Source organism: Methanocalculus pumilus (genome assembly GCF_055382585.1).
Window position 1 is genome coordinate 57672 of the sequence record NZ_AP042393.1, and the last position, 57671, is coordinate 115342.

Consider the following 57671-nt stretch of genomic DNA (forward strand, 5'->3'; position numbering starts at 1 on the left):
CTCTTGGATCAACAAGGACACCAGACCCGATACAGAGATCGGCTTTTTCGTAGACGAAACCGGATGGAACCATCCGGACACCATATTCCTTATCTCCCACTAAAACAGTGTGGCCGGCGTTTGGCCCGACGCCACCACGGGAGATGATAGTCGGGTGATCCTGATGGGCGATGTGGGCAACGATCTTACCTTTCCCCTCATCGCCAAAAAAGCCACCAACAATAATTGTACAGGGCATAGACGTATCAGTACATGTCTGTTGAGGTAGCTGATAAAATAGTTCCCCACAGAAAATAATCGCGACAGTGGTTTTTCTCATCCAATAAGAAAACATCAAGAACGAGCCGGGACATACACTAGACACAGATGACTCTATCAAAGAGGGCCCAAAGACCAGAACCTGAGGAGAAGTCCCTCATCAGCCGGTTCAGAGAGAGCGATCATCCGGCGGTTTCACTTGCCCGTGATCTCCTCTGGGTTGCATGTGTTGTCGGAGGTGTGGCACTCATCCTCTTTCTGGCATCCGGAACATGGCCGGCAGTAGTGGCTGTAGAATCCGGGAGCATGCTCCCCGAGATGCAGATCGGCGATCTCGTCTTTGTTGTTGCACCTGACCGGTTTGGATCTCTGATCACCGCAGAAGAGGGGGTGGCGTCCGGGCATAGCTCATTTGGCCATCCTGGCGATGTCATCGTCTTCAGGCCAAATGGATATGATAGTATCCACCCGATCATCCACCGTGCTCTGGTTAGGATCGATGCAGAGGTCGCAGAAAATGAACTTGCGTTTCAGAATCCGCATGGCGGCATCATCACAAAAGGCGACAACAACCAGGTGATCGATCAGGTGACAACACACCCCGGTATCGGCAGAATCGAGCCCGTCAGGGATGAATGGATCATCGGCAAGGCGGTATTTTCCATTCCGCTGGTTGGCTATCTCCCATTGCATATTGTTGAATTTGCGATACTCATCATCGCGATTATTATTATACAGGAATTGATCGCCTCAAGGCGGAGAGAGAATAACTAAAAGGTAAAATCATGATTTGGACGAACCAACTGCTTGATGACTGCCTGGGCGGCCACCGGCTTTCTTATGAGGAGGGGCTCCATCTGCTGAAGGCAACCGGTCGGGATATTTTTACCATCTGCTGCGCAGCAGACGAGCTCCGGGAGGAGAAGGTCGGCGATGTCGTCACCTATGTCAGAAACCAGAATATCCATATCACCAATATCTGCAAAAACCTCTGCGGGTTCTGTGCATTCGGGCGGAGAAAGAGCGATCCTGACGCCTTCTTTGATGACCCGGACCGCATCCGGCAGAAGGTGAAACTCGCCCTCTCCCGGGATATCACCGAGATCTGCCTCCTCTCGGGTGTCCACCCGGATTACACGATGGAGAGTTATGCAGAGATTATACAGACCGTCCATGATGAGGCGCCAGGTATTGATATTCATACAGCCAGCCCGGATGAGGTCGCCTATATCGCCGGAAAAAGTGGAATTTCTACCCGCGAGGCACTTGGGCGGCTGAAGGATGCAGGACTTGGAACCCTTCAGGGAACCGCGGCAGAGATACTCGTTGACAGCGTACGAAAAGTGATCTGCCCGGCAAAGGTCGATACAGCCACATGGGTCAAAATCATCAAAGAGGCACATAGTATCGGGATGAGAAGTACATCAACGATCATGTACGGATCTTCTGAAACCCCGGCCGATCGGATCACCCATCTGGACATTCTGCGATCGATACAGGACGAGACCGGGGGTTTCACCGAGCTTGTCCCTCTCTCCTACCTCCACCAGAATACAAAGCTCTATGAGAAAGGACTTGCACCAGCCGGCGCAACAGGCAGGGAAGATCTCCTGATGATCGCCGTTTCACGGCTCTTCCTTGATAACTTCGATCATATCCAGGTTCCATGGGGGAAATTCGGGATCAAGCTCACCCAGATCGCTCTCGCATCAGGCGGGGACGATCTCGGCGGGACGATGTTTTCTGATGATGTCTCGGTTGAAGCAGGAGGGGCAGAGGCCGGATACCTTGATCCAAAGACGATGGAGAGGATATCAACAGATATCGGACGGCGTCTCCTCCAGAGGACGACAAAATACAATATCATCTGATTTTTCCTTTTATAAAAATGAAAAGGAGGAGAAAGGGGATTTGTACATGCCCGCACGGCACAGGATATAGTGGCTGGTGTGGAAGGTGGCGTGCCCCGGTGCAACCAAATGACTGTCCGGGTAGTTATCGATTGACGCGTATTTCGATCGATTGAGAGGTGTGTAGCCGGACACTATGGAATGAATGTCTGAACCTTTGAATTCTTGAGGGCGGCTGCACCCGGGGCAGGACGCACGCCTTCATCTGGATGGATGGGCGATACCGGAATCCATGGGATTCACGGTTGTCCATTACTACAAATGTCAATTGAGAATATAAATATTTCTCTCAATGCTCGGCATTAATGCTAATTTTGATGCACAGCAATGTCGAAATACATTTATCCGAAACAGGCAATACCTACTATGATGCATTCGTACCCCGCGGAAATGAGCCGGATCACCGAACTCCTCAGGAGCAATCCGCGCGGAATGTCCGTCGGCGAGATCGCCTCTTCTCTTGGTATCAACCGCAATACCGCTGCACGGTACCTCGATATGCTCCTTGTTGCAGGGCAGGTTGATAAACGGACATTTGGGAAGGCAAAAGTCTACTTCCTCTCCCAGCGGGTACCGATACACGCGATGCTCAACAGCTCCTCGGACCTGGTCATGATACTGGATGCTGAAGGGCGGATCATCCAGGCAAACGATCAGATCCTCACCTTCTGCAGAACTACCCGTGAGGAGACGATCGGATTTCCCCTGGAAGAGACCAGGCTTGCCATCTTCTCCCACCCGGATCTTATGGCTAAGATCAATGATCCCGGGAGAAAGAGCGGATCAGGAGAGGTGATCCGGCTGATGAGAGGTACAGACGAACACTTCTTCCGCCAGAAGATCATCCAGACCGTCTTTGATAACGGGGGACCCGGCATTACGATCATCCTTGAAGAGATCACCGACCAGGTCAGGGCTGAGGAGAAACTCAGGCAGAGTGAAGAGATGTTCCGGACACTCGTCTCCGATATCAGTGACGTGATCTGGGCAGCCGATGAGAAAGGGGCGATCACCTACATCAGTCCCCGTGCAGAGACGGTCTGCGGCCTCTCCCCTGATGAGATGATCGGGTGCCGTTTTACCGACTTTATGAAAGATGATGAGAAGAAGCGCTTTCTCCGAACGATACAACCATCCATATCTGCCCGATCTGCATGGCCGCTTGTCGAATGCAGCTTTCTGAAGCCGGATGGTGAAGCAATCGCAATTGAGCTCTCTGGAAACCCGATCATCATCCATGATGCAGACGGCCATCCGGTACTCCTCGGGTACCGGGGTGCATTTCGGAATGTATCAGAGAGGAACCGTGCTGTCAAGCATGTCCGTCAGTGGAAGGATTTTCTCACATCAATTGTTGAGAATATCCCCGATGTGGTAGCTGTTGAAGAGCTGGATGAACATACGCTCGTCTTCTTTAATCATGCGGCAGAAGAGTTTATCGGGTTTCCCCGTGAGTTCCTTGCGGGCAAGAAACCCGATCGTATCTTTCCTGAAGAATTTGCCGCTTTCTGGGCAGAGACAACCAGGGAAGTCGAAGCAACACATAAGAGCCTGCTTGCAATACAGCAGTTCTCACGAAATCAAGGTTCAGAACCACGGATGATCCAGACGAAGAAGATACCAATCTTCTCAAGTACCGGGCAGATGCGGTATGTCCTCTCCATTATAACCGATATCACCGACGAGAAGGTACCGGACATTATCTCTCCAGATACTTCAGGTATCCAGAAATAAATGAGAAGGAACAAATTTCACACACCCTCAGAATTATCCATCTCCATGCTCTTCTCATCATATGCCCTTTCCTTCTGATGCTTGTGGAGAGGATAGGAAGAAAGCCTCCAGAATGTTTTTACTCCAGAAGAACGAAGTTCAATCATTATTAACAAAGAGAGGATTGATCCGGTATACCATGAGGCAAAACCAAAATATGGCACTCAAGCGGATGCCTCATTCCGGGATCAAGAGTATCTGTTTCTCGATGAGTGCTTTGAATCCTCCCCGCAATGTATCCTCATTCTGGAAAATGGAACGATTTCACGGGCAAATGCTGCCTCAGGAGAATTCTTCGGGATAGCATCTGATAAGCTGATCGGGAGAAGACCAGCGGATCTCTCCCCTGCCATGCAACCGGGTGAAGAGTCCTCTGTTGAACAAATGAAGATAATGCTCTCTCAGCTGGAACGGGGACCAATAAAATTTGGGTGGATATATACGGCTGCCGGAGGGATCGAGAGAAAGACAGAGGTGATCTTAACACCGATTAAGATCGGGGAACGAAATCGGATTATGGCGATTATTACGATCATAGCAGCAGAAAGCCCACGACTTTAGTCGTGGGATGAATGCGTCAATGCCGAACCACAAACAATATCTATTATCCGCTCATATAATTATATAGATGGCAAAAGAGCGGTGGACGCACTCAGATACAACGGTATACAACATCGGATACCATATCATATGGTGCCCGAAATATCGACGTAGAGTCCTCGAATCTCCGGTATCTGACAGGTTAGAAGTTCTTCTCAGGGAGAAGGCAGATGAGATCGGAGTTGTCATCGAAACAATGGAAATAATGCCCGATCACCTCCATTTGTTTGTCAAAACAAAACCTACTGCAAGTCCACACTGGATCGTACAGCAGTTCAAAAGATATACATCAAGGACACTCCGCCAGGAGTTCGAGATATTGAGAACTCGTTTGCCGTCATTGTGGACTCGTAGCTACTATGTTGAATCATGCGGACACATCTCTGAAGATGTTGTGAAAAAATATATCGAAGACCAGAAGCGGAATTAACATGATCTTAACCTACAAACTCCGGCACAACCGCGATTTCAGCGATGAATTAAAGAAAGCGTTTGCTGTAGCGGAGTTTTCAGTTAGAAATCCGAAATGCCGTTCGTCCGCTGCGGTCAAAGAGATTGGATTAAAATCAGCCCTCTCAAACCAGATCCTCAAGAAGTATGGAAGCCAGAAGACAATCAAACGGGTACGGAACGTCAATCTGGTTGTACCGGGACAGTCAATCAAAGTGGATCGAGATGCTCGAACAATCCGGGTTGTCCCGTTGAAATTGACTCTCAACTACCAGTTTCCAGAGTTCGAGAAGGTTAATCAGATCGAGATTGATGCCGAATACGCCTATGTGTCCTGTACCGTCATGGAAGAACCGGAGATGATGCCCAGACAGTTTATCGGGGTTGATCGGAACACCACGGGGCATGTGGCGGTAGTAGCGAATCCTGATACCGGGAAGATCGAGAAACTTGGTAAGAAGGCACTCCACACGCACCGGAAATACTCCGCGATCCGAAAACGCCTTCAGAAACAAGGAAAGTTCCGCAGACTGAAAGTGATCAAAGATCGTGAGTCCCGTATCGTCAAGGATCTGAACCATAAAATTAGCCGCAAGGTTGTCGATATGGCAAAAGATCAAGACGCAGCACTCGTATTTGAGGATCTGGACGGTATCCGCAAGACGAGGAAACAACACCGTTCGTTCAAATACGCCCTGCACAGTTGGTCGTTTTATCAACTACAACAGTTTGTAGAATACAAAGCCAAGCTGCTCGGCGTTCCTGTCCTCTACATTGATCCAGCATACACCTCGCAAGATTGCTCTCGGTGTGATGGAAGAGGTCAACGGCGAGGAAAGGAGTTTAAGTGTCCGGTCTGCGGGCACGTTGATCATGCTGATGTGAATGCGGCATTCAATATCGCACTCCGTCAAAAAAGCATGATTGATCATGTACAGAAAGAGATGTACACGATGGGAGCACTGATACCCCACGACGCAATGCTTGAAGAATGCCTAAGCAACGTCAGAACCCCACGACTTTAGTCGTGGGAGTATGTCAGAGATATTACCCCCCTTATTGATGCACAAAAGAAAGTTGCTTCCTAGTACCGCCTCCTCCAGATGACCAACACCGTAATCCTCGCGATGCATACCGAAGAGAAGATTGAGGATGCGCTCGCTGTTGCAGCGGACGAACTTCATGCACTCTTTGAGAATACACTCATTGCCATCTATACCACCCGCCCCGATGCGGGCAAAGCGCATCTTGCAGTCAGCAGGGGGAGTCTGCCCGGCTGCCCGGTACGTAGAGTGCATATCTGCCTTCCCACAACAAAAGAACCATATACTACGGTATACAAGAGGGGAGAGCCCATCTTCTGCGAGATCCGTGACAAAGAGGCATCGGGCATCATCGGTATCGGGGAGGTCACTGATCTGAACTTTCCGACTGCTGTTGGGATCATCCCGCTCATATCTGACGAGACGGTTCACGGTTCAATCAATCTCTTCTCAGAGGGAAGGGAGGGGTTTGATTCAGATGAACAGTCCCTCCTGATAAGCATCGGGAGAGAGATAGGCGGTGCCATCCGGTCAGGAATGATGCGGGATGAACTGAAGACGGCAAACGATCTGGCACATCTCTTCCTTGATATTCTCGTCCATGATGTCAATAATGCCCATATGATCATTGGGGGAGGCCTTGAACTCCTGAAGGATGCGGATGACGAGGAGAGGGAGAGATATATAGGTATTATCAGATCCGCACTCGACACCGCAGCGGAGATCCATCGGAATGTGATGATGATCCGATCGATCCGCGAGGGAGGAGATGAGAGCCAGAGGCCGATCCCACTCGATCCTGTTATTCAAAGGGCGATTCCGGTAGGGGTTGATATCCGGTTTACACCATCTGGTGCAGTCGTCTATGCAGATGAGCTTCTCTCCGGGATCTTCTTTAATCTCTTCAGTAATGTGATGAAATACGGAGGAGACGGCTCAATGATCGGAGTTTCTGTCAGAGAAGAAGAAGATGAGGTGATTGTCACTATTGAAGACAACGGACCAGGGATTTCGGATGCAGAGAAAGAACAGCTCTTTACCAGGAACCTGAGGATCGGATCAAAGAAGAAGGGGCTTGGAATAGGGCTCTATATCTGCATGACACTGGCTGAGCGGTATGGTGGATCTATCCGGGTAACTGACAGGATTGCCGGAAGGCAGGAGGAGGGATCGGCATTCATCCTGACACTCCGCCGGGCCAGGGATACCGGCCTCACATGACCCGCAATCTTGTTGAAGAGCCCCGCTTCCTCCCCATCACCGGGAAGGAGAAAGAGAAACTCGGGATCGATTCTTTTGACATCATCATCGTCTCAGGCGATGCATATGTGGATCATCCCTCTTTTGCCGCTGCGATCCTCGGCCGGAACCTCTGGTCAGCCGGGTATACCGTCGGGATCATCCCGCAGCCGGACTGGCAAAAGGACGAGGATTTCCTGGCACTCGGCACCCCCCGGCTCTTCTTTGCCGTATCTGCCGGAAATGTCGACTCGATGGTGAATGCGCAGACCCCGAATAAAAAACGCCGACAGAAGGACGCCTATTCGCCCGGGGGGAGATTGAAAAGGCCCGATCGAGCGACGATCGTCTACACGAACAAACTCAGGTCACTCTTCCGGAACACCCCGATTGTGATCGGGGGGATCGAGGCGAGCCTCAGACGGTTTGCACACTATGATTTCTGGTCGGATTCAGTGAGGCAGTCCATACTGGCAGATGCCCCGGCAGACCTGCTCGTCTATGGGATGGGTGAGCGAACCCTGCGGCTGATCGCCGATCGGATGAGTGCAGGGGATCCGATCCGATCCATCCGGGATATCCCCGGCACCTGCCAGACGATGCCGGTTTCTGAATGGAAGATCTCCGAGCAGGAGGGTTTTGTGATTCTTCCGGGTTATCCGGAGGTGAGGGAGAGTACAGTTTGGTATGCAGAAGCATTTGCCGCCCATGCCAGGGAACAGGACCCGGTTAAGGGGCGTGCAGTAGCCCAGCCACATCCAAAGACGGTCGTTATCCAGAATCCCCCGGCTATGCCCCCCGATACAGCAGAGCTGGATGCCATCTACGATCATCCGTTTGCACGCGCCGCCCATCCCCTGTACAGGGAGCCGATACCTGCACTTGAGCCGGTCCGGTTCTCGGTCATCAGTCACCGTGGCTGTTTTGGAGACTGCTCCTTCTGTGCACTCGCCCATCACCAGGGGAGGATCGTCTCAAGCCGGAGCGAGGAGTCGATTGCAAATGAGGTGGATCGGATCAGCAGGATGAAAGCGTTCCGGGGCACGATCCAGGATGTCGGAGGGCCGTCTGCGAATATGTACGGCCTCTCCTGCAACCTCTGGAAGACTGCCGGCACATGCCCTGACCGATCCTGCGGGCCGGACTGCAAAAGCCTCTCAACCGATCATGGCGCACTGGTATCACTCCTTAAGCGGCTCCGGGAGATGCCGGGGATAAAACACGTCTTCTGTGGCTCCGGAGTGCGGTTCGATCTCGCGCTTGCCGATCGATCCGGGTATATCCGGGAGCTTGTCCACCACCATGTCTCAGGCCAGCTGAAGGTTGCACCCGAGCATATCAGCCCGCATGTTCTGGAACTGATGAACAAGCCCGGCATATCAGCTTTCGAAGAGTTCAGAAGGGTCTTTCATGAGAACCAGCCTGAAGAGAAGAAGAAACAGTACCTGATCCCCTACTGGATCAGCTCACACCCGGGATGTACCATTCCTGATATGATCGATCTGGCCTGCTACATCAAAAGAACGGGGCTTGCTCCCGAGCAGGTGCAGGACTTCACCCCCACACCGATGACCAGATCAACAACCATGTACCATACCGGAATCGATCCAAAGACGATGAAGAAGGTGCATATCCCGAAAGAGAGGGAGAGAACAATCCAGCGGGCTTTCCTCAGGTTCATGGATCCGGAGAATGCCCCGCTTGTCAGGGAAGGGCTGTTCCGCTCTAAACGGGGAGATCTGATCGGCCATGGTACGGATGCACTCGTTCCTCCTGGGAAAAGAGAAACTGCATTATCAGGGAAGCGCTATAGATCATTATATGAACCGGATTCTATTCGCCGCGATCATGATCGCAGCCCTTCTCGTACCAGGCGGAGCCGCCCTTGAAGCAGTGACCGGCGAGACGATCACACTCGCTGGTTCTGCCCCCGGAGCCACAACCATCTACCTCTATGTGACCGGGCCAAACCTCGATTCCGCCGGAGTCACCCTGCATAACCCTTCATTGAGAGCAGCCGATGGCCAGTTTACCACCGCTAAAGTCTCCTCATCTGGGAGATGGGAATACAAATGGAATACCGCCGGGACTGGTCTTGATGCCGGAACCTACACCGTTTATGCGGTCGACCGGGCAGTGGACAGGCGCAATCTCCGGGATGCGTCATACAAGATCATTCCGGTGACGCTCAGAACCGGCGGGATCACCGCATCCTTTGCATCAGAAGAGCGGGGATCACTCCAGGTGACGGTTGAACCATATGGCTCACGCGTTGAGATTGATGGTGAATATGCCGGAGAGACGCCGCTTGGTATCTCCCTTCCTGTCGGAGGATATGCAGTTGACATCTCGCATGAGGGCTACCATCCGTTTGGGATGAATGTAATGATCTATGAGGGTTATACCACCTCGATCGAACAGACGCTCAGGCAGATTGAGGCACCAACACCCCTGCCAATAGAAACCATTCCAGAGACACCTGAAGCATCAGGATGGGTTCCTGCACTCATTGGAGCTGCACTCTGTATAGGATATAGACAAAGGCATTAGCCCTGCTGGGCATCAGCAAAGAAGCTGTCAAGAAGCCGTTTCATGTCAAGCCAGAGGAGGAGGCGTTCAGTCTCTTCTTCATAGCCTTCTTTTGGTATTTTGATTATACCACGAAGATAATCCGCTACCCTGTCACCGTACCCCTCGCAGGAGAGATCGATATCAGATTCCGGAACATGCATCACCGAGTGGACATCATCAACGATCATGCCGACATTTGAGCCCTGGGAGGCATCGGGAATAAGGACGATGATCTTCCGTTCACCATCGCTCTGATCGGCGATGGAGAGGAGGTGGTTTAATGAGAGAATGGTTGTGATCTCACCACGGAGGTTCATAATCCCCTTGATATAAGGGGGGGTGCGTGGAATCTCTGTGATTGGTTTCATCTCGACGATCTCACGGACAAGCTGGATATCGAGTGCATAGTGCTCCCCTCCAAGCTCAAATTCCACAATTTCGATATCATCCATTCTTCAATCACCTGCCTCAACATCTGGAAAAGCCAGAAGATACAGTCCGTATTGGATGTATGTACGCCATCCATCTCTTATAAATTGATCCCGGGGAGATCAAATCCGTTAATTATATATATGCATATTTCGTTTCGTATATCGGGATTTCCCATGCTAATGATGCGTTTGATTGTAATGGCTGTAATTACTACACTGCTCTTTGCAGCCATACCCGCCTCCGCCCAGCTCGGCGGGGATGTCGGGATTATTTCTGTCACTTCGGATCCAACCGGAGCTGATGTAAACCTGGATGGACATTATGAAGGAACAACACCGGTTGAGATCAAAGTATATACCACCGGCACACCGCCCGGATCGATCATCGTCTCGAAAGATGGTTACAAGGCAAAAACCGTCTCTGCACCACACCCTTCAGCGGGACAGACCGAATACGTCCATGTGACACTTGAGCAGATCGCACCGACACCAACACCGGTTCAGGACGGGTATTTCTCTATTGACTCAAGTCCCCATGGTGCAACGGTCCGGGTAGACGGCCATTATGTCGGATCGACACCGGTGACCACCCGGGTGACCGCCGGGACGACACACCGTGTTCAGGTGGAATATCCGGGATATGATGCATACTCTGCTGTCTATACCGCATATTCCGGGCAGACCACCGATATCTATGCAAGCCTCTCACCCACCCCCCAGACAACAGGGTACCTGACGGTCACCTCAAGCCCTTCCGGAGCCGATGTCTATGTTGACGGTTCATACCGCGGGTACACACCGATGACTGTCGGTAATCTCGTCGTCGGGGCTCACACCCTCGAACTCAGGCTCTCAGGATACCAGAAATCCACACAAACAGTGCAGATCTATTCCGGCCAGACAACAACCAAGAATGTTGTCCTATCCCCAAGCACCCCAACAACCGGCTCGGTTTCAGTCCAGTCGTACCCCTCGGGCGCATCGATCTACCTTGATGGTAACTTCCAGGGCAACACCTATCCGAACGATTACTTTGATATCGTCGGGGTTTCAACCGGAACCCACTCGCTCATGCTGAGAAAGCCCGGGTACTATGACTACACCACATCTATCTCGGTCACCGGCGGCGGGATCAAATATGTCAGCGGAACACTGACACCACAGACTGCTCCGGCAACAACCGGCAAGGCAAATGTCATGTCAGGGCCATCCGGCGCCGAAGTGTATGTTGACAACCTATTCCGCGGCTATTCTCCGGTACTGGTACCGGATCTCGCTGCGGGAACCCACTCGATCACCCTGAAGATGTCAGGATACAGTGACTGGATGAGTTCATTTGAAGTGACATCCGGACAGACAACGCCAGTATCTGCAACTCTCACCCCGCAGCCGGCACCACCGGCACCGACACCCTCAGGCAGCCTTCCGTTTGCTGTTATCGGAGCAGTCGGACTTCTTGGAGTTCTCCTCTTTGTTGCAAAGCGGAGATAACCAATACGAACCTTTTTTTCCAATCAGGTACAATCTGCCGGACTGAGACAGATGGTACCACCAGTTGATGATCGATCAGATACAGTCCGATCGATCATGACACCGATCTCACAAACGATTTTGCCTGATACTCCAATACGCGATCTCATCGAATTAGGTTCGGTTGAAGGGTGTGGGGATATTCCGGTAACGACACCGGAGGGAGGGTTCCTTGGGATCATCACCCCCCTTGATCTGATCGGATCCATTCTGCCGACAGTCGGGATACGGGGATCAGGATCTACACGATGCATCACCTGCCACCTGAAGAAGGAGGGGGCAACCGCAAGGGATCTGATGAGCAGGGAGCATATTACCATTCATGAAGATGATTCTATCCTGAATGCAATGCAGTTAATGCAACGTAACCGGCATGGTGATCTCATTGTCGTTGACCCTCAAAACAGAGTGGTAGGGCGAATTGAAATCTGCCGGATTATACAGCATCTTCGGATCTCCGGAGAGCTTTGAATCCTATCCTGAAGAAGAAGGGAGCGATCAATACCGTCGCTATCACCATGACCGTCACTGTCGTGTAGAGTGCCGCGGTGATGATTCCGGCAGAGAGTGCAATCGTTGCAACGACAAGCGCCACCTCTCCACGTGGACAGAGTCCTATACCGACGATGAGAGCACTTACGGAATCGGGGAGAAATGGCCTGGATCCGATATAGCCGCCGATGATCTTTCCTGAGAAAGCAACCAGAACAAGCGGAAGAAGAAGGGGATCAAGGAATGTTTCAGCAGAGAGCGTCAGCGAAAGGCCGATTGATGCGAAGAAGATGGTGATAAGAAATCCAAGCCCCAGATCCGAGAGGCTCCCCTCTATCGTTCGATCAGGCCGAATCCGATCACTCAGTGCAAGCCCTGCAAAAAAGGCACCGATAGCAAGATGAAGGCCGATAATATGGCTTACGGCAGCAGAGGAAAAAGCGATGATGAGACTCGCCGAATACGCAGTCTCATGAGAGGCATGCCGCCGCACCTTTGCATACAACCGCCCGAGGATACGACGGCCTCCGGTCACCATGAAGGTGAGGAAGATGAGACCCAGTATGGCAGTGCCGGCAACCGAGGCAAACCCGCCGCCAAGGGCAAAGGCTGAAAGCGTTGCAAGCAGGAGAATACCAATCAGATCATCAATGACGGCGCTTGTGATGATGATACTTCCAATCGGGGACGAGAGGGCATGTTCATCAACAAGTGCCCGGACTGATATCCCGATTGAGGTGATGGCAAGCGCGATCCCGAGGAAGACAGAGGTGATCAGATCCATCCCAATGAGGTATCCAAGACCGAAACCTGAAGCGAACGGGATAGCAACACCAAAGAGAGCGGTTAATGTGCCGGCTTTTTCTGCTGAGGCGAGGTTCTTGAGATCGGTCTCAATGCCAGAGAGGAAGAGGAGGACGATCAGCCCGAGATCCGATAAGGCTCCAATCACCTCGTTTGGCTCGATGATTCCCAGAAGTGAGGGGCCGAGGATCAGGCCGGCTGTGATCTCGCCGACGAGTGCGGGATATCCGGCCCGCTCGACAAGTTCTCCTGAAGCTTTTGCAACAAGAAGAAGGATCAGGATCTCAAGCACCACAAACATTCGTATTCTGCCATCTCCGGGATAAGGTAAAAAGCCTTGCCGACCTATTCCGGAGTAGCTATGACAGGGAGGCATATATCCGGGCAGGATGCGTATTCGATCCTCTCCGAATACGGCATACCGGTACCACAGGACGATCTGGCGAGAGACGAAGACGAAGCGGCTTCTATCGCCCAAAGGATCGGGTATCCGGTTGTACTGAAGATCGAGTCCCCGGATATCCTCCATAAGAGCGATGTTGGTGGGGTTCTGCTCGGAATCACGGATGAAAGGGAACTCAGAGAGGGATATGCCGGGCTGATCGAAAGGGCAGTGGATCTCCGGCCGGATGCTGAGATCACCGGGGTGCGGATCGAGGAGGAGGCGGCACCGGGACTCGAGATCCTGATCGGGGGAGCAACCGATCCGGCATTTGGAAAGACGATCACCTGCGGGCTCGGGGGAAAACTCGTGGAGATACTCAGGGATACTTCGATCCGGGTCCTCCCGGTAGGGAGGGATGAGATCAGGTCTATGATCCGGGAGATCAAAGGGTATCGGCTGATACAGGGGTTCCGTGATGAGCCTCCACGGGACGAGGAGGCGCTTATCGATGTGATCGCGGCAGCAGCTGATCTCTTCCTCGATCACCCTGAGTTCACCGAATTTGATATCAACCCCCTTATCCTCTATGAGGATGGCTGTATCGCAGTTGATGCCCGGTTCATTGAAGGGGAGCAGCACGGGCAGGAGGAGAGGGCTCTTTTGCCACTTGATCCCGCTATACTGAAGCCCCGGTCAATTGCGGTCATCGGCGCAAGCCCTGACCAGAGGAAGATCGGCTATACAATCACAAGAAATCTCCTCTCATTTCAGGGATCGCTCTATCCGGTGAACCCCAGACATGAAGAGATCCTCGGGAGGAAGGCATATCAGAAGGTCACAGATATTCCTGAAGCGGTTGATATGGCAGTGATTGCGGTGCCGGCGCAGGTGGTGCCGTCGATCATCTCGGATTGTGCCCTAAAGAATGTCAGAACTGCGGTCATCATCTCATTTGGGTTCCGGGAGTCCGGAGAGGAGGGAAGACAGCTCGAAGAGGAGATCGTCAGCATTGCGAGAAAGAACGGGCTTCGGATCATCGGGCCAAACAGCCTCGGGATCATGGTGCCACCCGAACAGATCAATACAACCTTCAGTAACAATTCTGCAAACCCCGGGCCTTTTGGATTCATCTCACAGAGCGGGGCATTGATCACAACGATTGTGGACTGGAGCATTCAGGAGGAGATCGGGTTTTCTGCTATTATCAGTGCCGGAAACCAGTCAGATATCAGTTTTGTCGATTACATCGATCTCCTCGCACAGGATGAGAATACCTCTGTGATCATTCTCTATATCGAGGAGATACGCGAAGGTAAACGTTTCCTTGAGACAGTCTCCCGGATATCAAAAGAGAAACCGGTGGTGGCGATCAAGGCCGGGAGATCCCGGATCGGGAGGGCAGCAGCGGCATCCCATACCGGATCCCTTGCCGGGGACTACCAGACCTATCGTGCGGCATTTCGGCAGGGAGGAGTGGTACCTGCCGACTCGATCAGATCCGCGTTCCAGATCGGGACAATACTCTCAGGGCAGGGCTATCCACGAGGGAACCGGGCAGTTGTCGTGACGAGTGCAGGTGGTTTTGCTGTCCTCTCATCAGATTATGCAGAGAGAAACAGAATCGATCTCGTCATGCTCCCGGACGGGGTGCGTGCCGAGATGGATACAATCCTCCCGCCGGGATGGAGTGGCAGAAACCCGATCGATATGATAGGGGATTCGACCACAGGACGGTTTGCAAAGGCCTTTGATATTCTCCTGAAGAACCAGGATTTCTGGGATTGCGCAATCATCATTTCAGCTCCGACCGCAATAGCAGACCCAAAGCAGCTTGCACTTGAGATCGTCCGGTTTTCAGAGCATACAGCAAATATGGTGGTTGCTGCCCTTCCCGGAGGGGATTCGGTGAAGCCCGGCTTTCCGGTACTCAGGAGAGGCAGGGTACCGGTCTTCAATGAGATCGAGGATCTCTTCCGGGCTGTCGGGGAGATCCTGATGGCAACAAAACAGAACTTATTCAGTGGTGAAGCGGGGAGATGAGTGCGTGCGGCAGATCCTCTTTACTGGTGACCACAACAGATGATCGCTCCAGCATCAGGTTCACATGCTCGTTATGACCGGTTTTCCTGAAATCTGTCCTGAGCGAGATGACCGGTTTTCCGTTTGCATACGCATACCCCATCTCCCATGCAGTGCCTGAATCGGCATCGGCACCATCAACAATGGCAACCACCCAGTCAGCTGCTTTCAATGCCTGGCAATGAGAGGTGAAGATCTCCTCCATCGCATCATGATCCCGTGACGCCGAGTCATCACCTGCCTCCTGGGGAAGATAGACCTCAAAGCAGTGGGTTGCAAGCAGATCCCTGATCAATTCATTATACTTTCGTTCCGCTTCTGTAAAGAGGGGGGCGGCAAGGTACACACGGTACCGGGCAAAATCAAACGCATCAATAGCCGGGATTTCCGGGAAACGGGAGAGAAAAACACCGCGGTGATTTACTTTTTCTTCAGGGCTGTACCAGGTGGTGTTCACGCCGCAGGCAGGGGAAGAATCTGCCCCGATGATGCAGAGCGGCTCCCCCCGCTGGAGAATGATCTGTCGCACCTCAATCTCAAGCCGGTCAATTAAGAGTTCGAATTCCGGGGTATTCAGCCGCTCTGTAAATGTCCCGGGAACACGATTCTTTCCGAGATAGAGTGTCTCTGCGCAGGGGAGCGGAACAACCTCTAGCCCGAATGCCGAGCACCGTTTCAGGCATGCAGCATATGCCCTGAGATCCTCATCCTGTGTGATCCCCTCAGCCCGAAGTGAGGGATCGAGGATACAGGGTGCAACCATCACATACATAGTGTCAGTATTGGTACTGATCATTGATGGATTGATCGCGGTGCTTGATGTGATATGAAGCGCAAGATAGTACTGTCATGATACCTCTCATCTCGTACCGCGACAACACCTGTGATCCCAGGAAGTGTACCATTAAGCGACTTGAGCGGTATGGGTTTGTCAGGGTTCTCCCATCTTTCCGGCAGGTGCCAAAGGGAACGCTCCTCCTTGACCCTACCGCCGGGGTTGTCATCTCACCAGCTGATAGGAGATGGGTCCGTTCGATCACCGCCCTCGACTGTTCATGGGAGGTGCTTGAACGGGAAGAGCTCTCGATCTTCCGGGGGCGGAGGGCGCTTCCGTTCCTTGTCGCAGCAAACCCGGTCAATTTCGGAAAACCCTTTATCCTCTCATCAGTCGAGGCACTTGCCGCTGCATTGATCATCCTCGGGGAGCGCGATCAGGCAGAGCTGATCCTCTCAAAAGTGCCGTTTGGTATCCGGTTCCTCGAGGTGAATGCGGAGCCGCTTGCAGAGTATGCAGCAGCGGTCGATAGTGCAGGAGTACTTTCTGTGCAGGCTGAGTACCTCTGATCTACAGATCATCCTTCTCAGTCTCAAGCTCGGGATCAATCTCTTTTCTGATCCAGGAGACGAGATCCTTCATATCAATCTCTTTCCTGTACTGGTTCTCAATCACAAGGTACAGGATCAGCCCGGCTGCTGTTACCACCGACATCGGGAGCAATGTTGCGCGAATAACATCCAGAACCTCTGGAAAAGGGGTGCCAATTGTAAGAATGGGTAGTATAACAAGAATATGGAGCGCTTCTACTGCCACCCCGAGGATAGCAAGACGGAGCGGAGTGAGCGGCAACCACCGCCTCCCGACAACACCGCCCAGTACCCCGGCAATGATCGTTGCAACCGCACAGGGAAGAGCGGTCCAGCCCCCAAGCGAATACCGGTAGAGACCACCGATGAGTCCGGCTGCCGCACCAGCTATGGGACCGCCGATGAGTCCGGCGATGATCGGCCCGAGATCACGGAAGTTCAGGAGGACACCTTCAAAGTTGAAACCCCGGAATGTCCCGTATATCGAGAGTGCTCCAAAGATGAGGATCAGCCAGAGGAGATCGGTTTTTGTCGCAACCCCTCTCCTGTATGCCGAGGCAAGATCTGATCTGACAAAGACGAAGAGGACGAGGAGAACCATTGCGAGCCGTTCCATCAACGGCACCCCAAATGCAAGGATCGTCGCCTCTTCAAGAAGTGCAACAAGGAGGAATACTCCTGAACCGATCGCCATGACGGCAAGCCAGATGCGGGATCCCCGGTGCCCCCGTGGAAGATTGTTATCAATATAGATGAGGGCAAAGCCGATGACCGCAAAGAGGATCGATGAGATCACAGAGACATGCTTGATTACGGCTTCCGGGCTTCCGATATAGATTGAAGCAAGGATGATACAAGAGAAGGCAAGGAGGATCAGCCGGTACAGTTTCTTTGCCGGTATCTGAATACCGCCTGCTTCCCGGAGGATACCGCAGACTGCACGCGCACGCCCGTCCATCCCGGAGATTGCTGCACCTGCAAGCAGAATGAACGAAGAGAGGATGAATACCGGCGCTGCGAGGGGGATTGTCACAAAGAGATGGGTTGAGACGGCAATGGCCGAGATGACACCTTCATCGATGGCATGGAATGAATGGCTGTAATTGGCACCAATCGCCAGGAATACAAAGCTCATCAAGGCGATAAGCCCAAATCCAATGAGTAGATCGGTCCGGACGATCCGCATCTTCTCGGGAAGATCGGTGGTGCAGGGCTTTCCTCCGGTCTTCTCATGAAGCCAGACCGAATAGAGGAGGAGGTTCAATCCGGCACCAACCGCTCCGAGGAGGGCCATGATCTCAATATACTGATGGGGATCCAGGTACGGAATAAATCCTTCTGCAACCCCGGTTATCGGAACATGGAGGGCAAAGAGGCTGAAGAGGATACCGATGAAGAGGAGGATCATCATCCCTATGATCACCTTTTCCAGCCGTTCATAGCTGCCTTTCCAGAGGAGAAGGAGGATCATGGCGAGGGTTGCAATCGCAATCAGCTGTATCGGAATATCGAAGGGAAGCAGGTAATAGAGGAAATGCGCTGCGATGATGAGGAAACCACCATATGCAAGCATCTCGAGGATATAGATGATCGTGATGAAAGTGACTTCCCAGTTCCGTGGTCCCGGAATTGAACGAAGGCCCGAGAAGATCGTCTTTCCCGTGGAGAGGGTATAGCGGGCGATCCCGTATGCAAAGGCATACTTATAGATGAGCGCGACTGCAAAGACCCAGAGGAGGCCATAGCCGGTATGGAGTCCCGCATTGATGATCTCAACAAGCCCCGATTCCCCGGATACCTCAAGTGCAAGGATGAAGACCGGGCCTAGAAAGAAGAAGCGTTCTGCAATCCGCCTTCGGAAGGAGGTGATTTGCGCGGGAAGGGCTGTTTGGATCTGCACTCCGATCTATTGTCGTTTGGAAAATAAAAGACCCGCTCAGGTACGCACCAGATACCCTGCTGATCTGATCATCCTGATGACCGCATCATCCCAATCCAGATCAGATAATGTCTCCAGAAGATGAGATCTTTCTGCAAAGATTTCAAGGAGAATCGGATCATCTGATCCGAGATGGCGGGATTCCATGATTCGGCCTGCCCGCCTCCCGCTACTATCAAGGATGAGCATGCGCCAGCATCCATAATCGCGGCATATTTCAGGTCGTGTTGCATGGACAGAGCAGTAGCCTTTCTCTTCCTCAGGGATGAACCGGAAGAAGGGGCATGCTTCCGGGCGATCCAGAAAGGTGCTCTTCTTACGATTCTTATCCAAAAAGAGGGCGGTTTTATCGGAATCGATCGTGACAGTTGTCCTCTCGCCGGAATAACGGTTCAATACAATATAGCGGAGATTGCCGAGATCGGCTTCTATGATATGGACAAGACCGAGATGGCTGCAACAGTCGCCGCACTGGCTGCATTCAAATACCAGGCTGACTCCCCCGGAACATCATTCGGCATCCTTTCCAAATATCCATAATGCCCATCCAAAGGCTTCCCTTCCATAGACGAGATATTCATCCTGGATTTTGCAGAGGTACTCCTCAATCTCCTCCCGCTCAGGGTGTGAAGGGTGTTCATCAAGCCATTCAATGCACTGCCGCCAGATAGCGCTCTCGTAGCGGTCATGGTCATCAGGAGATGCCCTGATCACAGCCCGTAACCTGAGCCCGAGATCACGGGCGGCGGCAACAAGACCATATTCGGTTGGGATCTCCTGCCACTGGACCGCAAATTCCGGCGGAACAGAGGCGCTCTGCCAGTAGCGATCCCCGATGACAATACTCCCGCCGGGTCTGGTGATTGATTCGCAATGAGCGAGGGCAGGCACTACACCCCCGAAGATGAAGGCAGAGCCGATTGCAACAGTACAGTCTGATTGTTCATCCGGCTCCCATGCTGCGGCATCGCCTTCAAGAATCTGAATCTGATCTACCGCCCCTTTTTCTTCAACTGCTCTCTTTGCAGCGGCAGCCGATTCTTTTCTCAGTTCGATACCGGTTCCCCGGATACCATATGCATCATGCCAGAGGGAGAGAAGGGTGCCGTTTCCGCAGCCGATATCGTAGACAACATCGCCTGAGCTGATCGCAGCAAGCTCTCCTGCCCTCTTGATCATCTCTGGCGTGACCGGGTTCATCAGGGGGAGCTGTGACTGGGCAATTCTTTCGATCTCATCAGGGTGCATGGGACTTCCTCATGTCCAGAGTATAGTCAGGTTGTGGCAAAAAAGGTGAGGGGAGATGATCACCTGGTTGCCTGCTCTTCTTCCGGAAGGAGAGCATAGCCTGAATCGAGCCTGCCAAGCACTGCAAGCGAGTAGGTGCGGAAGAAGGTGATGAAGGGTACTGAGATCAGGAGAACTACCGGAATTGCGATGATCAGGTATGGGATGAGGAGGAGAAGGAGGAACGAAAAGTTCGCCATCTGCATCGCGGCATACAGGATGAAGCCAACGATTGCGAAAGGAATGGCAACGATCCCAAGCGCCAGTAGTGTCAGGATAATGATAACAAACCCTCCGCCCAGTGCCGCGAGGAACCTGACAACCAGATAGATGATCCCCTGCATCCACTGTCTGCTGATGATCGAATAGAACTCTTTCCACCCATCAATCACCCCACAGTCCTTCTGGATCATGATCGGCACAACGAAATCAATCGTGATCAGCTGAATTATCCCGACGATGATTGCAAGTACAATGAGGATCGGGAAGAAGAGGATGAGGGCAAGTCCCAGTGAGATGCCACCTGCCGGACCCGCGATACCCCCGGCCAGAATGATAAATGGTATGATAAGTGCTGCGAGAAGTACGAGGAAGAGAACTGCAATTCCAATCTGGAAGAGGAAGAGCCTGATACCCATCCCGGCACGCGGGGCAAAGTATTCCCGTATCTTCACGTTCCCCGTTCGTATGCAGTCAACAAAGACGAACTGGAAGATCGATCCAATCAGCATGAAGATTAGGGCAAGAGCTATGATCAGGAGGACGATAGCAATGATCAAACCTGCCATATCAGGCAAAGCCTCGGGCATAAAAACCATGGGGAGATCATCTGACGTGGTGCTGCTGCCTGAAGACCATGTCGGCTGCGGAAAACCAGCTCCCCCCCAGCCGATGAAGAGGGCAATAAGAGCGATACGGAACCAGATTCCTTTCCGGAAAGGCCAGAGGAGATCCCTAGTGCGCCTGATCGCTGAATCGAGTTCAGTGAAGGCAAAATATTCTGTCATTGGTGTACATTTTGGATGAAGGGTTTAATAAGAACACTGCTGCAATGAACACGTTCATTCCAAAGAACCACTATTCAACAGTCTCATCTTCCTCCGGATCAACCGGAAAAACGATCTCATAGGCAGTTCCCTTCTCCCGCCTGAGATTTATTGTCCCAAGCAGCTGGTTGACGAGGCTCGTGACAAGCTGCATCCCGAGTGTTGTGGTATTCTCAAAGTCGATATCTTCTGGAAACCCGATTCCGTCATCAGAAAACCGATATATGATTGTATTCTCCTTCTTCTCCACATAAATTGTAATGGTGCCTTTCATGCCATCAGGAAAGGCATGCTTCAGTGAATTCGTCAGTAATTCATTGGTGATCAGGCTGAGCGGGACAGCCTTATCAATTGAGAGATAAATGCCATCTGCATGGATATCAAGGGCAATGGTTCCTGCTTTCACCTGACGGGACGATAAAATATAATCTCCCATCATTGAGAGGTATTCCCCGTACTCGATCCGTGAGAGATTCTCTGACTGGTAGAGTTTCTCGTGAACAAGGGCGATCGAATAGACCCGGCTCTCGCTCTGGGAGAAGAGCTCCCGCATCTCCGGATCGGAGATCGTCTCTTTCTGGAGCATCAGCAGGCTTGAGATCACCTGCATGTTATTTTTCACGCGGTGATGGATCTCTTTTAGGAGGAGCTCTTTTTCCCGGAGAGATTGCTTCGTCTCTTCATCCCGCATCTTCTTTTCAGTGATATCATGGAAGAGTGTGGCACACTCACCTGCTCCCGGGCTGTATGCGGAGACACTAAAGTACCGCACGGGATCATTCAACCGGATCTCAAAGACCTCTGATTCTCCGGTTTTAGCTGTATGTGCAATCTTTTGGAAGAGATTCGGATCTGCATCAGGAAGGACTTCGGTGAGCAGCTTCCCGACAACCTGATTGCGTGGCTCTCCAATCAGCTTTTCAAAAGAGGGATTGGCATCAAGAATGTGAATAACAGCACCACCATCATCCGGATCAGGACGCACCCGGTGGAGGACATACCCATCATGCATGGACTCAAAAAGTGAGCGGTAGCGTTTCTCGCTCTCAATAACCGCTTCCTCTGCCTTCCTTTTATCAGTGATATCACGAATAAGAGCGATCACTTCATTCTCTGTGTAGGGAACAATCCTTGCTTCAAAATGGCATATTCCCGCCGGGACAGAGAGGGTGTATTCCAGGGTCTGTAATTCATTTTTGTCTATTGCCGATCGGACCCCCTGAATCATCTGAACTCCAATCTCCCCGGATATCACCTCTGTTACCCGGCGGCCGATCACTTCGTCTTTTGGGAGAATCAGCAGATCTTCCTGATAATTGAGGATATCAAGATATGTCCCTTCCCGATCAAGCCTGATTAGAAAATCCGGAAGCGATTGGAGGATAAGACGCTGAAGACCCTCGCTCTTCAGAAGAGCAGTTTCGGTTCTCTTCAGCTCATCGTACTGTTCCCGAAGTTCCTCTTCAATCGCTGTCAGTTCCTCGTATGAAGCAAGGATCTCTTCATTCGCCCTCTTCAGTTCCAGATCCCGTTCCATCAGATCGGTTATATCCCGCCCGACAGACTGGAATTCCCGGATTGAACCATTTTCATCAAAGATCGCCCTTGTGTCCCATCGCTGCCAGAGGATACGCCCATCAGGCATGATCGTCCGCTGGTCGATAGTTCCATTCGGATTATCCTGTGTGAGCGAAGAGAAGAGACGATTAACCTTCCCTGAATCATCCGGATGAATCACCGGCTTGAACCTGCTCCCGATGATCTCTTTACAGGGAACCCCGAAATACCGGCAATAGGCATCATTTGCAAAGAGAACCGTTCCATCTACAGCAAACCGGCAGATCAGTTCGATCTGGTCCAGAACGACATTCCTATACCGCTCCTCACTCTCCCTGAGTGCATCCTCACTCCTCTTCTTTGATGCAGCGTACCTGATAATATTGATGAGTTCAGCAAACTGTGCCCTGAGATCTCCGCCCTTCTCAAGATAGAAGTCCGCCCCGTTGTTCAGTGCTTCGATCACCACCTCTTCCCGGCCTTTTCCCGTCAGAATAATAAAGGGCGTCTCATCCCCTTTCTTCCGAAGATATTTTAGAAAAGAGATGCCATCGCATTTTGGCATCTGAAAATCCGAGATGATCGCATCATAGTGCTCTTTTTTCAGGGTAGCTATCGCATCCAGGGCACTCTCGCATCCTGTAACCAGAAAATCCCCGCTCTTCTCCAGATGTTTCTTACCGATGATCAGGAGCCCGGGTTCGTCATCAACATACAGAATCCTGATCGGAGAATCCACGGAGTTTGGCATAGAGACTTTTTTCAGCATTCACAGGAAATAATACTATTCTTTCAAATGATTCAGATCCGATTATTTCTGCTCTTTCCTCACCCATCCGGTCATGACCAGTCCCTCAAAGAGGTAATCAGAATCATCTGAATGATCACTGAGGATTCCCCGGATAGAGACAGGCTTTCCATCAGCTGATCTGAATTCCAGAGAGAAGGGTTGAACGCCAAGCGGGTTTTTCCCAAGATCATGAAAGAGCTTCTCTGCTGCAGCATGGCTGTCGTCATGGATATAATTCCAGAGTCTCTTACCTGGATTATTCTCTTCTGAATATCCGAGGTATCTGTTCAATGAGGGGCTTTCCTGGCGGAGCGTACCGTCATCGTTGAGGATAACGATAACATCCGCAACATCATCGATTATTGATTTGAAGAACTCTTCATTCTGCCTGAGTTTCTCTTCCATAAACTTTATTCGGGTGATATCATGGATTTGAATCGCATATTTTGTTATGGTGCCTTTCGGACTTACGATTGGATAGATCCCGACATCGTACCAGTGCTCGTTCAAATGCTCGATAAATGTCTCTCCTCTGCTCTGTCCAGGCTGAATTGAATGACCGGCCATCCTCGGGGAGAGGCAGCCCGAGGAGACCAGATCGTACACATTTGAGCCGACAAGCTCTTTCACCGTTTTTCCCGCTTTTTTTGCAAGAGCCTGGTTTGCCATGAGGATCGATTTCTCAGTATCGATTAAGAAGTGCATATCCGGCGTTGCATTCAGAAGGACACGAATCGTCTCCTGATGCTCCCTGAGATTCATATCCATCGCATGCTTGTACAATGCCGTCTCGATGGTCGTCTTCAGCTCCTGCTCCCGGACCGGTTTCAGGATATAGCCAAACGGCCCGGTCACCTTTGCGGCATTCACCACCCGATCGTCTGAAAATGCCGTCAGGTAGATGACAGGAACTGTGCTTGTTGCCCGGATTTCTGCGGCTGCATTGATCCCTGTCATCTTTCCTGCAAGCTTGATATCCATCAGGATCAGGTCAGGCTTCAGTTCGGCTGCCTTCTGGACGGCCAGTTCCCCGGTTGGAAAGACCCCACAGACTGAATAACCCATATTTGTCAGGCTTCTCTTCAAAGCCATTGCGGTGACGGCTTCATCTTCAACGATCATTATGGTTGCTTCACTCATTATTCATCCTCTCCATTGGATTTTAGGGGAAAGACGATCTCAAACCTGGTTCCCCCGTCACGATACAGCGAAATAGTGCCCATCAGCTGCATGACAAGGTTGTTCACAAGCTCCATCCCGAGTGTTGTGGTATTCTTAAAGTCGATATCGGGGGAAAATCCGATGCCATCATCACTGAACTGGTACAGGATATCTCCCCCCCTCTTCTGAAGATTGATCCTGATGGTTCCCTTCCTCCCATCGGGAAAGGCATGCTTTAAGGAGTTTGTCAGGAGTTCATTGGTGATCAGGCTGAGGGGGACTGCATTATCGATAGGGAGATAGATATCAGATGCATCAATCTTCAGGGTGATCATCTCAGAGCTGATATTCCGTGAAGCCAGAATATGATCCCCCATCATCTCAAGGTACTCGCCATAATGAATACGCGAGAGATTCTCTGACCTATACAGCTTTTCATGAACAAGAGCGATTGAGAAGACACGGTTCTCGCTCTCCCTGAAGAGTTCACGCATACGCGGGTCAGGTATATTCTCTCTCTGGAGCATGAGGAGGCTTGAGATCACCTGCATATTGTTCTTGACCCGGTGATGGATCTCTTTAAGAAGGGTCTCCTTCTCCCGGAGTGAGTGTTCCATCTCTTCTTCCCGCTTCTTCTTCTCGGTGATATCATGAAAGAGCAGAGCACATTCCCCTCTGATATGAAAACATCACCTATTTTTTTAAATCAATGTCATCTGCCACTTAAGTGTGTGGATATACATCAATTGTTTTTGTCTTTACTGCAATCCCTGCCATCACACTCTTGAGCATCTGAGATGCATTGGTAAGGTTGATGGGTTGGCGTGTTTTGAGTTTTGGTATTTTGATCTGCTTTGGTTTTGTCATAAGTGGATCTTCGTACATCTCCTTGTTTGTCAGCAGATGATGGATGATGGTCAGCAACTTTCGAGCCACCGCTACGACTGCTTGCTTATGTCCTTTCTTCCGTTTAATCCGCTCATAGAACTGACGAAACATGTTATCCTTGCTTCTGGACAACGCTGAAGCGCACTCGACCAGATATGTTCTGAGATGTTTATTCCCTTGTTTACTGATGGATCCCATCCGTGTTTTACCGGCAGATTCAGAAACACGTGGATCAAGACCTGCATAACGCACTATTTGTTTGGCTGAGTGGAATCGGGTTACATCACCAATTTCGGCAAGTATCATCGATGCTGACTGAAGTTGAATTCCTGGAATGCTGAGAAGGATATTGATCTGCTCTGGATCATTCTCAAACAGGTCAACCATACGTGACAGATGGATATCTATCTCCTTCTCAATCTGCTGAAGCATGCGATGTGCAGACTGAATGCCAAATATATCGTTCTCCGTTAATTCCCCGCAAATAGCAGCTTCAATCTTCTCTCTCTTCTTCACGATGCCGGGATGAGAGAGTTGTGCAAATATCTCATCAAATGTCTTTCTCTTGACCAGTCCGTCAAGAATGATGAGACCACTCTTACCAAAGAGATCGGAAATGACTGGGGTGATCCGAATACCTGCCCGTGAGAGAATGGTGTGGATTCGATTTCTATATCGTGTTCGTTCTTTCACTAAATTCTTATAGGAACGGCAGAGATCACGATAATCTCGAACTCTCTCTTCAGGAATATACGAAGCTTTGAAGTGCCCTTCCAAACAGATTTCAGCAATCCATACGGCATCTTTAGTATCTGTCTTTGAAGAGGGGACGTATTTAATGAAGTATGGATTTGCAACAAACGTTGGTACAGCATGTTCAAGTATGGTGTAAACCGGCACCCAGTAGACGCCCGTTGCCTCCATAAGCACACGAGAACAGTTATTCTCAACAATCCAATCACGTAACCTGATCAGATCAGGAAGTTGGGTAGAATAGTTTTTTGTCTCATAAGAACCAGAAGCATCAATGATAGTGGCCGTGAGTTTTGACCGATGGACATCAATGCCACAGGCGCTATCGACCCGAGGAAACATTGTGTATCACCTCCATTAGTGTGGGGATGACAGAATATGTGGTCACTCTGATATACGTGCTCGAAGCACAATTGCATGTTCGAAGAAATAAGACCAGACTTTTTCACGGGTTCAGAAGGCCCAAGGAAAGATAGGTCTTGTCATCCCCATGAGGTGATACAACCCAGGAAACTTAATGATTACTCACCAGTTTTCATCTATTGCATGTGACCCCTATAGGGTCATGAGTGACTTTTTGGGGAATATACCAGTACCTCATAATCACTATCCAGCCCCGGATGATGGTATTCAACCACCTGGGGCTCACCGGAATCTGCTGTTGTATGGAGCCGTTCTCTCCAGGCGGGTTCGAGATCCGGGAGTGCCTCAAGGAGAGTTCTGCCGATGGCCTTCTCGGCAGAGAGACCGGTGATCATCTCCATTGTAAGGTTTAATTCAATTATCCTGAGATCTGACGGTTTTCCATCAAAATCCCTGGTCAGCTGAAGACGTGCGTACCCGTCATGCATTGAGGAAAAGAGTGACCGATAACGTGTATCAGTCTCAAGAAGCGCCTCCTGCTCTGCCTGCCTTATCTCGGTAATATCACGTACGATCCCTTCGATTGCAATCCGGGCACCTTCCTTATCATGAATCGGGACAATCCGCTGTTCGATCCAGATCACCTCACCGTCCTTTCTAATCCAGCGGAGTCTGCACGGTATCCCGGACGACTCTGCAGAGAGGAACGATTCGAGAAGAGGGCGATCATCGGGGTGAACAATCCTCGTTGCAAGCCCGGGATCATCATAAAAATCCTGGGGGGCATATCCTGATACCTCTTCTATAACAGGATTCACATAGGTAAAATGGATCTCCGGCATCAGATCAATCCGATAGATAATATCTATGGCATGCTCGGCGAGGCTCCTGAAACGCTCCTCGCTCTCAACAAGTGCCTCTTCTGCCTGTCTTCGTTCAGCACTTTCAAAGAGCTGGGCAATGATGGATGCGGCAATATTTGCAAACCCTTCCTCATCAGCATGCCATCTCCGCGGAGCTCCCATCTCTTCAAGGCAGAGGATGCCGATCAGGCTGCCATCCTTCAGAATAGCGACATCAAGCATGGCAGAGATCCCAAGAGGATCAAGATAGCCTTCCTTCAGCTCACTAATCCTTGAATCTGAGGAGATATCCTCGACACAGAGCCTGTGCTTTCTCCTGAGAGTATCAAAATAACGAGGGTATTCATCTGTCTTCAGAGTTATCCCATTATTCTGTCTCTTCTCATCTGCATCATAAAGTGAGAGGCATTGGAGACGGGAGCCGTCCTTTGAAAAAGTCCATATTCCCACCCTTCTGGTTTCAAGTGTCTCTGATACGATCTTCGTGATCTTTGTGAGGGCAGTCTTCATATCCCCGGAGAGGATCGCGTCATCAAGGGCAAGATCTGCTATTGCCTTCCGCTGCCGTTTCGCTCGTTCTGCATTTGCACTCAGTTTCTCCTGAGTCTCTTTCTCGGAAGTTATATCCCTTCCGACTGACTGGTATTCGATGATCTGCCCATCTTCATCAAATATTGCCCTGGTATTCCATCGCTGCCAGAGTACTTTGTTATCAGGCATGATGATCCGCTGATCGATGGATCCGACCGGGTTTTCTTTTGTCAATGAGAAGAGGAATCCCTTAACCCTGTCACGATCAGCAGGGTAGATCACCGGCATAAACCGGTTGCCGATAATTACCTCACGATCAAGGCCGAAGTAGCGGCAGTATGCATCATTCACAAAGAGGTGCGTGCCATCGGGTAGAAAACGGCAGATTAACTCGCTCTGGGTCTCGACAACGGCACGGTACCATTCTTCGCTCTCATTCAGTGCGATCTCGCTCCTCATTCTGGCAACTGCATAGGTCACCTTTCTGAAGAGATCATGGAAGATGAAGGAAGGCTCCCCGATCTTCTGAATATAAAAGTCCGCTCCGCAGTTGAGCGCCTCGATCACCACCTCCTCACACCCTTTTCCCGTGAAGATGATGAAGGGGGTTGTATTCCCCTCTTTTCTGAGGTGTTTTAGAAGAGCGATCCCATCCATATCCGGCATATCGTAATCAGCAACGATTGCATCGAAAGATCGCATCCTGAGGAGATCGATCGCCTCCACGGCACTCTGGCAGGTGGTTACAGTGAGGTCATTGTACTCCTGAAGATAGAGCCTGCAGGTTTCAAGGAGCGCGGGCTCATCATCAACGTAAAGGATGCTTATTGGAGGTGATTTGGGATTCGCATCTGCCATTCAATGGTAGTTGAGGATTTAGGTATGATAATACTATTGATAGCCGGGTTTCCTCGTCCCTTGCGGGAAATTATATTATGCTATCGGAGAGATCAGTTTTGGTCTATGAAAAGGGCATTGATCATTATCGCCATCATCCTGCTCCTCTCCCCAATTGGTGCCATAACCGCCTCGGCAGCAGAGTACCCCACTGCCCCCCTTGGATCGGCGGAGTCGATGATGCAGTTTGTTGAATGGCTTGTTGAGCTCGGGAGGGAGTTGATTGAGATCTTCACCAGTGCAATGGATCTGATCGGACTCTCAAACGAGACCTATGTCGGTGATATGGTCGCCACCCTTGATGATGGGATAGAACTAGTAAATGCTACGAAAAGCCAGACGTAAGAGGCTTGTACCAGACATTCATGCTCTCGAATCCTCCCCCGATCTGGGTATTATTCGGCAGGGTGCCTGCATAGTGGTACCCTCCCCGGGCAAAGAGGATATTCACCGGAGGCTCCTCGCCCCGGCAGATCGTATACGCAAGATGGAAACCATCCTTGAAGACGGTTTCTTCCATATGGGCAAGGAGGGCACCGGCAGCACCTGCCCCCCGTGCCGAGGGGAGGGTGGCAAAATCGGTCATCTCAACCGTTTTTGATGATGAATCAAGCTCAGCCGAAGAAGCAGCCACGATCTCATCCCCGTCACAGAGGAGGAAGAACCGGACATCCCCGCTCACAATCGCATCTGTGAGATAATCCGGATCATCGATCGGGAACGGATATGTTGGAAAGACCGAAGCATAGATCTCTGCAAGCGATTTTACATCAGATACGGACGCCTCCCTGATCGTGCATCCTTCCTGCAAGGGTTGATGGCCGGTTCCTGCACGCTGCCACGAGATCTCGAGGGTTTCTGAAACCCCCGATCCATTGTACTTCTGCCGTGCAGGATCGGTGTACTTTCCCAGGAAGAAGCAGGCTGTACCATCCGGATAGAAGCCCGGGATCTCAGCCTCGACAGTAAAGCCTTCCTTCAGGAATGCCGGGGCAGAGGTTGCAGGGACTTTTGCGAATACTTTGGTATAGCGTTCTTTTTCAAGGGTCTCTTCGATCCATGCAAGTACATGATCAACGTCATCCGGATCCAGCCGCATCAGATATATGCGGTTGTTATGTGGGCCATGCTGGATGATGCTCTGCCCCACCCTGATTATGGGATCACTCCTCTTCGTCATCTCTCCGTGCCATCCGTTCCGAATCTACAGGAACAAGGGCTGTTGCCTCGTCATAATCCGAGAGGAGCCGGGCGATACCGACAACATGCTGCTCTTCACCCCCTTTCAGGTTCAGCTGGAGCGAGCAGTCTTTGCAGTTGCGATCGCAGAAGATCGTGGTATAGTGGTCCGGCTCCCGGTAGGTTGTGATCACGCCTTCATAGTTCCTGAGAATCACCTTGTTGGTCGAATATGATATAAGATAGGTGGGCATCACCGGGATCTTCCCGCCGCCACCGGGTGCATCTATCACATAGGTGGGAACAGCAAATCCGCTGGTATGGCCGATTAAGTTCTCGATGATCTCGATCCCCTTCCCGACCGGGGTCCTGAAATGCGAGAGTCCTTCAGATAGATCGCACTGGTAGAGGTAGTATGGCCTGACCCGGTTTTTCACCAGTTTCTGGACGAGCGCCTTCATGATCCTCGGGCAGTCATTCACACCCGCAAGGAGGACCGACTGGTTGCCGAGCGGAATTCCGGCATCGGCAAGTTTTGCCAGTGCCCGCTCGGCGGTGGGGGTGATCTCCTGTGGGTGATTGAAGTGTGTGTTCAGCCAGATCGGCTGGTGTTTCTTCAGAACAGAGACGAGTTTATCGGTGATCCTGAAGGGAAGGACAACCGGGGTTCTGGATCCGATCCTGATCACCTCAACATGAGGAATTGCCCTGAGTTCGGTCAGGATACGGTCAATCAGCTCATCGGGGAGCATCAGGGGATCGCCGCCCGAGAGGAGGACGTCACGGACCTCGGGATGTTCACGGATATAGGCGATGCCTGCTTCCATCTCCTCCCAGGTCGGAACACGGTCACGGTCACCGACACGCCGCTTCCGCGTACAGTGGCGGCAGTACATTGCACAGACATTTGAGACGAGGAAGAGAACCCGATCGGGATAGCGGTGGGTGATCCCGGGAACCGGGCTGTCGCTCTCCTCTGCCAGCGGATCCTCAAGTTCACACTCTTCAACGATCAGTTCATCAGGTGTAGGTATTGCCTGGAGGAAGATGGGATCCTGGGCATAGTCTTCTGTTTTGATCAGGGAGAGGTAATAGGGGGTTGCCGCGAGGGGGAATTTTTGTATCGTCTCTTCAAGCTTCTTCCGCTCTTCTGGCGGAAACGTGATCCCAAGCACCTTCTCAACAGTTTTCAGATCCCGGACCGTATGGGCGATCTGCCATCTCCAGTCTTTCCACTGGGGTGCATCCTGATCTATATCAGTGTACTGTTCATTTTGTTTTGGTATCTGGGCAGATAATTCCATATTAATTTCAACTCACCAGAGTACTATGATACCATATTCCTTAAAATGAACGGAATAATTAATATAATAATCCTGATTCTGATTTCGAGCGATTTTTATGGACATATGTACGCTATATTTAAATACTATTATTCAGGGAACGCCCCCACTACAGGGGAAACCTCAATTGGAATCCATTCTGATCAAAACATCCAATTTTAAGACCTATATAGCAGTATATGGATGATTAAACTGAGTGATGGCGGTATGCCATAACGTTCATACTCTCAAACACCAATCGCATTCTGTATGCCTGAAGGTGAGAAGGAATCCATCATCGGAAGAGCGATCATGCCACGTGATATGATCATCTACAAGGAGGATACAATTGCCAGCCGGACACTGATCATGAGCCGTGAGGGCACTGTCACCCTCTTTGCCTTTGACGAGGGGCAGGGTCTCTCCGAGCACACAGCCCCTTTTGATGCTCTGGCTTTTGCTCTCGACGGGGAGGCGGAGATTACGATCGCCGGGTCTTCGCATTATCTGAGAGAGGGTGAGATGATCATCATGCCCGCAAAGATTCCCCATGCGGTACAGCCGACCACCCGGTTCAAGATGATGCTGGTCATGATCCATGCCGGGATTCAGGAGAAAGCAGGCAAAGCCGTGAATATCGGGGAGAAAGAGGATAAAAGGGCAAAGAAGGAGAAGAAGAGAGCGAAGAAAGAGAAGAAAAAGAGGAGACGTGAGGAGAAGAAGAGAGCAAAGAAAGAGAAGAAGCAATAAAGAAGAGAAGGGAGAGAGATGGTAGCAACAGGGCATCTGTCATCCCGAAGAAGAGCAGGATGATTACCGGTTTGATCCGGATCAGAACCGTTTATACCGGGAAAATGCAATAACAATACCAATGATCAGGATCGGGCTGCTTGGTTGCGGGAATATCGGCCATATCATCGCGAAGAACCAGAATGGTTTCTCGATTATAGCAGTCTTTGACCAGATTGAGGGGAGGGCAGACGAACTTGCAGCTGCATCCGGTGCCATCCCTTTCACAGATTTTAACGCATTTTTATCAGCTGATTTTGATATTGTCGTCGAGGCCGCCTCGGTTACAGCCGCGCAGGAGTACGGAGAGAGGATCCTCCTCTCAGGCCGTGATTTTGTGGTGATGAGTGTCGGAGCACTCTCGGATTCTGCCTTCTGCGAGAGGCTTGTCGCCTGCGCAAAAGAGAAGAAAAAGAAGATCTATATCCCCTCCGGTGCGGTGATGGGGCTGGACAACATCAAGGTCGGACAGATATCGGGGATCTCCACCTTCCTCCTCAGGACAACAAAAAGCCCCAGATCACTCAATATTGAAGCTGAAAAACCGATGATGATCTTCTCAGGAAAAGCCAACGAATGTATCAGGAACTATCCAAAGAACACCAATGTCTCAGAAGCACTCACGTTAGCAGCAGGGCGTGAGGTTGATGTTGAACTCTGGGTTGATCCTGAAGCTGACCGAAACACCCATGAGATCTTCATCGAAGGTGATTTTGGCGATGCATACATCCGGGTGAGGAATCTTCCAAGCCCCAATAATCCTGCAACAAGCTATCTTGCCGCCCTCTCTATCCTCTCCCTGTTAAAGAATCTCGATAACCCGCTGGTGATCGGAACATGACGATCCTGGACGAAATTCAAGAGTTAAAAGTCGCCGGAAACGCCCTTATCCTTGCCCATAACTACCAGCCAGCAGAGATCCAGGATGTTGCGGATATCGTCGGCGACAGCCTTGAACTCGCGATCAAAGCAGCAGGGGCAACTGAACCGGTGCTGGTTGTCTGCGGAGTCCGGTTCATGGCAGAGACTGCAAAACTCCTCTCTCCGGAAAAGACTGTCCTGCTCCCTGCACCTGATGCCGGGTGTCCGCTCTCCGACTTCCTCACACCCGAAATGATTCACGAGGCACGAGAGAAGTATCCGGGTGCTGCGGTTGTCGTCTATGTGAACTCGAGTGTGGAGGTGAAGGCGGCCGCAGATATCACCTGTACTTCAGCAAATGCAGAAGCCGTTGTCCGGTCACTCGATGCAGAGACGATCCTCTTTGGACCGGATGCCAATCTTGCATCCTTTGTACAAAAAAAGGTGCCTGAGAAACATATTATCCCGCTCCCGGCTGAGGGCCACTGTTATGTCCATTGCGCCTTCACAGAGGATCAGATCCGGGAGGCAAGGTCGAAAGGGTGGCGGATCGTCTGCCATCCCGAATGCCCCCCAAAGATCCAGGCAGACTCTGACCTGATTGCGTCAACCGGCGGCATGGTACAGCATGCATCTGAATGCGATGAGTGGTTCGTCTGCACCGAACGGGAGATGGGATACCGGCTCAAAAAACTCCACCCCGACCGGCAGTTCCATGTCGATCCGGATGCAATCTGCAAGGATATGAAGAAGACGACGATCGAAGATCTCCATCGGTCACTGCGTGATGGTATCCACGAGGTGAACATCCCTGATGAAATCGCAATGCCTGCCAGAAAGGCGGTCGAGGCAATGATGGCTGTTTTGGAGAAGAGTGCATGATACAGCATGAATTACTCCGGCGTTTTCTTGCTGAAGACGCACCCTATGGCGATATCACCACCGGATCAATTATCCCGGATACTGAGGGAAGGGCTGCGATCCTCTCCCGCGAGACCGGGGTTATCGGAGGGCTTGAAGAGGCGATCTTCCTCTTTGCCGAATGCGGAGTGGAAGCACGAGCTCTTGCACGTGATGGGGACTGGATTGATCCGGGGCAGCAGATCCTCGATATTGACGGACCTGTTCATGGGATACTCCTTGCAGAACGGACAGTGCTGAACCTCATGGGGAGGATGTCCGGGATCGCAACCGCTACCCGTCGCTTTTCTGCCCTGATCGATTCGGTGATGCCGGGATCCCGGATCGCCGGAACAAGAAAGACTGCACCCGGACTGCGGTTCTTTGACAAAAAAGCGATCATCCTCGGTGGAGGGGATCCCCACCGGAACTCCCTCTCAGATGCTGTTCTGATCAAGGATAATCACCTCGCCATCGTCGGTATTGAGGAGGCAGTAGCCCGTGCACGGAACCTATCACAATACCGGGTGATCGAGGTGGAGGTGGAGACACCTGAAGATGCATGTACTGCTGCGGCTGCTGGTGCGGATATCATCATGCTCGACAATATGGATCCAAAGACCGTGATGGCGACTGTCCGGCTCCTCAAAGACGGCGGTCTTCGGGAACGTGTCAGGCTTGAGCTCTCCGGGGGCATCACCCCGGCAAATGCCGGATCCTATGCCGGATGCGAGATCGATCTCGTCTCCTCAGGCTGGCTCACCCATTCTGTGAAAAATTTTGATCTCAGCCTTGAGATGCGGATGGCACTCCGGACGATAAAATTATAAGAGGATTTTTCTCCTATCCTCTTCTCTTTTTGACTATATGCCAGGCAACCCCGCCGATTACCACAAGCGGGAGAAGTGCAAAGACGGCAACGATAATGATCCCGATCATAAAGAGGAACGCAGCAATGCCGGTGTTTATGACACTGGTAATCGAGAACCCTGAATCGATCCCAAGCGGTTCCCCTTCCCTGATTGATACGGTGATGGTCGCTTCATCGATCTGTGACTCAAGCAGCTTCAGCCTGCCGGTTACCCGGTCAAGGTTCAGCTGTGCAGAATCAATCGCAGTCTGAACCTTCAGGATCTCTTCAACGGTCCCGGCTTTTCCAAGGATCTCGGTGAGACGGTTCACCTGGTTCTCAAGAGCCCGTTTCTCGGCATGGAGATCAGTATATTCAGCAGTCACATCACGGCTTTTTACCTCACGCTGGGTGAGTGTGCCGACAGATTCGATCTCCTGCATGACAGCTTCAAATGAATCCGAAGGCACCCTGAGAACAATATGTGCGGAGAACTGCTCGCGGCCATCTCTCATCCCGCCTGAAGTGAGTGAGAGTGACTGGATACGGCCATGGTAACGGGCTGCGATTGCGGTGATCTCCTCAGAGGCGGCCTTCGCATCAGAGGACCGGAGGCGGACCCAGGCATCTCTGATCACCTTCTGATCGGGATAGGCTGCCTGGTACTCTTCTGCTATGTGTCTGTCATAGACAGCAACCGACTCAGTCATCACCGGGCCCGAATTATAGCCTGATTCTGCCATCATACAGCCTGCCGAGGCAGAGAGGCCGATGAGGAGAAGGAGGAGGGGGATAAGTATCTTCTTCATATCAGTCACGTCCTGAGAGTAGAGATGATATCATAATGACCTTATAGATGGCGATAACTGCGATATTTTTCGCAATCTGCACACGATCACAATCTACCAGGATTTTCCAGGAAAACGGAAGAAGAGAGAAAAAAAGTTAGGTTATCATCCTCAGACGAGGATGAGGAGCGGGGCAAAGACGAGTGCCACCATCGACATCAGCTTCAGCAGGATGTTGATGGCAGGACCTGAGGTGTCTTTGAAGGGGTCACCGACGGTGTCGCCGACGACTGCTGCCTTGTGGGCATCGGATCCCTTTCCACCATAGTGACCCTGTTCGATATATTTCTTTGCATTGTCCCATGCACCACCGGCGTTTGCCATGGTGATTGCAAGACAGAACCCTGCAACAAGGGATCCTGCAAGGAGACCGCCAAGAGCTGCGGGGCCAAGGAAGTATCCGACAAGGAGCGGTGCTGCTACAGCGAGGACGCCGGGTGCGATCATCTCACGGAGTGCGGAGTTTGTGGAGATTGCGATACAGGATGCGTAATCCGGATCAGCTTTCTCCTCCATCAGTCCGGGGATCTCCTTGAACTGGCGGCGGACTTCGAGAACAATCTCATATGCTGCCTTTCCGACTGCAGTCATGGTGAGTGCGCAGAAGAGGAATGGAAGCATGGCACCAATAAGCATGCCGACGAAGACCATCGGGTTCGTGACATCGATGATGTTAAGCCCGACTGCAAGGGTGTATGCGGAGAAGAGGGCAAGTGCGGTTAAGGCGGCTGAGCCGATTGCAAAGCCCTTTCCGATTGCGGCGGTGGTGTTGCCGACTGCATCAAGGGTGTCGGTGATCTTCCTGACCTTTGGATCCTGGTGTGACATCTCAGCAATACCACCGGCATTGTCTGCGACCGGGCCATATGCATCAACTGCAAGGGAGATTCCAAGCGTCGAGAGCATACCGACTGCGGCGATTGCAATACCATAGAGGCCTGCAAACTGGTAGGAGATGACGATTGCAATTGAAACGAAGAAGACCGGGAAAACAGTCGATTCCATGCCCTTTGCAAATCCGCTGATGATTGTTGTTGCGGATCCGGTCTGGGCGGATTTGGCGATCGAGAGTGTCGGTGCCCTGTCATAGGATGTGTAATATTCGGTGATGAGACCGATTGCAAATCCTGCAACGAGACCGGCAATTGCGGCATAGAAGATGCCAACATACGCAGGTCCAATCAGGGTTGTGACGAGGAAGTACGTTGCAAGCACAACAAGGATAATTGCAACAATCAGACCTTTGTTGAAGGCCATGTGAATGGCGCTGGACTCGGTTTTGTTTGTCCTGACAAAGAATGAACCGATGATTGCCGAGAAGATACCGAGTGCGGCGATCATCATCGGGAGGAGGACAAGCTGCATCGGGTCGAGACCGGCATACATCTCGGTATGGACTGCGGTGATACCAAGGACCATCGCAGCGATGATCGAGCCGACGTAGCTCTCGTAGAGGTCTGCACCCATACCGGCAACATCGCCGACATTGTCACCGACATTGTCTGCAATGACGGCAGGGTTTCTCGGGTCATCCTCGGGGATACCTGCCTCGACTTTCCCGACGAGATCTGCACCAACGTCAGCTGCTTTTGTGAAGATACCTCCGCCGACACGGGCGAAGAGTGCAATCGAGGATGCTCCAAGACCAAAACCTGTTACAGTCGAGAGGACAGTCTCCTGGGGAAGACCCATTGCGGAGAGGGCGAGGTAGGCGACAGAGAGTCCAAAGAGACCAAGGCCCACAACGGCCATGCCCATAACAGACCCGCTTGAGAATGAGACCCTGAATGCCTCTGCAATACCCCGGCGGGCGGCGTTTGTGGTTCTTACATTCGCTGCGGTTGCCGTATACATTCCGATGTATCCGGCGGTTGCCGATAGAACCGCACCGAGGATGAAACATGCTGCGGTGAGGGGTGATATTCCGATTGCCAAAACAATCGCCAGCACAACGACAAAAACTGCAATTGCACGGTACTGGCGGTTCAGATAGACCATCGCGCCGAGATGAATCGCGGCGGCGATCTTCTGCATCACCTCTGTTCCTGTCCCCTCTCTCTTCACCATCATGAAGGAGTACCCTGCAAATGCAAGGGCGATAAGGGCAGCAACAGGTGCCAGGTAGATAAGATCCATAGTTAAGGTACCTCCAATGTGTTCAGTATGCCTTCCATAGAAGAAGGATCGAGAACCATATATATCATATGGAATTTATCTGGTTGATTACGTCTATCAACGAACTCTTATTCGGGAGAATAAACCCGGCGCGCGGAGGGGTGCGTATGGCGGGAAAACTCAGAGTTGGGAGAGGATCATCCCAAATGTTTCAACCTGATTCTCTGCATGGGCCATCATACGGGTTGCCTGCGCTGGTGTCAGAAGGGGATTGAGCTCCATCGCTTTCATATAATCCTCTGAGGCTTTCTGGTAGGCATCTGATGCAAGCTGTGCATGTTCTCCGCCAGATCTCATGATCTGATCCACACCTTTCATCGATCTCATCCCGGTTTCATGGTTCATGGTGATGAACATGTATGCATCGCCCCGGTACATCCTGAACGCTGCATTCTCAGGATTTACAGCGATCAGCGAATCGAGATCCACAATCGCCTCCTGGTACCGCCCCTCTGACAGGAGGGCGGACGCCCGTGTCATGAGGGCATCAGGATGAGCGGGATTGCGGATGAGAGCTACATTGAAGCATTCCTCCGCACCATCAAAATCACCTGCCATCAGGAGGGCACGCCCTCTTCCAACCGGGTATGCCAGATTATCCAGGTCGATTGTGAGGGGATCAGGAGAGGAAGTCGTAGATCTGTGGCTCCATCTGTTCGAGATCGACGACAACCGCCTGGCCGGGGGTCGGGTTGATATTCATCTGTTTCTGGAAGGCGGTCTGTGACTGCCAGGCCCCGGCATTTACGGCAAGGACACCGCGGTACCGGGAGATGCCGGTGATATGGACATGCCCGGTATGGAGGATCTCGGGGACGGGATCGATTAAGAGACGGTCTTTTTCGGTTGCAAGGATCGGTGTCCTCCGCCCGTACGTCGGGGCAAGGTGGCGACGTTTCAGCATCGCCTCCATCATCTCTGCCGGCGCCTCATACCGTGCTCCCGGAATCATCCCGATCAGATCATCGATGCTCCGTCCATGGTACATCAGCACACGGGCGCCGTGGATCGAGACGGCGGCCGGGTTCTCCACAAACGTACAGTTCTTTGGAAACTGTGACCGGAACTCAGGCGGGATCACCGGCTGGGGTTCTGCCCCCCGGACAACATCGTGGTTTCCGGGTGCAAGGACGATCCCAAGCGAGGAAGGGAGCGTCTGGAGCATCTCGCCGAGCCGGTCATATTGTTCATAGATATTGGGGATGGTCAGCTCTTTCTCCTGGCCCGGGTAGATTCCGATCCCATCAACCAGATCACCTGCAACAAGGAGGTAGCTGATATCGTCAGCAGCAGAGATCCAGTCACAGAACCGCTCCCAGGGCTCCTGGAGAAAGGTATCGGACCCGAAATGGATATCCGATATAAGTGCCACTTTTCCGGAGTTTTTCGGGGTATAGGGGGCATGCTGAACCGGAACATCAGGGCGGAAGAGCTGATCTGCATAGAAGAGTTTCCCTTCAGGAGAGAGTTTGCCACGAACACCAATCACCTCATCGGGGACGATCCGCTCTGCATCGGAAAAGCCATCTCTTCCATTATTGAAGAGAACCGGCATCGTTCCGGTTGGATCTTCCAGTTCAAGGATCCGGTGCCCTTTTGCAGTCGACTTCACATCAATCACTATACCGATGATGGTGACCTCGCTGTCGCGGAACCGGGAGGAGTGAGTCAGCGCCTCGATCGGGATCGCACCGGATCGTTTCCTGATGAGAGAGCCAAGACAATCGTACCGGCTCCTGAAGAGAGAGACATAATCCTCGATCTGCCGGACCGGACCAGCTGATCCTTCCATCCCCTCAACCACCTCAAGGAGGGGATCGGCTGTGAACCTGATCCCATCCCTCTTCGGGGTGAGCGAAGGGATATGGGAGGGGAGGACAACAACGCAATCTTTCCTGATACCGGAAAGAATACCTGAAATAAGAGCCGGATCTCCCCGCTCCCTGAGGTAGGAGACAACTGTCGGATCGACCAGATGGCCGGCTTCACAGAACCTGGCAATGATCTCCTGCTCGGCGAGCATAGTCTCTCATTGGATCTCTAATCCAATTATACCTCTGATCCGGATCCCCTCTGACGAAAGGTACAATGAGAAAGGGTTAGGGGGTTTTGGATTATTCAGGATGCACTGTGGATAATCAGAAAGGAGAGCCGAGTTTTAGAGCGACTCGATAAACTCCCCAATCCTCTTGACCGCTTCACCCAGATCATCCCGTGAGACCGCATAGGCACATCTGATATGGCCTATACCCGACGGGCCGAATGCACTGCCGGGAGCCACCGCGACCTGCTGTTCGACCAGAAGCCGCTCGGCGAACTCTTCATCCGAGAGGCCGGTTGATTCGATCGAGGGGAAGGCATAGAATGCGCCCTTTGGAAGGTGGCAGGGGAGGCCGATTCTGTTCAATCCTGCCACAAAGAGGTTTCGCCGCATCCGGAATTCGGCAACCATCCGGTCTTTTGAATCCTCTGCATGTTTCAGCGCCTCGATTGCAGCAAACTGGGACATCGTCGGTGCGCAGAGCATCACATACTGGTGGATCTTGAGTGCTGCACTCGTGATCTCAGGAGGTGCACAGAAGTACCCGACCCTCCACCCGGTCATCGAGTACGCCTTTGAGAACCCGTTTAAGGTGATTGTCCGCTCCCAGAGGGAATCAAGTGATGCCGGTGAGACATGCCTGCCCTCATAGGTGAGTTCGGAATAGATCTCATCGGAGATGAGGAGGAGATCGTGATCCACGATGATATCACTGATCGCTTCGAGATCTCCCCGTTTCATTACGCCCCCTGTCGGGTTGTTGGGGAAGTTGAGCATCACGACTTTGGTCTTCTTTGTGATCCTCTCCATCAGGGCTTCCGGGGTGACCCGGAACTCGTCCTCTGCCGGGCAGGGGAGGGGAACCGGGATGCCTCCTGCCAGCATCACGCAGGGGCTGTAGGAGACATAACAGGGATCGGCCACAAGAACCTCGTCACCCGGATCAACGACCGTCCTGACTGCGAGATCAAGGCCTTCGGAGACGCCGCCTGTGATGATGATCTCATTCTGTGGATCATAGCTCGTCCCGTACCGCGAGATGAGGTAGGATGAGACGAGATCCCGGAGATCTTCCAGACCCTTGTTGGAGGTGTATGCCGTTGCACCCCGTTCGATCGAATCGATACCGGCAACAGAGACGTTCCATGGGGTATTGAAATCCGGTTCACCCACACCAAGTGAGATCACATCATTCATCGTGAGGAGAAGATCGAAGAACTTCCGGATCCCGGAGGGGGGAATCATCTCCGCCCGCTCTGAAACAAAGCTCCTCTGCGGGCGATTGCGTCCCTTCTCAGAAACTATAGGGGAGGCGTTCGACCCCTTCACTTCTCTGTAACTCACAGCCATACTCCTTGTATGTTTTCATAACGATATGGGTCACCGTCTCCCTGATGCTATCGAGGGAGGCGATCTGGCCGGAGACGAACTCCGAGACTTCCTGCATCGTCCTGCCGCAGACGATCAGCTGAAGATCATAGCTGCCGGTGACAAGCCGGAGCGACTTTACTTCAGGGAACCTGGCAACACGGTCTGCGATCCGATCATACCCAAATTCGCTCTCCGGGCTGACCTTCACCTCAACAACTGCGGTGACGCCATCGTCACCTGCTTTCTTCCAGTCGATGACGGCAGTATACTTGCGGATAATCCCGGCCTTCTCCATTTCGGCGATCCGTGTCGCAATATCATGTGTTGACAGATTCAACATCGTTCCAAGATCCTTGGTACCGATCCGCGAATCGGATTCCAGGACCCTTAGGATCTCCCTGTTTTTTTCATCCATACTCTACTCACCTAAAGAGTTTACCGGCTTGCTCTTCATTAAATCTGGAGATATTATGCTCTACAAGACGAGGATCCTTCAGGACAACATCCCAGATACGATCCGTTGAGGTATCAAAGGATATCTCTTTTGTCCGTCCATATCTTCCCTTTGATATGACACGTGTAGATATGACACCAAGCATATTTAATTCACTGATGAGATCGGTCACCCGGCGGTGGGTCAGGGTTTCTAGGGAGATCTCACGGGTCACCTCACGGTACAGCCGCATCACTTCTCCGCTTGTGAAGATCTTCTGGTTGATCCGGTACAGAAGCAGCATCGCATAGAGGACAACCTTGCTCTGCGTGGGGAGGGTGGCGATGCATTCCACCATGCTGTCGGTCTCGATCTTGTCCTGTGCCAGGCGGACATGCTTCTCAGTCACCGAACTTTCGCTCTCCCGATCGGCGAGTTCTCCTGAGACACGGAGGAGATCGAGTGCACGGCGGGCATCACCATGCTCCTGCGCGGCAAGCGCCGCACAGAGCGGGATGACATTGTCATCAAGTGCTCCCGGGACAAATGCATCATCTGCACGCTGTTTTAAGATATCGACGAGTTGGGGGGCATTATAGGGGGGGAAGACGATCTCTTCCTCCGAGAGGGAGGAGAGGACCCGTGGATCAAGGAAATCGGTGAACCTGAGATCATTTGAGATGCCGATGATGCAGACCTTGGAGCGTTCGAGATCGGAGTTGATACGGGTGAGGTTATAGAGTGTCTCATCCCCGCTCTTCTTGACGAGCTTGTCGATCTCGTCAAGGATGATGACGAGAACCCCGCCTGAGTTCTCCAGGATATTCTTCAGTTCAGCATAGACCTGATCGGTCGGCCATCCGGTCATCGGGATATGAGTCCGTGTCCGGTCAGAGCTGAGATCATCCACATTCTCAACAAGTTTGGCAATCTGGGCAAGCACCCGGTACTGGGTATCGATCACCTCGCAGTTTAAGTGAACCACGCGGCAGGTGGTGTTTAAGTGGCTTCCGGCATTCTCAAGTTCGGCGCCGACATACCGGACAGATGCTGTTTTTCCGGTACCGGTCTTGCCATAGATCAATATATTTGAGGGGGTTTCGTTATGCAGTGAGGGTGCGAGAACCGCTGCGATGGAATCAATCTGGGGTGTTCGGTGGGGAAGTGTCTGTGGCCGGTAGCTATGCCTGAGTATCTCACGGTTCTTGAAAATTTTATTGTTTCCGAGGTATTTTTTAAAAAGACCCATTGATCTGTTGCCTTCATCGTCCACTCATAATCACATCCCCTGATACGGATCAACCATCGAACCGCTCACTGAAGCTGAGATTATATGATTCACTACTGGATATTAAACCCCACTATTTCCACTGGAGATATCACATGGAACCAGACATAAACAGATGTATCAGATGTTTATGTGACAGGATCTGTTGCATGGCAGGATCTCCTGTCAGATGTATAATCTGTATTGTGGGGATATGGGATCATGCGTGACCAGATGAAGTGGGATTAGCTGCAACCAGAATGGATAAGATGAGGAACAGGGGATTTTCCGATTTTTCAGGATTTTCTATAACCCCTTTATTTCGAGTGGAAATGGGATCTATAGGAATAAGGAGCATTTTTGGTTCTTAAAGACTGAATGGAATGATAATTTTGCTCTATTTTGGATTGCCACTGGATGTATCAGGAGGGAGGAGGAGAAGGAAGAAAAACGGAGTATCTGAGGAGAGATGCTGAGAAGGGAGAAGATCTGGAGTAATATGCGGTTTTTCAGGGAGATTGGTTAACCCCCTCCCTATTATTTCGACTGGAGTTTTTTTGGTGGAAATGGGGGGGAGAAGGGGAGATTTTTGGGTAGGAAGAAAAGGGAGGAAGAGGAAGAGGAAGAGGAAGAGGAAGAGGAAGAGGAAGAAGAAGAGGAAAAGGAAAAGGAAAAGGAAAAGGGAGAGGAAAAGGAAAAGGAAAAGGAAGAGGAAGAGGGAGAGGAAAAGGGAGAGGAAGAGGGAGAGGAAGAGGAAGACAGTGGACAAAGAATAAAATACTTAATTTTTAACCTTTTTTCCAAAACAGAAGAGAAAACAGCCGCTTAGAAGAAAAATGATATAAAAACAGATAACAGAAGAAGCCATTTTCATATTAGACTTTAATACTATATAAACGTAATGAAATTACTTTTAACCACACAATTTTATTTTGTTTATAAATATTTAACTGGATTAATTTCAACACCTGTAATGATCATCCATGATGATCCCTCTCCCTCTCTTAACCCCTAACCTAACGTAACCTAACTCTAGCCTGATCTGATCTCTTTTTTCTTCTCCTCCTCTCTCAATCTCAATCCCAACCCCAACCTCAATCTCAATCCCAACCTCAATCCCAACCTCCCCCCTCCATTATTTTCTCCAGTGGAAACAAAGGGGTACCCCTAAACTCCTTTCTAATCACCAATCATCATCATCGAATCCCCCCTCTTTATCATCACCTTGGCTCATCGAAAAAAATAACCCTAAATATGGATTATTTCCCCTAGAAAGTTTATTAATTTGTTTTTTTTCCGGGTATGTCTGACAATTGGGGATCAATTCCCTCAGATAATGAACCCCTTGATTTCCACTGGAACTCCAGGCAAAATCCCGTCTCTACCATGGATAGATACAAGATCCAGGGCAGTTCCCGGGGTAATGAGATGGAGATGCATATGCGATTTATCAGCATCCCCCCTTCGAACCACCTGATCGTATCTCTCATCTCTCTCCTCTATCCCCTTCCAATACAGGCATCACCTCTTCATATCGAAGATCAGATAACAACAAACGATCCATTCTCTCCTATGAGCAGTCATCATGAGAAAGAGATCACCATCACCGGAGCGGTGATCACCGTATCGACCACCAGAAAAGAGGCAGATGATACATCCGGCAAAACCGCAACCGACCTCTTTTCAGGAGCCGGAATACCGGTATCCTTCTACAGAATTGTCCCGGATCAGGACGAGGCGATCAGAGCGGCACTTGATGAGGCGCTTTCTGTGGCAAACTGCATTGTCTTCACCGGCGGCACCGGCCTTACCCCGGATGATAGAACAATCGAAGCTGTTACTCCCCATTTTGAGAAGGTGATGGATGGATTTGGCGAGATCTTCCGGCAGAAGAGTATTGCTGAAGTTGGAACCGCAGTCATTCTCTCACGGGCAACAGCAGGAGTGATCCAGGGAAGAGCGGTCTTCTGTATCCCGGGATCCACAAAGGCGGTCCGGCTTGCGGTTGAAGAGATCATCATCCCCCAGATCCGGCATATCATCTCACATGCCATCTCCAGGTGATATCCCCTGATAACTGATCTATCAGCCTATAGCCACAGGAATTGAGAAACATTCAAAAAATTACTTCAGGATGTTCAGAAGAGCGGTCCTCTCGATCACCAGATCGGCGATCCGCTCTCTCCCGACTGTTCCAATCTCTTCATCAGTGATCGAATAGAGCTTCTGGAGGGTCGGGATCCGGCCTGCAGGCACCTCATTCTCATCCGGGCAAGGCCTGATCAGATCCCCGATCATCGTCCATGCCTCTTCAGAGGGGTGCACCATCCCGATCCAGGCGAGCATCCCGCCTTCATGAAGCCCAAACCCCATCGCAATACTCGTCTGCCGCTGGCCTGATGCATAGAGGAGCACCTCCATCTCAAGGCTGCGTGCGGTCATTGAACCTTCTTCTTCGGCACGGAGAGCCTGCCGGATCGCCTCTTCTGCGTGTCTCCTTCCGGCCATCATCTCCGCATTCATGCAGATGATCCGGACACCGGCCTGATCAGCTGCTCTCCTCAGTTCTGCAAGATGGCCTGGAACCGATACAATCTCCATCCGGGCCATCCTCACCTCATATTCCTGATCCGGGTTCTGCGCAGGTTCCGGCAGAGTGGCTCCTGCTTCACGTTCCTGCACCCTATCCTCCGTCATATGATCCCTATGATCCCCTTCTCTTTCATGACTACTCAGCTCTCCCAGTAATCGAGTATCGTCTGTTGTCTGCTCTTTCTTTCATTATTGCCTCCTTCCCTATCTTCTGCACCATTTCTCCTCCTTCCCCTCCCCTTCTCCTTGCTCCCCTCTCCTGATCCGGGATCGCGACGGAGTCTCTCCTTCTCTCTCTCCCTCCCGAAACCTTCCTCCCGGGGATCACCGTCATCTCTGCTGTTTTTTCCGGCACCTTTTTGGATCTGATCGATAATCGATTCTGCGGTCTTCTGACCGATGATCCGTGCAATCTTCGCAACTCCCGCATCAGCAACCTCGGCAGGGGTGGTATAGCCGCTGTTGAAGAGGGAACGTGCACGGACACGGCCGATCCCCCGGAGCCTGATTAAGGGGAGGAGTTCTTCTTTGACTCCGTGCCGAATCCTGATCTCGAGATCAGCGACATCCTTTTTGAGAGCGGGCATCTCCCGCCTGCAGATCTCACGGGCACCGTGGACGAGCCACCCGATCCCGTCAACGAGGCCGTGGATATCACCGGGGCCGATCGAGTACCGCTCGGCGATCATCTCGATTGGGACCTCCCGTATCCAGTCCTGGAGGACAAGGGCGGTCTTGATCGCCTGGTAAAAATCATCGTATCCAAGCCAGGGGAAGATATGCTCCCCCTCCCCGATCAGGATCTCATCCCCCTGCTCTTCGAGAACATGTCCGATCAGCTCCTCATCTGAGGATCTCAGGAAGAGCCGAAACATATCGGGTGTGGCTGAGAGGAGATGGAGGATACCAAAGGGGGTGACCGTCTCCCGCTCATGGAATGCAGAAGCGATCATCACCGAGGATCTCGGATCAAGATAGAGCCTTGAAGTGAGCCCGCCATACTCTGTTGCCTCGATCCGGCTCCCCAGATCGACAATCATCCCCATCTCCTCAAGCTCCCGAGTGACCCGGCTACATATCCGGGTGAGGTAACTCAGGTTCCGGTGACGGAACGCATAGAAACTCCCCTTGAAGAAAGAGAGGATCGCGTCATTGTCCGTTGCCTCACCGCTTGCCACCAGTGCCAGGATCCGGGAGAGGAGTGTTGATTTCTTTGCACACTGCGAATCGATCTCTTCAGCAGGTGCAGTGATGAACTCATCGAAGAGCTCTTTGACGGCAGACTCGCTCTTTCCGATCAAAACCGCCTCGCCATAGGGATCCAGCCCCGGCCTCCCGGCCCGCCCTGCCATCTGGCGGTACTCCCGGACAGGTATTGCGACCTGCCCCTCGCCGGGGACGAACCGGTGAAGGCTGTTGATGATGACACGCCGGGCAGGGAGGTTCAGCCCCGCAGCAAGGGTCGGGGTGGAGGCGATCACCCGGATGGAGCCCTTCCGAAAACCCTCCTCTACAAGCCTTCTTGCATCCCGTGAGAGGCCTGCATGGTGGAAGGCAGCGCCGCTCCTGATACAGAGTGCAAGTGTCTGTGTAATCCCGGTGTCATCATTCCCGAGGATCTGATCGGCGATATCGTTTAAGACGGGTTCCTCCAGCCTGAGGGCAGAGGCGATCCGCTTGGCAGCCCCCTCTGCATTCCTCCGTGACGAGACGAAGACGAGGGCCTGGCCGCCTTCCTGAATGGTATCCAGGCAGAGGTTCGTGTCCGCCTCCTTTTTGACAGAAGGGACCTTCCTCTCGCTTCCATCAAACCATATCTGCCCCTTGAAATAGACACCTTCCCTGAGATCGACCGGCCGCCATTCAGACTGGACGAGTCCGGCCGAGAGCCAGCCCGCCAGCTCTTTTGGGTTTCCTATTGTTGCGGAGAGCCCGATCACCTGGAGATCAGGATTTCTGTTCCGCATCGTTGTGATCACCATCTCGAGGGTTGCTCCCCGCCCCTCATCCCCGATCAGGTGCATCTCGTCGATGACGAGGAGGGTGATTTTGCTGATCCATCCTGTCTTATTCCTGAGGAGCGAGTCCACCTTCTCGGAGGTGGCGACGATGATATCGGTCCTCCCGAGGTTCTCGTCTTTTCTGTCAAAGTCACCGGTTGCGATCCCGATTCTGACCCCCTTCCCTGAGAAGTCCTCGAACTTCTCGCTGGCAAGGGCTTTCAGCGGGACAACATAGAGGCATTTTCCACCTGATGCAATCTGGTGGTGCATCGCCATCTCGGCAACAAGGGTCTTGCCACTCGCGGTAGGAATGCTTATAATGAGGTTTTTTCCAAGAAAAAGCCCCTCTTCAACGCAGGCTTGCTGGGGCGGGTAGAGGGATCGGATTCCGGCTGCGTAGTACTTCTCTCTCAGAGCCGGTGGGATCGGGAGCGAATCGAAAGCAACCTCGCGAACCCCTTTATTTCCATTGGAAACCTCTTTTCGCACACCGATCACTTCGAAATCTTTATCAGGGGATTGTGGAAATCCCAAACCCTCTCCCCTGATGGCTCCATCCGCAATATTATACCGAAATACTCATTTATTTCTGCAAAGGCTCCAGTATTGCCGGGCACCCAAACAGGTGCCGGTAACACCGAGTTCTACAATCGTCAGTAATAGTAACTGATCAGATCCTCTTTCGCCTCTTTCTTTCTCCGTTCAAGGAATGCAAAGACATTCGCATGATCGGATCCCTCGACGAGCATCTCGATCCCTTTGCGGGCAGTCTGAACCGGCTCGGGGAGCCCGATAATACCAACCGTCTTTCCGTAGATTGAGATTTGGGTCTGGGTCATATTCTCGATCTGGCCGCGTGCCTTCCCATCACGGCCGATGATCCGTCCCCTGATCCGGTTCATCTTCTGGGGTGTATCGGCGACATTCGAGAGATCGATGATATCAAGGAGGATATCCTCATCATCAAAGAGGTGGAATGCCCGCTCCGGAGAGAATCCCCGTCCAAGAGCCCGGACCACTTCTGTTGCCCGGAGTACGCCGACTGCGTCCTCTCCCTCGATGGTGACCAGTCCTTCTGTGCTGTCGATTGTGATCGCAACTTCGGCCTTCTCTTCGATGGCTTTGCGGGTTGCACCGCCTTTTCCAATAATGACACCGATCCGATCGGATGCCACTTTCAGTTCCTGCATTGTCATGGCTGATTCTCTTTATGGTTACTTTTTATGGTGTGAAGAAATCTTCACCAACGATCCCCCTGAGGATCTCGTGTTCATCGAGTATGGTGCATCGATTCCCAAAATACCTGTTGATATTCTGGATATCCCGAAAGAGGAAACGGTGGGCGGATGGATGATCCGGTGTTACTGCCTGGCCCATATCGATGAGCCAGAGCCGGCCGCCGCCGCTTAAGATATTGTACTCTGAGAGATCCCCGTGGACAAGCCGTGCCTTCTGGTAAAGCCGGGTGATGAGATCGAGGCACTCTCTGTATGCTGCCTTTGGATCGTCAGGGGGATCAAGCCTGAGTTGGGGATAGGGAACCCCGTCTTCCCCGAGGAATCCCATGATCAGGATATTCCGGTCAAAGGCGATCGGCTCCGGGACAGGAAGACCCGCTTCCTGCGCCCGATTAAGGTTTGAATACTCCTTCTTTGTCCAGGCAAAGATGATATTCTTCTTCGTCTTCCTGATATTCGAAAAGCGGGGGTCACCCAGGATATAATCACTCATCGCATTGAAGTTCCCGGTCCGGATCCGGTATATCTTGATGACACAGTCTTCTCCCTCTCCCCGCTCTGCAGCGAAGACATTCGCCTCTTTTCCTGTTGATATGGATCCGCCGATGGCGGTGATCACCTTTTTGTTTGCGAATTTGTAGAGAGCAAGGAGGGTGACATCATCAAAGACCTCATCTAGGACTTTCCGCTGATCATCATCCCGAATCCGGATCCCAAGTTCCGAGAGCTTCCGATCGAGCGCTTCGATCCGATCATCAGTCTTCTTCGTCTCCTCTCCCCGTCTTCCCATCGTCTCTATCCCCGCTTGCAGCTCATGATGAACTCATATGCCGGTGCGAGCACCTCGACGAGACCTTCCGCACAGGCATTCTTCAGATCCATCGCGTGGATCTCCCCGGCTGCATATGCCGCCTCAAGTGAAGCAAATGAATCAAATTCGCGGTCTCCGCCATATTTCTCGGGCCGCCTGATCTCGACTCTTCCGAGGCGGGGGAAGATATGATGGCAGAAGATCTCGATGATCGGGTTTTCTGCGGTCTCGGGGGGACAGAAGGCCTTCCTGATCTTCTTCCTGATCTCCTCCTCGGAATCTGCAACAGAGACGACGTTCCCTGCTGACGAGGACATCTTCTTCCCGTCAAGCCCCTGCACGATCGGTGTATGGACACATACCGGGGGTTTCCTGCCGATGGCACCGAGATGTTCGCGGGCGAGCATATGGATCTTCCGCTGGTCGATCCCCCCGACTGCGGCATCGACATCCAGTGCGGCAATATCAACCATCTGCATGATTGGGTAGACCATCTGTGAGACAGTCGGGTTCTCCATGGTCCGTCCGACCTCATCCATACTCCGCGTTGCCCGGTTCAGGGTCACCTGCTGGGAGAGCTCAAGCACATTGAGCTGGTATTTTGGGTTCAGCTGGAGATCGGTTCCGATCACAAATTCAGCACCTTTCAGGCCGACCGCCTCCATACAGGCCCGGTTATACTCGGCAAGCTCCCTCACCTCTTCCAGTGTTCCTTTCCGGTTCAGGAAGGCATGGAGGTCTGCTAAGAGGACGATCACATGGAATCCGGCCTCTTTCATATCGATCAGCTTATTGATGGTGACGAGATGGCCGAGATGGATCTCCCCTGATGGTTCGTATCCGGCATAGACCCGCTTTACTGGTTCTGCAAGGGTGCTCCGAAGTTCCTCTTCCGTGATGATTTCAACGGTATTCCGTGCCACGAGATCATATGGATCCATAGCATACTATTGACCCTCTGAGGTGTTTAAGATGGTGGGAAAAATAGTGTGGGAACGGGATGCTCCGCTCCCCTGTGGGTGGCCGCCTTCTCTTTTCTCCGGAACAGTTTCACCTAATCGGCGTGAACCCGAGTGAGTGGTTGGTGAGCGCTATCGACTCTTCAGGAACAGTAATTGTTCCCATCATTGCCCGGATACAGTCGATCGTCTCAACAACGACATCCGCCTCCTGGTGGATCGCCTGGAAGAGGCAGAGATCGTCTCCGTCAACTGAGATCGAGCCCTCAAAGACCCCGTTCTCCCAGAGATCTGATCTCGGCCTGCCGAGATCCATCACATACTCCTTAAGCTCAGCCGTGGAGGTGATCCCGGTCTCTCTTCGCACAAGCCCGATCCTCGGATTCTTACTGATCAGCTCGATGATCCGCTCCCGTGTCCCCGGCCGCTTCAGATCCATCTGTACAACATGCATATGCATCATCGTCGTCGGGACGATGAGGGCGGTGGTGGTGATCCTGATATCCGGTAGCACAGACTGGACATCGGGACCGTGGTGGGAGGGGATGGTGACCGGATTTAAGACGATCGCGTCGATTGGACCCCGCTTGATATCACCGGGATCGCCGCCGCGCCGGATCATCGTTGCCCTCACCTTTTTGACACCAAACTCACCGTCAACGAGCCTGATGATCCGGCAGAGCCCTGTTGTATTGCAGGAGACGACACGGGCATAATCCCGCCCGATAGCGTCCTTGAAATTGCATGATGAGGAGAAGGAGAAGCCTGCCACCTCGTGATCCTCGCCACCCTGCCAGATCGCCTTGATTCCGGCCTTTTCATAGAGGGCGCGATTCTTTGCACCGATGCCGCCCGGTGTTGCGTCCACGACGATGTCGCAGGCAGACAGCATCTCTTCAACCGTTCCTGCAACCGGAATACCAGCCTTCTCAAAGGCCTCCTTCTTCGAGATATCGGCTATATAAAGGGGGAATTTCCGTTCTTTAGCGATATATGCCTCGGCAGAGGGTTTTGTCTTTGATACCCCGATGACCGTCATATCCGGCTGGCAGGTGACTGCATCGGCGACACGTTTGCCGATTGTTCCATACCCGTTGATGGCAACCCTGATCATATTCATCCATACTGGTTCTGAAAATATTAAAGTACCCTGTATTGAGCTTAAGGCTCAAACCCCTGTGGAGACTGACTTCCTTCTATAGGGACTCTTCAGCTTCGCCCAGAAATTCGTTATAGAAGTCATCAGAGACGAGTTCGCAGTTGCCTTCCGAATCGACCGCAAGCAGGGTATCAAAGACGATCCATGCCTTTGTCTTATGAACGGGGTTTGTCCTGCAGAATCCTTCCGATCTGAAGAGGAAGGGGATCCCTTCGGGTGTCCTGAAGTGAATGGCATCTGCTTTTAAGGGATAGAAGGCTATTTGCTCCTCTTCGAGGCAGGGGATCTCGCCATACCTGAGCCCGTCGATATCAACGAGAACCGCAGCATCAAAGAGTGTCAGGAGATCCCGCCTGATCACCGAATCGATCTGGTCGATTCCCGCCTCAGAATCCGGGCTGTAGCGGCTTCCCCGTATGAAAAGAGCAATCCCTCCTTCACCGAGATCGCTCCTGTCCTCAAGGCAGAACCCGCCGCAATCGAGGGTGATCGGGAGGGCATCGGTCGATCTTAACCGAAGATCGGTGAACCAGAGCCGGACACCGCGGGTGGTGGTGCAGTCATATTCATAGGCAAAATCGATCACCTGTGTTCCCTGGAATGTCCCGGTGATCTCGTCTATGATCTCCTCGTTTTCGGGGGCAGTTGCCTCATCTGTCGTCACGATTCGCACCTGATACACTCTCTAACCCTCCAGCACATCAAGATGCCGGATGGTGATCCAAAAGTCTATCAGAATCAGCCGACAAAAACCAGATCATCATGAAGAAGACTGCACTGTTGATCATCGATATGCAGAATGATTTTGTGGGGGATTCTGCTATTCTCCGTGTCGCAGGGGCTGATGCGATCATTGCACCCCTCAGATCCATCCTGGACCATTTCAGGGAGCAGAAGCTCCCGGTGATTCATGTTCTGCGCATCCACCGCCCCGGCGGATCCGATGTCGAGTCTTTCAGAAGAGAGATCTTTTCGAAAACCCCGTTTGCAGTTGCCGGGACAAAAGGAGCAGAGGTGATCGATGCAATTGCCCCGATTCCCGGCGAACATATCCTGTCAAAGACGCGGATGAGCGGGTTTCTCGGAACCGATCTCGATCTCCTCCTCCGCTCGCTTGACGTTGAAAGGGTTGTTGTTGTCGGAATACAGACGCCAAACTGCATCAGGACGACTGTCTTTGATGCGATGGCATATGGATATGATACCGTCCTCGTCTCAGATGCCGTCGCCGCGGCAACACCGGAGATTCACGAGGCAAATCTCCGGGATATGGCGGCAATCGGGGTCTCGATCATAACAACTGCGGAATGCCTCCGGATGATCTGATCCAACGATTCACCCCTTCCATCCCCTTTTCCACTTCTTCTCCCGGATGAGTCGCATTGGGCGGTGATCGAATCCGGCGTGAGACTCAAGTAGTCACCCTGCAAACATACTTCACATGCAGGCGAAGGTACCGGTATCGGAAGAACAAGACCGTCTGAAGCGTTTCAGGCAGCGGATGGAGTGTGATTTCCCGGAATGGGAGATGGCAGCATTTTTTGGGAGAGTCAACCAGTACTACTTCTCCGGCACCATGCAGGATGGTGTCCTCCTGATACCCCGCAACGGCGATCCGGTATACTGGGTGAGAAGGAGCTATGAACGGGCACGGGCAGAATCCCTTTTTCCTGATATCCGTCCGATGCAGAGCTTCCGGGATCTGGCAAAAGAGATGGGGAAAGTCCCGGATACCTGCTATATTGAGGCTGAACTGGTACCAATCGCACTCCTTGAGAGGTTCAGAAAGCATATTCCCGCAAAAAGCTTCGCCTCTCTCGATAAGCAGATCGCGTATGTCAGGGCAGTGAAGAGTTCCTATGAGATCGATCTCATGAGAAAGTCAGGTGAGATCCACCGGCATGTCCTTGACGATATCGTCCCTTTGATCCTGCGGGAAGGGATGAGCGAGGCGGATCTTGGGTGCGAGCTCCATTCTGCCCTGATTGCAGAAGGACACCACGGGATCGTCAGGTTCTCGATGTTCGGAAACGAGATCGTCCTCGGCCAGATCGCATTTGGCGAACATTCCCTTGCCTCCACCTCGTTCAATGGTCCCGGCGGGGCAGTCGGGCTCTCAGCCGCAGTACCGCTCCTTGGATCGCATGACCGGAAGCTTGGGAAGGGCGATCTCGTCTTCCTCGATGTCGGATGCGGGTATGAAGGCTACCATACCGATAAGACAGCCGTCTACCAGTTCGGCGCCCCCCTCCCGGAGCGGGCAGTTGAGGCGCATCGTACCTGCCTTGAGATCCAACAGGAGATGGCGTCCCTCCTCCGCCCCGGTGTCATCCCAAGAGACATCTACCGGACGGTGATTGCGGATATTCCTGAGAAATACCAGAAGGACTTCATGGGGTATGCCGGCCGGCAGGTTCCCTTCCTCGGCCATGGCGTTGGTCTTGAGGTTGATGAGTATCCGGTCCTCGCAGAAGGGTTTGATGAACCGCTCAGCGTGGGGATGGCGATCGCCCTTGAGCCGAAGATCGGGGTCTCTGGTGTCGGCATGGTCGGGGTGGAGAATACCTTCCTGGTCAGGCCCGGTGGCGGCGAATCGATCACTGGTCTTTCAGAAGGGCTGATAGAGGTGGGGTTTTAGCCCCTCCTCAGACACCGGCATAGATAAGAAGGCGATTGATATCTCCCGATCTATGGAGAGGGAAAAATTTATGAATTTCATAATACAACTCTGATATTGTCAAGTGAGAGAGATGTCGCGACGGAATACGCGGTTTTCACGGGATATCCTGTATCAGGAAGAATATTTCGGGGGCTTCCCGGATGTACCAGAGTACCTGGCTGTAAAAGATCCAAAGAGATATAATCGAAAGCAGAAACGAAATGGGAAAACGCCGAAGAAGAGCCCGCTGCGGGTAAGAGGTGATGATTTCCTTGATGCAGATCTTCTTCCCATGAAGAAGATACGAGGTAAGTTCGAAAGTTATGATTTTGATCGATTCTTCTAGGTTTTTTACGAGTCTGTGATTCCCTGCCAAACCATCAGGCAGGGATGGATGTGGGGTAGAGAGAAGGACTGTACGAATCCTGTAGTGTTATCCATTATCTCCAGTCCCTCTTCATCGCCTCTTTCCGCATCTCCTGCGGCATCAGCTCGATTGCGTACCGGAGAGCCGTCCGGGGCATCGTCCTCTTCTTTGCCTGGACATAGGCGAAGACCTCATCCCGGTGCGTCCGGCTCTCCTCCTTTAAGAGCCACCCGTATCCTTTCTGCACCAGATCATCAGTATCCTCGAAGAGGATATCTGCGATTTTGAATGCTTCTTCAAGGAACTCCCCCTTCTTTGCAGGGACGATCAGTGAGACGGCGGCAGCGCGCCTGAGCCACCGGTTCTCAGATTCTGCCCATCTATAGAGCCGTTTTGTGCAGTCCGGGTATTTCATCAGGAGATCGCCGACGGTATGGTTGCAGAAGGTGTCGCAGGTTGCCCAGTTGGTTATATAACTCTCGATCCAGTCCTCGAAGATGATCAGATCTGCGGGCTCGAACCGATCGCTGAAATGTGGCAGCCATTTGGATGCTATGAATGATTCTTCCAGGTAGCCGGAGGAGAAGAGGTCCTCGGAGAGGGAGAATATCTCATCTTTCTCCATTTTTTTCAGGGCAGGGAGATAGGATCTGGCAATTTTTGTCACCTCGGCGGTCTTCATGCCGTAGGTGGTAATCTCCTCTTTAAAGAACCGCCTCCCACTGTCTGCGAGTGCCGGATCTGATCTCTCCTTCAGGGTGGATCGGATCTCTTCAAGCATGGTATTCATACCAGAGATCTCCATTTTAAGGCAATAGAGGTTCCTCTTTATACATCACCGGACAACCCCCTCATTGGTACCGAATCAGTCTTTTGATGTACCACCTCACCCAGAAGAGGCTAAAGAAGCCGCCGCAGGTGTTTCCGGCAACAACCCCCCACCAGATCCCGACCTCGCCATAGGAGAATGATATGCCGAGTATCCAGATGAAGACTGCGATAAAGACGATATTTCTGAAAAATTCCAGGATCAGTGCCGATACCCCTCTGCCTGTTCCCTGGAAGATGGCGGAAGAGAACATACCTGCCGGGACAAAGGGGAAGAACCAGCAGATCGTCCTGAGGAATGCTGTGATACCCGGTGCGAGATGCGCACTCTCAGGTGAATAGGTGAAGATGATTGCAAGGTATGGTGCGAGCAGCCAGGTGGCGGCGGTCAGGATGAGGGAGATGAGAACTCCGTATCCAAGGGCGATTGTGTGTACTGAATGCACTCTCTCAAAATTCCGTGCTCCATAGGATGCACCGGCAATAGATACCGTGGCGATTGAGATCCCGATCAGAGGAATGATCGAAAAGAGTACTACCCTCCATCCCGCTGTATACACAGCAACCGCATCGGTCCCGCTGGTGGTCACCAGGAGGGCGTTGATCAAGATCGCAACCGCCGACATCATCACGAACTGGAGGCTCCCGGGGATGCCGACTTTGATGATATCCATTGCTATCTCCCGCTCGGGCCGGATCTCTGATCTCCTCAGGGTGACATAGGTGGAGCGCTCGATAAAGAGCCAGTAGAAGATCAGGGCTGATACCATGAGGATCGAGATGAGGGTTGCCCACGCAGCACCTGCAACCCCAAGCCCCATCGGGTAGATCAGGATCGGGTCGAGGATACAGTTGATCACAGCCGATGCACCCATCGCATACATCGTCTTCTTTGTTGATCCCTCTGCATTGAAGATCGCATAGGAGATGGAGGCGAAGAGGAGGAACGGAGTTCCTGCAAAGACGATCCTCGCATACTCGGCAGTCAGTGCCGTTGCATCCCCGGCACCAAGAAGTGCGGCGATCGGTTCTGCCCAGAAGACCAGAAACGGAGTGATCAGGGCCGAGATGATCAGGATGAGTCCTATCCCCTGCATCGCTGCCCGGTCAGCACCCCTCCGATCCCCGGCTCCGATCCGCCTGGCTATGGCGGAACTGACACCGGCGCCAAGCCCGTTCCCGAGCCCTATCAGGATCAGGAAGAGCGGCGTGACAAACCCGACTGCGGCGAGTGCATCTTCTCCAAGTCCTGCCACCCAGATCGCATCGACAAGGTTGTAGATGGACTGGAGAAGCATTGCAATGATGACCGGAATTGAGAGAGCAATAATCGCCTTCTTCGGATCACCGGTGAGTATGGATACCCCCTTATGGATGGACTGATCGGTAGGGTTCATAGTATCATGGAATTATAAAATTTGTCTTTAATTGTATTGATCTCAAGACAGATAACCTCTCCGAAACCAGAACCCTGTATATTGTTTCATATCTGAAAATCTCCCGGCGAACCTCCGGGAAACCTTTATGAAGGTGCATACAAAATCACATCTATGGATAGTCCGCCCCGGTGGGTGCTTCGATTCATGACGATTCTGGCTGCATGCGTACTAGCCTTTGCATTCGGCACTCTTCTGAACCTCCCGATTACGGCAATCATTCTTGCTGCACTGGGTTGTTACATTCTGGGCGATATCATCATTCAGATTCCAAAAGGAACCTATCCGCGCAGGCGGAGGGTGTGAAAAGAATCAGGGATGGTCCGGGCATGCGGCTGAAGAGCATCAGCTCTGGTGGGAAGTAGCCCTGATGCCCCACTTAATTCATCTGATATGACCTTCCTTTTCCCGGAAAAGAGTGCAATAAGCGGAATTATGTTTTTCTTTTCAGAGATCACCTGCCTGATTGGCAGGAATAGATGGGTTTCTTTATCTTGGCGTGAGAATAGTGAGTATCAATGATGCTCCGGTGTGACCTCCATATTCATACCAATCATTCGCGTGACGGTGAGAGCCGT

The 57671-nt window shown here is 52.0% G+C and carries 56 protein-coding genes and 1 pseudogene (2 of these 57 cut by a window edge); 25 read left to right on the forward strand and 32 right to left on the reverse strand.

The annotated features are described in order from the left end of the window. A protein-coding gene (locus tag ACZ44I_RS00325; protein ID WP_464549779.1) for an adenylosuccinate synthetase crosses the window boundary here: on the reverse strand, positions 1-238 show its beginning. Its footprint begins 773 nt before the window's first position; the window shows 238 of its 1011 coding nt (coding positions 1-238); it begins with the start codon at positions 236-238; the stop codon falls past the left edge of the window. A gap of 128 nt (positions 239-366) precedes the next feature. Here ACZ44I_RS00325 and ACZ44I_RS00330 point away from each other — a divergent pair, with 128 nt between their 5' ends. From ACZ44I_RS00330 to ACZ44I_RS00370, 9 genes are all read left to right on the forward strand, one after another. After that, positions 367-1032: a S24/S26 family peptidase gene (locus tag ACZ44I_RS00330; protein ID WP_464549777.1), complete on the forward strand. Its 666-nt coding sequence runs from the start codon at positions 367-369 to the stop codon at positions 1030-1032. A gap of 11 nt (positions 1033-1043) precedes the next feature. Next, entirely contained in the window at positions 1044-2129 is a 1086-nt protein-coding gene (gene cofH, locus ACZ44I_RS00335) for a 5-amino-6-(D-ribitylamino)uracil--L-tyrosine 4-hydroxyphenyl transferase CofH (RefSeq protein ID WP_464549775.1), read from the forward strand. A 366-nt stretch (positions 2130-2495) separates the two neighbouring features. Then, on the forward strand, positions 2496-3902 hold the full coding sequence (locus tag ACZ44I_RS00340; protein ID WP_464576550.1) for a PAS domain S-box protein: 1407 nt from the start codon (positions 2496-2498) through the stop codon (positions 3900-3902). A gap of 300 nt (positions 3903-4202) precedes the next feature. Then, positions 4203-4502 (forward strand): PAS domain-containing protein, encoded by a 300-nt coding sequence (locus ACZ44I_RS00345; protein WP_464576626.1) that lies wholly within the window; start codon positions 4203-4205, stop codon positions 4500-4502. 67 nt (positions 4503-4569) lie between these two features. After that, positions 4570-4971 carry an IS200/IS605 family transposase gene (gene tnpA / locus ACZ44I_RS00350; RefSeq protein WP_464549771.1) on the forward strand — a complete coding sequence of 134 codons (402 nt, stop codon included), beginning with the start codon at positions 4570-4572 and terminating at the stop codon, positions 4969-4971. A gap of 1 nt (position 4972) precedes the next feature. Further along, complete coding sequence (locus tag ACZ44I_RS00355) at positions 4973-6016, forward strand: RNA-guided endonuclease InsQ/TnpB family protein (protein WP_464549769.1); 1044 nt, start codon at positions 4973-4975, stop codon at positions 6014-6016. Between the two features lie 78 nt (positions 6017-6094). After that, on the forward strand, positions 6095-7255 hold the full coding sequence (locus ACZ44I_RS00360) for a sensor histidine kinase (RefSeq protein WP_464549767.1): 1161 nt from the start codon (positions 6095-6097) through the stop codon (positions 7253-7255). Then, on the forward strand, positions 7252-9162 hold the full coding sequence (locus tag ACZ44I_RS00365) for a YgiQ family radical SAM protein (RefSeq protein ID WP_464549765.1): 1911 nt from the start codon (positions 7252-7254) through the stop codon (positions 9160-9162). Before ACZ44I_RS00360 ends, ACZ44I_RS00365 begins: the two co-directional genes overlap by 4 nt. After that, a complete protein-coding gene (locus tag ACZ44I_RS00370) occupies positions 9095-9823 on the forward strand; it encodes a PEGA domain-containing protein (protein ID WP_464549763.1) in 729 nt (242 codons plus the stop codon). Before ACZ44I_RS00365 ends, ACZ44I_RS00370 begins: the two co-directional genes overlap by 68 nt. Here the strand turns inward: ACZ44I_RS00370 and ACZ44I_RS00375 are convergent. Next, a complete protein-coding gene (locus tag ACZ44I_RS00375) occupies positions 9820-10296 on the reverse strand; it encodes a chemotaxis protein CheW (protein ID WP_464549761.1) in 477 nt (158 codons plus the stop codon). The two genes, ACZ44I_RS00370 and ACZ44I_RS00375, sit on opposite strands and share 4 nt — an antisense overlap. A 177-nt stretch (positions 10297-10473) precedes the next feature. On the opposite strand from ACZ44I_RS00375, the gene ACZ44I_RS00380 reads away from it, so the two are divergent. Both ACZ44I_RS00380 and ACZ44I_RS00385 read left to right on the forward strand, forming a co-directional pair. Then, a complete protein-coding gene (locus ACZ44I_RS00380; protein WP_464551677.1) occupies positions 10474-11766 on the forward strand; it encodes a PEGA domain-containing protein in 1293 nt (430 codons plus the stop codon). Between the two features lie 51 nt (positions 11767-11817). After that, positions 11818-12276, forward strand: a complete 459-nt coding sequence (locus ACZ44I_RS00385) for a CBS domain-containing protein (RefSeq protein WP_464549759.1) — start codon at positions 11818-11820, stop codon at positions 12274-12276. Here the strand turns inward: ACZ44I_RS00385 and ACZ44I_RS00390 are convergent. Further along, positions 12242-13402, reverse strand: coding sequence for a cation:proton antiporter (locus tag ACZ44I_RS00390; protein ID WP_464549757.1), 1161 nt, complete (start codon positions 13400-13402; stop codon positions 12242-12244). The two genes, ACZ44I_RS00385 and ACZ44I_RS00390, sit on opposite strands and share 35 nt — an antisense overlap. Positions 13403-13462: 60 nt before the next feature. Between ACZ44I_RS00390 and ACZ44I_RS00395 the strand changes: the two genes are divergently transcribed. Continuing rightward, complete coding sequence (locus tag ACZ44I_RS00395; RefSeq protein WP_464549755.1) at positions 13463-15526, forward strand: acetate--CoA ligase family protein; 2064 nt, start codon at positions 13463-13465, stop codon at positions 15524-15526. On the opposite strand, the gene ACZ44I_RS00400 is transcribed toward ACZ44I_RS00395, so the two are convergent. After that, positions 15504-16361, reverse strand: coding sequence for a nucleoside 2-deoxyribosyltransferase (locus ACZ44I_RS00400; protein ID WP_464549753.1), 858 nt, complete (start codon positions 16359-16361; stop codon positions 15504-15506). The two genes, ACZ44I_RS00395 and ACZ44I_RS00400, sit on opposite strands and share 23 nt — an antisense overlap. A 53-nt stretch (positions 16362-16414) precedes the next feature. Between ACZ44I_RS00400 and ACZ44I_RS00405 the strand changes: the two genes are divergently transcribed. Beyond that, entirely contained in the window at positions 16415-16909 is a 495-nt protein-coding gene (locus ACZ44I_RS00405) for a DUF367 family protein (protein WP_464549751.1), read from the forward strand. A 1-nt stretch (position 16910) separates the two neighbouring features. Here ACZ44I_RS00405 and ACZ44I_RS00410 read toward each other — a convergent pair whose 3' ends face one another. The 10 genes and pseudogenes from ACZ44I_RS00410 to ACZ44I_RS00455 form a co-directional block, all read right to left on the reverse strand. After that, on the reverse strand, positions 16911-18830 hold the full coding sequence (locus ACZ44I_RS00410) for an Nramp family divalent metal transporter (RefSeq protein WP_464549749.1): 1920 nt from the start codon (positions 18828-18830) through the stop codon (positions 16911-16913). A 36-nt stretch (positions 18831-18866) separates the two neighbouring features. Further along, positions 18867-19058 carry a hypothetical protein gene (locus ACZ44I_RS00415; RefSeq protein WP_464549747.1) on the reverse strand — a complete coding sequence of 64 codons (192 nt, stop codon included), beginning with the start codon at positions 19056-19058 and terminating at the stop codon, positions 18867-18869. 72 nt (positions 19059-19130) lie between these two features. Further along, positions 19131-19361 (reverse strand): annotated as a pseudogene (locus tag ACZ44I_RS00420) (YkgJ family cysteine cluster protein); the annotation flags it as partial. Positions 19362-19379: 18 nt separating this feature from the next. After that, positions 19380-20117, reverse strand: a complete 738-nt coding sequence (locus ACZ44I_RS00425) for an SAM-dependent methyltransferase (RefSeq protein ID WP_464549745.1) — start codon at positions 20115-20117, stop codon at positions 19380-19382. Positions 20118-20176: 59 nt separating this feature from the next. After that, positions 20177-21163 (reverse strand): DUF7544 domain-containing protein, encoded by a 987-nt coding sequence (locus ACZ44I_RS00430; RefSeq protein WP_464549743.1) that lies wholly within the window; start codon positions 21161-21163, stop codon positions 20177-20179. Positions 21164-21233: 70 nt separating this feature from the next. Continuing rightward, a complete protein-coding gene (locus tag ACZ44I_RS00435; RefSeq protein ID WP_464549741.1) occupies positions 21234-23510 on the reverse strand; it encodes a PAS domain S-box protein in 2277 nt (758 codons plus the stop codon). A gap of 60 nt (positions 23511-23570) precedes the next feature. Then, entirely contained in the window at positions 23571-24689 is a 1119-nt protein-coding gene (locus ACZ44I_RS00440) for a response regulator (protein ID WP_464549739.1), read from the reverse strand. Next, positions 24689-25327 (reverse strand): sensor histidine kinase, encoded by a 639-nt coding sequence (locus tag ACZ44I_RS00445; RefSeq protein ID WP_464549737.1) that lies wholly within the window; start codon positions 25325-25327, stop codon positions 24689-24691. Before ACZ44I_RS00445 ends, ACZ44I_RS00440 begins: the two co-directional genes overlap by 1 nt. Before the next feature lie 106 nt (positions 25328-25433). Continuing rightward, positions 25434-26693 (reverse strand): IS110 family RNA-guided transposase, encoded by a 1260-nt coding sequence (locus ACZ44I_RS00450; RefSeq protein ID WP_464548138.1) that lies wholly within the window; start codon positions 26691-26693, stop codon positions 25434-25436. Positions 26694-26914: 221 nt separating this feature from the next. After that, a complete protein-coding gene (locus ACZ44I_RS00455; protein WP_464549735.1) occupies positions 26915-28966 on the reverse strand; it encodes a PAS domain S-box protein in 2052 nt (683 codons plus the stop codon). A gap of 105 nt (positions 28967-29071) precedes the next feature. On the opposite strand from ACZ44I_RS00455, the gene ACZ44I_RS00460 reads away from it, so the two are divergent. After that, the gene (locus tag ACZ44I_RS00460; protein WP_464549733.1) at positions 29072-29350 is read left to right on the forward strand and encodes a hypothetical protein; all 279 of its coding nucleotides are present in this window, start codon (positions 29072-29074) and stop codon (positions 29348-29350) included. Here ACZ44I_RS00460 and ablB read toward each other — a convergent pair. Then, complete coding sequence (gene ablB, locus ACZ44I_RS00465) at positions 29331-30185, reverse strand: putative beta-lysine N-acetyltransferase (protein WP_464549731.1); 855 nt, start codon at positions 30183-30185, stop codon at positions 29331-29333. The two genes, ACZ44I_RS00460 and ablB, sit on opposite strands and share 20 nt — an antisense overlap. Next, the gene (kamA, locus tag ACZ44I_RS00470) at positions 30169-31488 is read right to left on the reverse strand and encodes a lysine 2,3-aminomutase (RefSeq protein ID WP_464549729.1); all 1320 of its coding nucleotides are present in this window, start codon (positions 31486-31488) and stop codon (positions 30169-30171) included. The genes ablB and kamA overlap by 17 nt, the downstream gene beginning before the upstream one ends. 288 nt (positions 31489-31776) lie before the next feature. On the opposite strand from kamA, the gene ACZ44I_RS00475 reads away from it, so the two are divergent. From ACZ44I_RS00475 to nadC, 4 genes are all read left to right on the forward strand, one after another. Next, positions 31777-32256, forward strand: a complete 480-nt coding sequence (locus ACZ44I_RS00475; protein WP_464549727.1) for a cupin domain-containing protein — start codon at positions 31777-31779, stop codon at positions 32254-32256. Positions 32257-32377: 121 nt separating this feature from the next. Further along, positions 32378-33136, forward strand: coding sequence for an aspartate dehydrogenase (nadX, locus tag ACZ44I_RS00480; protein ID WP_464549725.1), 759 nt, complete (start codon positions 32378-32380; stop codon positions 33134-33136). Further along, positions 33133-34038: a quinolinate synthase NadA gene (gene nadA, locus ACZ44I_RS00485; RefSeq protein ID WP_464549723.1), complete on the forward strand. Its 906-nt coding sequence runs from the start codon at positions 33133-33135 to the stop codon at positions 34036-34038. The genes nadX and nadA overlap by 4 nt, the downstream gene beginning before the upstream one ends. Next, positions 34035-34886 carry a carboxylating nicotinate-nucleotide diphosphorylase gene (gene nadC / locus ACZ44I_RS00490; RefSeq protein ID WP_464549721.1) on the forward strand — a complete coding sequence of 284 codons (852 nt, stop codon included), beginning with the start codon at positions 34035-34037 and terminating at the stop codon, positions 34884-34886. The genes nadA and nadC overlap by 4 nt, the downstream gene beginning before the upstream one ends. 13 nt (positions 34887-34899) lie before the next feature. On the opposite strand, the gene ACZ44I_RS00495 is transcribed toward nadC, so the two are convergent. From ACZ44I_RS00495 to ACZ44I_RS00525, 7 genes are all read right to left on the reverse strand, one after another. Beyond that, the gene (locus tag ACZ44I_RS00495) at positions 34900-35715 is read right to left on the reverse strand and encodes a DUF4349 domain-containing protein (RefSeq protein WP_464549719.1); all 816 of its coding nucleotides are present in this window, start codon (positions 35713-35715) and stop codon (positions 34900-34902) included. A gap of 150 nt (positions 35716-35865) precedes the next feature. Then, positions 35866-37890, reverse strand: coding sequence for a sodium-translocating pyrophosphatase (locus ACZ44I_RS00500; RefSeq protein ID WP_464549717.1), 2025 nt, complete (start codon positions 37888-37890; stop codon positions 35866-35868). 159 nt (positions 37891-38049) lie between these two features. Further along, the gene (locus ACZ44I_RS00505; RefSeq protein ID WP_464549715.1) at positions 38050-38601 is read right to left on the reverse strand and encodes a tetratricopeptide repeat protein; all 552 of its coding nucleotides are present in this window, start codon (positions 38599-38601) and stop codon (positions 38050-38052) included. Beyond that, positions 38549-39952, reverse strand: a complete 1404-nt coding sequence (locus tag ACZ44I_RS00510) for a DNA-directed DNA polymerase II small subunit (RefSeq protein WP_464549713.1) — start codon at positions 39950-39952, stop codon at positions 38549-38551. Before ACZ44I_RS00510 ends, ACZ44I_RS00505 begins: the two co-directional genes overlap by 53 nt. A gap of 135 nt (positions 39953-40087) precedes the next feature. Next, complete coding sequence (locus ACZ44I_RS00515) at positions 40088-41215, reverse strand: aminotransferase class I/II-fold pyridoxal phosphate-dependent enzyme (RefSeq protein ID WP_464549711.1); 1128 nt, start codon at positions 41213-41215, stop codon at positions 40088-40090. Positions 41216-41264: 49 nt separating this feature from the next. Then, positions 41265-41756 (reverse strand): Lrp/AsnC family transcriptional regulator, encoded by a 492-nt coding sequence (locus tag ACZ44I_RS00520; RefSeq protein ID WP_464549709.1) that lies wholly within the window; start codon positions 41754-41756, stop codon positions 41265-41267. Between the two features lie 7 nt (positions 41757-41763). Further along, positions 41764-43047, reverse strand: coding sequence for an ORC1-type DNA replication protein (locus tag ACZ44I_RS00525; RefSeq protein WP_464549707.1), 1284 nt, complete (start codon positions 43045-43047; stop codon positions 41764-41766). Between the two features lie 583 nt (positions 43048-43630). Between ACZ44I_RS00525 and ACZ44I_RS00530 the strand changes: the two genes are divergently transcribed. Together ACZ44I_RS00530 and ACZ44I_RS00535 are read left to right on the forward strand one after the other, a co-directional pair. Beyond that, on the forward strand, positions 43631-43870 hold the full coding sequence (locus ACZ44I_RS00530; protein ID WP_464549705.1) for a hypothetical protein: 240 nt from the start codon (positions 43631-43633) through the stop codon (positions 43868-43870). 605 nt (positions 43871-44475) lie between these two features. Next, entirely contained in the window at positions 44476-45105 is a 630-nt protein-coding gene (locus ACZ44I_RS00535; protein ID WP_464549703.1) for a MogA/MoaB family molybdenum cofactor biosynthesis protein, read from the forward strand. A gap of 60 nt (positions 45106-45165) precedes the next feature. Here ACZ44I_RS00535 and cgi121 read toward each other — a convergent pair whose 3' ends face one another. The 7 genes from cgi121 to ACZ44I_RS00570 all read right to left on the reverse strand — a co-directional run bounded on the left by cgi121 (position 45166) and on the right by ACZ44I_RS00570 (position 52476). After that, positions 45166-45738 carry a KEOPS complex subunit Cgi121 gene (gene cgi121 / locus ACZ44I_RS00540; protein ID WP_464549701.1) on the reverse strand — a complete coding sequence of 191 codons (573 nt, stop codon included), beginning with the start codon at positions 45736-45738 and terminating at the stop codon, positions 45166-45168. A gap of 35 nt (positions 45739-45773) precedes the next feature. Continuing rightward, the gene (locus ACZ44I_RS00545) at positions 45774-48170 is read right to left on the reverse strand and encodes an ATP-dependent DNA helicase (RefSeq protein ID WP_464549699.1); all 2397 of its coding nucleotides are present in this window, start codon (positions 48168-48170) and stop codon (positions 45774-45776) included. 119 nt (positions 48171-48289) lie between these two features. After that, positions 48290-48832 (reverse strand): KH domain-containing protein, encoded by a 543-nt coding sequence (locus ACZ44I_RS00550; RefSeq protein ID WP_464549697.1) that lies wholly within the window; start codon positions 48830-48832, stop codon positions 48290-48292. A 25-nt stretch (positions 48833-48857) separates the two neighbouring features. Next, a complete protein-coding gene (locus ACZ44I_RS00555; RefSeq protein ID WP_464549695.1) occupies positions 48858-49664 on the reverse strand; it encodes a serine protein kinase RIO in 807 nt (268 codons plus the stop codon). A gap of 5 nt (positions 49665-49669) precedes the next feature. Continuing rightward, entirely contained in the window at positions 49670-50626 is a 957-nt protein-coding gene (locus ACZ44I_RS00560; RefSeq protein ID WP_464549693.1) for a tyrosine--tRNA ligase, read from the reverse strand. Positions 50627-50735: 109 nt separating this feature from the next. Beyond that, positions 50736-51758, reverse strand: coding sequence for a type II glyceraldehyde-3-phosphate dehydrogenase (locus tag ACZ44I_RS00565; RefSeq protein WP_464549691.1), 1023 nt, complete (start codon positions 51756-51758; stop codon positions 50736-50738). Between the two features lie 82 nt (positions 51759-51840). After that, on the reverse strand, positions 51841-52476 hold the full coding sequence (locus ACZ44I_RS00570; protein WP_464576552.1) for a hypothetical protein: 636 nt from the start codon (positions 52474-52476) through the stop codon (positions 51841-51843). Positions 52477-52565: 89 nt separating this feature from the next. Between ACZ44I_RS00570 and ACZ44I_RS00575 the strand changes: the two genes are divergently transcribed. The 3 genes from ACZ44I_RS00575 to ACZ44I_RS00585 all read left to right on the forward strand — a co-directional run bounded on the left by ACZ44I_RS00575 (position 52566) and on the right by ACZ44I_RS00585 (position 54808). Further along, on the forward strand, positions 52566-53129 hold the full coding sequence (locus ACZ44I_RS00575) for a cysteine hydrolase family protein (RefSeq protein WP_464549687.1): 564 nt from the start codon (positions 52566-52568) through the stop codon (positions 53127-53129). Between the two features lie 115 nt (positions 53130-53244). Next, positions 53245-54441 carry a M24 family metallopeptidase gene (locus ACZ44I_RS00580; RefSeq protein WP_464549685.1) on the forward strand — a complete coding sequence of 399 codons (1197 nt, stop codon included), beginning with the start codon at positions 53245-53247 and terminating at the stop codon, positions 54439-54441. Positions 54442-54553: 112 nt separating this feature from the next. Further along, a complete protein-coding gene (locus tag ACZ44I_RS00585; RefSeq protein WP_464549683.1) occupies positions 54554-54808 on the forward strand; it encodes a hypothetical protein in 255 nt (84 codons plus the stop codon). Positions 54809-54902: 94 nt separating this feature from the next. Here the strand turns inward: ACZ44I_RS00585 and ACZ44I_RS00590 are convergent, their stop codons facing one another. After that, positions 54903-55619: a DNA alkylation repair protein gene (locus ACZ44I_RS00590; RefSeq protein WP_464549681.1), complete on the reverse strand. Its 717-nt coding sequence runs from the start codon at positions 55617-55619 to the stop codon at positions 54903-54905. A gap of 61 nt (positions 55620-55680) precedes the next feature. Then, complete coding sequence (locus ACZ44I_RS00595; RefSeq protein ID WP_464549679.1) at positions 55681-57054, reverse strand: MATE family efflux transporter; 1374 nt, start codon at positions 57052-57054, stop codon at positions 55681-55683. A 153-nt stretch (positions 57055-57207) separates the two neighbouring features. Between ACZ44I_RS00595 and ACZ44I_RS00600 the strand changes: the two genes are divergently transcribed. Together ACZ44I_RS00600 and ACZ44I_RS00605 are read left to right on the forward strand one after the other, a co-directional pair. Beyond that, positions 57208-57399, forward strand: coding sequence for a hypothetical protein (locus tag ACZ44I_RS00600; protein WP_464549677.1), 192 nt, complete (start codon positions 57208-57210; stop codon positions 57397-57399). 215 nt (positions 57400-57614) lie between these two features. Beyond that, positions 57615-57671, forward strand: partial view of a CehA/McbA family metallohydrolase gene (locus ACZ44I_RS00605; RefSeq protein ID WP_464551676.1) — the start only. The gene runs 618 nt beyond the window's last position; only the first 57 of its 675 coding nucleotides appear in the window; its start codon is at positions 57615-57617; its stop codon lies off the right edge, out of view.

Excerpts from the sequence above, each read along its gene's own strand:
- ACZ44I_RS00330 (WP_464549777.1), top strand. The coding sequence starts at position 367 with ATGACTCTATCAAAGAGGGCCCAAAGACCAGAACCTGAGGAGAAGTCC.
- cofH (WP_464549775.1), top strand. The coding sequence starts at position 1,044 with ATGATTTGGACGAACCAACTGCTTGATGACTGCCTGGGCGGCCACCGG.
- ACZ44I_RS00340 (WP_464576550.1), top strand. The coding sequence starts at position 2,496 with ATGTCGAAATACATTTATCCGAAACAGGCAATACCTACTATGATGCAT.
- tnpA (WP_464549771.1), top strand. The coding sequence starts at position 4,570 with ATGGCAAAAGAGCGGTGGACGCACTCAGATACAACGGTATACAACATC.
- ACZ44I_RS00355 (WP_464549769.1), top strand. The coding sequence starts at position 4,973 with ATGATCTTAACCTACAAACTCCGGCACAACCGCGATTTCAGCGATGAA.
- ACZ44I_RS00360 (WP_464549767.1), top strand. The coding sequence starts at position 6,095 with ATGACCAACACCGTAATCCTCGCGATGCATACCGAAGAGAAGATTGAG.
- ACZ44I_RS00365 (WP_464549765.1), top strand. The coding sequence starts at position 7,252 with ATGACCCGCAATCTTGTTGAAGAGCCCCGCTTCCTCCCCATCACCGGG.
- ACZ44I_RS00370 (WP_464549763.1), top strand. The coding sequence starts at position 9,095 with ATGAACCGGATTCTATTCGCCGCGATCATGATCGCAGCCCTTCTCGTA.
- ACZ44I_RS00375 (WP_464549761.1), bottom strand. The coding sequence starts at position 10,296 with ATGGATGATATCGAAATTGTGGAATTTGAGCTTGGAGGGGAGCACTAT.
- ACZ44I_RS00380 (WP_464551677.1), top strand. The coding sequence starts at position 10,474 with ATGGCTGTAATTACTACACTGCTCTTTGCAGCCATACCCGCCTCCGCC.
- ACZ44I_RS00385 (WP_464549759.1), top strand. The coding sequence starts at position 11,818 with ATGGTACCACCAGTTGATGATCGATCAGATACAGTCCGATCGATCATG.
- ACZ44I_RS00390 (WP_464549757.1), bottom strand. The coding sequence starts at position 13,402 with ATGTTTGTGGTGCTTGAGATCCTGATCCTTCTTCTTGTTGCAAAAGCT.
- ACZ44I_RS00395 (WP_464549755.1), top strand. The coding sequence starts at position 13,463 with ATGACAGGGAGGCATATATCCGGGCAGGATGCGTATTCGATCCTCTCC.
- ACZ44I_RS00400 (WP_464549753.1), bottom strand. The coding sequence starts at position 16,361 with ATGATCAGTACCAATACTGACACTATGTATGTGATGGTTGCACCCTGT.
- ACZ44I_RS00405 (WP_464549751.1), top strand. The coding sequence starts at position 16,415 with ATGATACCTCTCATCTCGTACCGCGACAACACCTGTGATCCCAGGAAG.
- ACZ44I_RS00415 (WP_464549747.1), bottom strand. The coding sequence starts at position 19,058 with ATGCTCATCCTTGATAGTAGCGGGAGGCGGGCAGGCCGAATCATGGAA.
- ACZ44I_RS00425 (WP_464549745.1), bottom strand. The coding sequence starts at position 20,117 with ATGCACCCTGATGAGATCGAAAGAATTGCCCAGTCACAGCTCCCCCTG.
- ACZ44I_RS00430 (WP_464549743.1), bottom strand. The coding sequence starts at position 21,163 with ATGACAGAATATTTTGCCTTCACTGAACTCGATTCAGCGATCAGGCGC.
- ACZ44I_RS00435 (WP_464549741.1), bottom strand. The coding sequence starts at position 23,510 with ATGCCAAACTCCGTGGATTCTCCGATCAGGATTCTGTATGTTGATGAC.
- ACZ44I_RS00440 (WP_464549739.1), bottom strand. The coding sequence starts at position 24,689 with ATGAGTGAAGCAACCATAATGATCGTTGAAGATGAAGCCGTCACCGCA.
- ACZ44I_RS00445 (WP_464549737.1), bottom strand. The coding sequence starts at position 25,327 with ATGGAACACTCACTCCGGGAGAAGGAGACCCTTCTTAAAGAGATCCAT.
- ACZ44I_RS00450 (WP_464548138.1), bottom strand. The coding sequence starts at position 26,693 with ATGTTTCCTCGGGTCGATAGCGCCTGTGGCATTGATGTCCATCGGTCA.
- ACZ44I_RS00455 (WP_464549735.1), bottom strand. The coding sequence starts at position 28,966 with ATGGCAGATGCGAATCCCAAATCACCTCCAATAAGCATCCTTTACGTT.
- ACZ44I_RS00460 (WP_464549733.1), top strand. The coding sequence starts at position 29,072 with ATGAAAAGGGCATTGATCATTATCGCCATCATCCTGCTCCTCTCCCCA.
- ablB (WP_464549731.1), bottom strand. The coding sequence starts at position 30,185 with ATGACGAAGAGGAGTGATCCCATAATCAGGGTGGGGCAGAGCATCATC.
- kamA (WP_464549729.1), bottom strand. The coding sequence starts at position 31,488 with ATGGAATTATCTGCCCAGATACCAAAACAAAATGAACAGTACACTGAT.
- ACZ44I_RS00475 (WP_464549727.1), top strand. The coding sequence starts at position 31,777 with ATGCCTGAAGGTGAGAAGGAATCCATCATCGGAAGAGCGATCATGCCA.
- nadX (WP_464549725.1), top strand. The coding sequence starts at position 32,378 with ATGATCAGGATCGGGCTGCTTGGTTGCGGGAATATCGGCCATATCATC.
- nadA (WP_464549723.1), top strand. The coding sequence starts at position 33,133 with ATGACGATCCTGGACGAAATTCAAGAGTTAAAAGTCGCCGGAAACGCC.
- nadC (WP_464549721.1), top strand. The coding sequence starts at position 34,035 with ATGATACAGCATGAATTACTCCGGCGTTTTCTTGCTGAAGACGCACCC.
- ACZ44I_RS00495 (WP_464549719.1), bottom strand. The coding sequence starts at position 35,715 with ATGAAGAAGATACTTATCCCCCTCCTCCTTCTCCTCATCGGCCTCTCT.
- ACZ44I_RS00500 (WP_464549717.1), bottom strand. The coding sequence starts at position 37,890 with ATGGATCTTATCTACCTGGCACCTGTTGCTGCCCTTATCGCCCTTGCA.
- ACZ44I_RS00510 (WP_464549713.1), bottom strand. The coding sequence starts at position 39,952 with ATGCTCGCCGAGCAGGAGATCATTGCCAGGTTCTGTGAAGCCGGCCAT.
- ACZ44I_RS00515 (WP_464549711.1), bottom strand. The coding sequence starts at position 41,215 with ATGATTCCCCCCTCCGGGATCCGGAAGTTCTTCGATCTTCTCCTCACG.
- ACZ44I_RS00520 (WP_464549709.1), bottom strand. The coding sequence starts at position 41,756 with ATGGATGAAAAAAACAGGGAGATCCTAAGGGTCCTGGAATCCGATTCG.
- ACZ44I_RS00535 (WP_464549703.1), top strand. The coding sequence starts at position 44,476 with ATGCATATGCGATTTATCAGCATCCCCCCTTCGAACCACCTGATCGTA.
- cgi121 (WP_464549701.1), bottom strand. The coding sequence starts at position 45,738 with ATGACGGAGGATAGGGTGCAGGAACGTGAAGCAGGAGCCACTCTGCCG.
- ACZ44I_RS00550 (WP_464549697.1), bottom strand. The coding sequence starts at position 48,832 with ATGACAATGCAGGAACTGAAAGTGGCATCCGATCGGATCGGTGTCATT.
- ACZ44I_RS00555 (WP_464549695.1), bottom strand. The coding sequence starts at position 49,664 with ATGGGAAGACGGGGAGAGGAGACGAAGAAGACTGATGATCGGATCGAA.
- ACZ44I_RS00560 (WP_464549693.1), bottom strand. The coding sequence starts at position 50,626 with ATGGATCCATATGATCTCGTGGCACGGAATACCGTTGAAATCATCACG.
- ACZ44I_RS00565 (WP_464549691.1), bottom strand. The coding sequence starts at position 51,758 with ATGATCAGGGTTGCCATCAACGGGTATGGAACAATCGGCAAACGTGTC.
- ACZ44I_RS00575 (WP_464549687.1), top strand. The coding sequence starts at position 52,566 with ATGAAGAAGACTGCACTGTTGATCATCGATATGCAGAATGATTTTGTG.
- ACZ44I_RS00580 (WP_464549685.1), top strand. The coding sequence starts at position 53,245 with ATGCAGGCGAAGGTACCGGTATCGGAAGAACAAGACCGTCTGAAGCGT.
- ACZ44I_RS00585 (WP_464549683.1), top strand. The coding sequence starts at position 54,554 with ATGTCGCGACGGAATACGCGGTTTTCACGGGATATCCTGTATCAGGAA.
- ACZ44I_RS00590 (WP_464549681.1), bottom strand. The coding sequence starts at position 55,619 with ATGAATACCATGCTTGAAGAGATCCGATCCACCCTGAAGGAGAGATCA.
- ACZ44I_RS00595 (WP_464549679.1), bottom strand. The coding sequence starts at position 57,054 with ATGAACCCTACCGATCAGTCCATCCATAAGGGGGTATCCATACTCACC.
- ACZ44I_RS00600 (WP_464549677.1), top strand. The coding sequence starts at position 57,208 with ATGGATAGTCCGCCCCGGTGGGTGCTTCGATTCATGACGATTCTGGCT.